General features: G+C 38.1%; 54 protein-coding genes and 19 tRNA genes. 8 read left to right on the top strand and 65 right to left on the bottom strand.

Features of this window, described 5'->3' with window-relative positions; genetic code table 11:
• Positions 1–244 precede the first annotated feature (244 nt).
• The 4 genes from LAV82_RS28185 to queG all read right to left on the bottom strand — a co-directional run bounded on the left by LAV82_RS28185 (position 245) and on the right by queG (position 5,233).
• Entirely contained in the window at positions 245–2,140 is a 1,896-nt protein-coding gene (locus LAV82_RS28185) for a PrkA family serine protein kinase (protein WP_013055179.1), read from the bottom strand.
• Between the two features lie 458 nt (positions 2,141–2,598).
• Positions 2,599–3,072, bottom strand: a complete 474-nt coding sequence (gene trmL, locus LAV82_RS28180; protein ID WP_016762878.1) for a tRNA (uridine(34)/cytosine(34)/5-carboxymethylaminomethyluridine(34)-2'-O)-methyltransferase TrmL — start codon at positions 3,070–3,072, stop codon at positions 2,599–2,601.
• Between the two features lie 64 nt (positions 3,073–3,136).
• Positions 3,137–4,024 (bottom strand): amidase domain-containing protein, encoded by an 888-nt coding sequence (locus LAV82_RS28175; RefSeq protein ID WP_499717421.1) that lies wholly within the window; start codon positions 4,022–4,024, stop codon positions 3,137–3,139.
• Positions 4,025–4,096: 72 nt separating this feature from the next.
• Positions 4,097–5,233 carry a tRNA epoxyqueuosine(34) reductase QueG gene (queG, locus tag LAV82_RS28170; protein ID WP_029325271.1) on the bottom strand — a complete coding sequence of 379 codons (1,137 nt, stop codon included), beginning with the start codon at positions 5,231–5,233 and terminating at the stop codon, positions 4,097–4,099.
• 129 nt (positions 5,234–5,362) lie between these two features.
• On the opposite strand from queG, the gene LAV82_RS28165 reads away from it, so the two are divergent.
• The gene (locus tag LAV82_RS28165) at positions 5,363–6,028 is read left to right on the top strand and encodes a B3/B4 domain-containing protein (RefSeq protein ID WP_499717420.1); all 666 of its coding nucleotides are present in this window, start codon (positions 5,363–5,365) and stop codon (positions 6,026–6,028) included.
• Between the two features lie 115 nt (positions 6,029–6,143).
• On the opposite strand, the gene LAV82_RS28160 is transcribed toward LAV82_RS28165, so the two are convergent.
• From LAV82_RS28160 to LAV82_RS28075, 18 genes are all read right to left on the bottom strand, one after another.
• Positions 6,144–6,217 (bottom strand) — tRNA-Gly (locus LAV82_RS28160).
• A gap of 72 nt (positions 6,218–6,289) precedes the next feature.
• Positions 6,290–6,371 (bottom strand) — tRNA-Leu (locus tag LAV82_RS28155).
• Between the two features lie 30 nt (positions 6,372–6,401).
• A tRNA-Leu gene (locus LAV82_RS28150) sits at positions 6,402–6,490 on the bottom strand.
• Positions 6,491–6,504: 14 nt separating this feature from the next.
• Positions 6,505–6,578: transfer RNA gene (locus LAV82_RS28145), tRNA-Cys, on the bottom strand.
• Between the two features lie 32 nt (positions 6,579–6,610).
• Positions 6,611–6,685 (bottom strand) — tRNA-Gly (locus tag LAV82_RS28140).
• A gap of 5 nt (positions 6,686–6,690) precedes the next feature.
• Positions 6,691–6,765: transfer RNA gene (locus LAV82_RS28135), tRNA-Gln, on the bottom strand.
• 28 nt (positions 6,766–6,793) lie between these two features.
• Positions 6,794–6,869, bottom strand: a tRNA-His gene (locus LAV82_RS28130).
• Positions 6,870–6,899: 30 nt separating this feature from the next.
• Positions 6,900–6,973: transfer RNA gene (locus tag LAV82_RS28125), tRNA-Trp, on the bottom strand.
• Positions 6,974–6,978: 5 nt separating this feature from the next.
• Positions 6,979–7,062 (bottom strand) — tRNA-Tyr (locus tag LAV82_RS28120).
• 10 nt (positions 7,063–7,072) lie between these two features.
• Positions 7,073–7,148: transfer RNA gene (locus tag LAV82_RS28115), tRNA-Thr, on the bottom strand.
• A 25-nt stretch (positions 7,149–7,173) separates the two neighbouring features.
• Positions 7,174–7,249: transfer RNA gene (locus LAV82_RS28110), tRNA-Phe, on the bottom strand.
• 15 nt (positions 7,250–7,264) lie between these two features.
• A tRNA-Asp gene (locus LAV82_RS28105) sits at positions 7,265–7,340 on the bottom strand.
• A 3-nt stretch (positions 7,341–7,343) separates the two neighbouring features.
• Positions 7,344–7,420: transfer RNA gene (locus tag LAV82_RS28100), tRNA-Met, on the bottom strand.
• 11 nt (positions 7,421–7,431) lie between these two features.
• Positions 7,432–7,507 (bottom strand) — tRNA-Val (locus LAV82_RS28095).
• Between the two features lie 23 nt (positions 7,508–7,530).
• Positions 7,531–7,605 (bottom strand) — tRNA-Glu (locus LAV82_RS28090).
• A 9-nt stretch (positions 7,606–7,614) separates the two neighbouring features.
• Positions 7,615–7,705 (bottom strand) — tRNA-Ser (locus LAV82_RS28085).
• A gap of 3 nt (positions 7,706–7,708) precedes the next feature.
• Positions 7,709–7,783 (bottom strand) — tRNA-Asn (locus tag LAV82_RS28080).
• 134 nt (positions 7,784–7,917) lie between these two features.
• Positions 7,918–8,367 carry a SprT family protein gene (locus tag LAV82_RS28075; protein ID WP_499717419.1) on the bottom strand — a complete coding sequence of 150 codons (450 nt, stop codon included), beginning with the start codon at positions 8,365–8,367 and terminating at the stop codon, positions 7,918–7,920.
• Positions 8,368–8,476: 109 nt separating this feature from the next.
• Between LAV82_RS28075 and cmpA the strand changes: the two genes are divergently transcribed.
• Positions 8,477–8,593, top strand: a complete 117-nt coding sequence (gene cmpA / locus LAV82_RS28070; protein ID WP_013055014.1) for a cortex morphogenetic protein CmpA — start codon at positions 8,477–8,479, stop codon at positions 8,591–8,593.
• Positions 8,594–8,650: 57 nt separating this feature from the next.
• On the opposite strand, the gene LAV82_RS28065 is transcribed toward cmpA, so the two are convergent.
• The 14 genes from LAV82_RS28065 to acpS all read right to left on the bottom strand — a co-directional run bounded on the left by LAV82_RS28065 (position 8,651) and on the right by acpS (position 19,554).
• A complete protein-coding gene (locus LAV82_RS28065; protein WP_211079540.1) occupies positions 8,651–10,813 on the bottom strand; it encodes a Tex family protein in 2,163 nt (720 codons plus the stop codon).
• A 96-nt stretch (positions 10,814–10,909) separates the two neighbouring features.
• Complete coding sequence (locus LAV82_RS28060; RefSeq protein ID WP_013081423.1) at positions 10,910–11,515, bottom strand: PP2C family serine/threonine-protein phosphatase; 606 nt, start codon at positions 11,513–11,515, stop codon at positions 10,910–10,912.
• Positions 11,515–12,309, bottom strand: coding sequence for an RNA polymerase sigma factor SigB (gene sigB / locus LAV82_RS28055; RefSeq protein WP_013055011.1), 795 nt, complete (start codon positions 12,307–12,309; stop codon positions 11,515–11,517). The genes LAV82_RS28060 and sigB overlap by 1 nt, the downstream gene beginning before the upstream one ends.
• A complete protein-coding gene (gene rsbW / locus LAV82_RS28050; protein ID WP_013055010.1) occupies positions 12,275–12,760 on the bottom strand; it encodes an anti-sigma B factor RsbW in 486 nt (161 codons plus the stop codon). Before rsbW ends, sigB begins: the two co-directional genes overlap by 35 nt.
• Positions 12,757–13,089, bottom strand: coding sequence for an anti-sigma factor antagonist (locus LAV82_RS28045; protein WP_013055009.1), 333 nt, complete (start codon positions 13,087–13,089; stop codon positions 12,757–12,759). Before LAV82_RS28045 ends, rsbW begins: the two co-directional genes overlap by 4 nt.
• Positions 13,090–13,148: 59 nt before the next feature.
• A complete protein-coding gene (locus tag LAV82_RS28040; RefSeq protein WP_013055008.1) occupies positions 13,149–14,159 on the bottom strand; it encodes a PP2C family protein-serine/threonine phosphatase in 1,011 nt (336 codons plus the stop codon).
• Positions 14,160–14,172: 13 nt separating this feature from the next.
• Positions 14,173–14,574: an anti-sigma regulatory factor gene (locus tag LAV82_RS28035; RefSeq protein ID WP_013055007.1), complete on the bottom strand. Its 402-nt coding sequence runs from the start codon at positions 14,572–14,574 to the stop codon at positions 14,173–14,175.
• Positions 14,575–14,577: 3 nt separating this feature from the next.
• A complete protein-coding gene (locus tag LAV82_RS28030) occupies positions 14,578–14,934 on the bottom strand; it encodes an STAS domain-containing protein (protein ID WP_013055006.1) in 357 nt (118 codons plus the stop codon).
• A 2-nt stretch (positions 14,935–14,936) separates the two neighbouring features.
• Complete coding sequence (gene rsbRA, locus LAV82_RS28025; RefSeq protein ID WP_454844742.1) at positions 14,937–15,773, bottom strand: RsbT co-antagonist protein RsbRA; 837 nt, start codon at positions 15,771–15,773, stop codon at positions 14,937–14,939.
• Between the two features lie 157 nt (positions 15,774–15,930).
• Positions 15,931–16,281, bottom strand: coding sequence for a type II toxin-antitoxin system endoribonuclease NdoA (gene ndoA / locus LAV82_RS28020; RefSeq protein ID WP_013055004.1), 351 nt, complete (start codon positions 16,279–16,281; stop codon positions 15,931–15,933).
• A gap of 4 nt (positions 16,282–16,285) precedes the next feature.
• Positions 16,286–16,567 (bottom strand): CopG family ribbon-helix-helix protein, encoded by a 282-nt coding sequence (locus LAV82_RS28015; RefSeq protein ID WP_013055003.1) that lies wholly within the window; start codon positions 16,565–16,567, stop codon positions 16,286–16,288.
• A gap of 200 nt (positions 16,568–16,767) precedes the next feature.
• The gene (gene alr / locus LAV82_RS28010; protein WP_499717418.1) at positions 16,768–17,928 is read right to left on the bottom strand and encodes an alanine racemase; all 1,161 of its coding nucleotides are present in this window, start codon (positions 17,926–17,928) and stop codon (positions 16,768–16,770) included.
• A 143-nt stretch (positions 17,929–18,071) separates the two neighbouring features.
• Positions 18,072–19,130, bottom strand: a complete 1,059-nt coding sequence (locus LAV82_RS28005; protein WP_013055001.1) for a LolA family protein — start codon at positions 19,128–19,130, stop codon at positions 18,072–18,074.
• 58 nt (positions 19,131–19,188) lie between these two features.
• On the bottom strand, positions 19,189–19,554 hold the full coding sequence (gene acpS / locus LAV82_RS28000; protein WP_029325479.1) for a holo-ACP synthase: 366 nt from the start codon (positions 19,552–19,554) through the stop codon (positions 19,189–19,191).
• Between the two features lie 64 nt (positions 19,555–19,618).
• On the opposite strand from acpS, the gene LAV82_RS27995 reads away from it, so the two are divergent.
• Positions 19,619–20,221 carry a rhomboid family intramembrane serine protease gene (locus LAV82_RS27995; RefSeq protein ID WP_499717417.1) on the top strand — a complete coding sequence of 201 codons (603 nt, stop codon included), beginning with the start codon at positions 19,619–19,621 and terminating at the stop codon, positions 20,219–20,221.
• A gap of 8 nt (positions 20,222–20,229) precedes the next feature.
• On the opposite strand, the gene uvsE is transcribed toward LAV82_RS27995, so the two are convergent.
• The 4 genes from uvsE to LAV82_RS27975 all read right to left on the bottom strand — a co-directional run bounded on the left by uvsE (position 20,230) and on the right by LAV82_RS27975 (position 25,565).
• Complete coding sequence (uvsE, locus tag LAV82_RS27990) at positions 20,230–21,201, bottom strand: UV DNA damage repair endonuclease UvsE (protein ID WP_057237521.1); 972 nt, start codon at positions 21,199–21,201, stop codon at positions 20,230–20,232.
• 94 nt (positions 21,202–21,295) lie between these two features.
• Entirely contained in the window at positions 21,296–22,807 is a 1,512-nt protein-coding gene (gene cshA / locus LAV82_RS27985; protein ID WP_016762753.1) for a degradosome RNA helicase CshA, read from the bottom strand.
• 196 nt (positions 22,808–23,003) lie between these two features.
• The gene (locus tag LAV82_RS27980) at positions 23,004–24,386 is read right to left on the bottom strand and encodes a UDP-N-acetylmuramoyl-tripeptide--D-alanyl-D-alanine ligase (protein WP_078081416.1); all 1,383 of its coding nucleotides are present in this window, start codon (positions 24,384–24,386) and stop codon (positions 23,004–23,006) included.
• Between the two features lie 96 nt (positions 24,387–24,482).
• A complete protein-coding gene (locus LAV82_RS27975; RefSeq protein WP_013054995.1) occupies positions 24,483–25,565 on the bottom strand; it encodes a D-alanine--D-alanine ligase in 1,083 nt (360 codons plus the stop codon).
• 293 nt (positions 25,566–25,858) lie between these two features.
• Here LAV82_RS27975 and LAV82_RS27970 point away from each other — a divergent pair, with 293 nt between their 5' ends.
• From LAV82_RS27970 to LAV82_RS27960, 3 genes are read left to right on the top strand one after another with little or no spacing between them, the layout of a single operon-like run.
• Positions 25,859–26,371: an FMN-binding protein gene (locus LAV82_RS27970; protein ID WP_499717416.1), complete on the top strand. Its 513-nt coding sequence runs from the start codon at positions 25,859–25,861 to the stop codon at positions 26,369–26,371.
• Positions 26,372–26,385: 14 nt separating this feature from the next.
• Positions 26,386–27,315: an FAD:protein FMN transferase gene (locus tag LAV82_RS27965; RefSeq protein ID WP_240530862.1), complete on the top strand. Its 930-nt coding sequence runs from the start codon at positions 26,386–26,388 to the stop codon at positions 27,313–27,315.
• Complete coding sequence (locus tag LAV82_RS27960) at positions 27,299–28,186, top strand: RnfABCDGE type electron transport complex subunit D (RefSeq protein WP_499717415.1); 888 nt, start codon at positions 27,299–27,301, stop codon at positions 28,184–28,186. The genes LAV82_RS27965 and LAV82_RS27960 overlap by 17 nt, the downstream gene beginning before the upstream one ends.
• A 15-nt stretch (positions 28,187–28,201) precedes the next feature.
• Here the strand turns inward: LAV82_RS27960 and LAV82_RS27955 are convergent, their stop codons facing one another.
• From LAV82_RS27955 to mscL, 10 genes are all read right to left on the bottom strand, one after another.
• Complete coding sequence (locus tag LAV82_RS27955; protein WP_499717414.1) at positions 28,202–29,437, bottom strand: sensor histidine kinase; 1,236 nt, start codon at positions 29,435–29,437, stop codon at positions 28,202–28,204.
• Positions 29,430–30,107, bottom strand: coding sequence for a response regulator transcription factor (locus tag LAV82_RS27950; protein WP_013054991.1), 678 nt, complete (start codon positions 30,105–30,107; stop codon positions 29,430–29,432). The genes LAV82_RS27955 and LAV82_RS27950 overlap by 8 nt, the downstream gene beginning before the upstream one ends.
• A 145-nt stretch (positions 30,108–30,252) precedes the next feature.
• A complete protein-coding gene (locus LAV82_RS27945) occupies positions 30,253–31,365 on the bottom strand; it encodes an acyltransferase (RefSeq protein ID WP_057274105.1) in 1,113 nt (370 codons plus the stop codon).
• A 218-nt stretch (positions 31,366–31,583) separates the two neighbouring features.
• Positions 31,584–32,657, bottom strand: coding sequence for an ABC transporter substrate-binding protein (locus LAV82_RS27940; RefSeq protein ID WP_499717413.1), 1,074 nt, complete (start codon positions 32,655–32,657; stop codon positions 31,584–31,586).
• Positions 32,654–33,460, bottom strand: coding sequence for an ABC transporter permease (locus LAV82_RS27935; protein WP_013054988.1), 807 nt, complete (start codon positions 33,458–33,460; stop codon positions 32,654–32,656). The genes LAV82_RS27940 and LAV82_RS27935 overlap by 4 nt, the downstream gene beginning before the upstream one ends.
• A gap of 1 nt (position 33,461) precedes the next feature.
• On the bottom strand, positions 33,462–34,262 hold the full coding sequence (locus tag LAV82_RS27930) for an ABC transporter permease (protein ID WP_013054987.1): 801 nt from the start codon (positions 34,260–34,262) through the stop codon (positions 33,462–33,464).
• Entirely contained in the window at positions 34,252–35,361 is a 1,110-nt protein-coding gene (locus LAV82_RS27925; protein WP_211079529.1) for an ABC transporter ATP-binding protein, read from the bottom strand. The genes LAV82_RS27930 and LAV82_RS27925 overlap by 11 nt, the downstream gene beginning before the upstream one ends.
• A gap of 20 nt (positions 35,362–35,381) precedes the next feature.
• On the bottom strand, positions 35,382–35,924 hold the full coding sequence (locus LAV82_RS27920; protein WP_211079530.1) for a helix-turn-helix domain-containing protein: 543 nt from the start codon (positions 35,922–35,924) through the stop codon (positions 35,382–35,384).
• A gap of 196 nt (positions 35,925–36,120) precedes the next feature.
• Complete coding sequence (locus LAV82_RS27915; protein ID WP_328255159.1) at positions 36,121–38,190, bottom strand: sulfatase-like hydrolase/transferase; 2,070 nt, start codon at positions 38,188–38,190, stop codon at positions 36,121–36,123.
• A gap of 195 nt (positions 38,191–38,385) precedes the next feature.
• Complete coding sequence (mscL, locus tag LAV82_RS27910; protein ID WP_211079532.1) at positions 38,386–38,781, bottom strand: large conductance mechanosensitive channel protein MscL; 396 nt, start codon at positions 38,779–38,781, stop codon at positions 38,386–38,388.
• Positions 38,782–39,061: 280 nt separating this feature from the next.
• Between mscL and LAV82_RS27905 the strand changes: the two genes are divergently transcribed.
• Positions 39,062–39,598: a L,D-transpeptidase gene (locus tag LAV82_RS27905; RefSeq protein ID WP_211079533.1), complete on the top strand. Its 537-nt coding sequence runs from the start codon at positions 39,062–39,064 to the stop codon at positions 39,596–39,598.
• A gap of 37 nt (positions 39,599–39,635) precedes the next feature.
• On the opposite strand, the gene LAV82_RS27900 is transcribed toward LAV82_RS27905, so the two are convergent.
• The 12 genes from LAV82_RS27900 to sigW all read right to left on the bottom strand — a co-directional run bounded on the left by LAV82_RS27900 (position 39,636) and on the right by sigW (position 56,027).
• A complete protein-coding gene (locus tag LAV82_RS27900; RefSeq protein WP_013054981.1) occupies positions 39,636–40,121 on the bottom strand; it encodes a VOC family protein in 486 nt (161 codons plus the stop codon).
• A gap of 89 nt (positions 40,122–40,210) precedes the next feature.
• Positions 40,211–41,353, bottom strand: a complete 1,143-nt coding sequence (locus LAV82_RS27895; RefSeq protein WP_176586347.1) for a mannitol-1-phosphate 5-dehydrogenase — start codon at positions 41,351–41,353, stop codon at positions 40,211–40,213.
• Positions 41,354–41,358: 5 nt separating this feature from the next.
• Positions 41,359–43,449, bottom strand: coding sequence for a PRD domain-containing protein (locus tag LAV82_RS27890; RefSeq protein WP_328255160.1), 2,091 nt, complete (start codon positions 43,447–43,449; stop codon positions 41,359–41,361).
• 60 nt (positions 43,450–43,509) lie between these two features.
• Positions 43,510–45,402: a PTS mannitol transporter subunit IICBA gene (locus tag LAV82_RS27885; RefSeq protein ID WP_176586345.1), complete on the bottom strand. Its 1,893-nt coding sequence runs from the start codon at positions 45,400–45,402 to the stop codon at positions 43,510–43,512.
• A 160-nt stretch (positions 45,403–45,562) separates the two neighbouring features.
• On the bottom strand, positions 45,563–46,897 hold the full coding sequence (locus tag LAV82_RS27880; RefSeq protein ID WP_211079536.1) for an SH3 domain-containing protein: 1,335 nt from the start codon (positions 46,895–46,897) through the stop codon (positions 45,563–45,565).
• 144 nt (positions 46,898–47,041) lie between these two features.
• The gene (locus LAV82_RS27875; protein WP_013054976.1) at positions 47,042–47,758 is read right to left on the bottom strand and encodes a YebC/PmpR family DNA-binding transcriptional regulator; all 717 of its coding nucleotides are present in this window, start codon (positions 47,756–47,758) and stop codon (positions 47,042–47,044) included.
• Between the two features lie 893 nt (positions 47,759–48,651).
• On the bottom strand, positions 48,652–50,454 hold the full coding sequence (gene glmS / locus LAV82_RS27870) for a glutamine--fructose-6-phosphate transaminase (isomerizing) (protein ID WP_013054974.1): 1,803 nt from the start codon (positions 50,452–50,454) through the stop codon (positions 48,652–48,654).
• 430 nt (positions 50,455–50,884) lie between these two features.
• Positions 50,885–52,231 (bottom strand): phosphoglucosamine mutase, encoded by a 1,347-nt coding sequence (gene glmM / locus LAV82_RS27865; RefSeq protein ID WP_013054973.1) that lies wholly within the window; start codon positions 52,229–52,231, stop codon positions 50,885–50,887.
• Positions 52,232–52,259: 28 nt separating this feature from the next.
• Positions 52,260–53,837: a CdaR family protein gene (locus tag LAV82_RS27860; protein WP_499717412.1), complete on the bottom strand. Its 1,578-nt coding sequence runs from the start codon at positions 53,835–53,837 to the stop codon at positions 52,260–52,262.
• Complete coding sequence (gene cdaA / locus LAV82_RS27855) at positions 53,830–54,651, bottom strand: diadenylate cyclase CdaA (protein WP_013054971.1); 822 nt, start codon at positions 54,649–54,651, stop codon at positions 53,830–53,832. The genes LAV82_RS27860 and cdaA overlap by 8 nt, the downstream gene beginning before the upstream one ends.
• 192 nt (positions 54,652–54,843) lie before the next feature.
• On the bottom strand, positions 54,844–55,449 hold the full coding sequence (locus LAV82_RS27850) for an anti-sigma factor family protein (RefSeq protein WP_013054970.1): 606 nt from the start codon (positions 55,447–55,449) through the stop codon (positions 54,844–54,846).
• Positions 55,450–55,463: 14 nt separating this feature from the next.
• The gene (gene sigW / locus LAV82_RS27845) at positions 55,464–56,027 is read right to left on the bottom strand and encodes an RNA polymerase sigma factor SigW (protein ID WP_013054969.1); all 564 of its coding nucleotides are present in this window, start codon (positions 56,025–56,027) and stop codon (positions 55,464–55,466) included.
• Between the two features lie 164 nt (positions 56,028–56,191).
• Here sigW and LAV82_RS27840 point away from each other — a divergent pair, with 164 nt between their 5' ends.
• On the top strand, positions 56,192–56,353 hold the full coding sequence (locus LAV82_RS27840) for a Spo0E family sporulation regulatory protein-aspartic acid phosphatase (RefSeq protein WP_499717411.1): 162 nt from the start codon (positions 56,192–56,194) through the stop codon (positions 56,351–56,353).
• An 82-nt stretch (positions 56,354–56,435) separates the two neighbouring features.
• Here LAV82_RS27840 and rocF read toward each other — a convergent pair whose 3' ends face one another.
• From rocF to LAV82_RS27825, 3 genes are all read right to left on the bottom strand, one after another.
• Entirely contained in the window at positions 56,436–57,335 is a 900-nt protein-coding gene (rocF, locus tag LAV82_RS27835; RefSeq protein WP_013054967.1) for an arginase, read from the bottom strand.
• 163 nt (positions 57,336–57,498) lie between these two features.
• Positions 57,499–57,574: transfer RNA gene (locus LAV82_RS27830), tRNA-Ala, on the bottom strand.
• A gap of 21 nt (positions 57,575–57,595) precedes the next feature.
• A tRNA-Gly gene (locus tag LAV82_RS27825) sits at positions 57,596–57,670 on the bottom strand.
• Between the last annotated feature and the right edge of the window lies 1 nt (position 57,671).

Here is a 57,671-nt window from a genome sequence, read left to right as displayed (position 1 = left end):
ACCTTTAGTTCAAAGGTTGGTTACTCTTATCCTATGCGCAAGAATGGTATACTTGCTAACTAATTCTTTCACTATTAACTATTCATTTTATAGTGTCTAGTGTCATGTATATGTTTATGACTTATCATATGATGGTTAAGTGCAATGCGTACTACACATTAGCCTAATTATGCAGAATTTATTTTAAGAGATAAGAAAAACATGGCACAGATCGGAAGTGCCATGTTTTCTTGTTAGTACTGAGTTATCGATTTAACAAACTTCCTACATAGCGCAGCAGTTCATTAGCAGATACTGAATTGTATCCATGCTCATCAATCAATCGAGCCACTACTTCATTTACTTTCTTCAGCTGCTGCTCATCTGGTGTTTTAGTGGACGTTGTAATTTTCACTACGTCTTTTAAATCCGCAAACAATTTTTTCTGAATCGCTTCGCGTAAGCGCTCATGGGAATTATAATCAAATCGTTTTCCTTTACGTGCATAAGCCGAAATACGAATTAAGATTTCTTCGCGGAATGCTTTTTTTGCATTTTCTGAAATACCAATTTGTTCTTCAATTGAACGCATTAATTTATCATCTGGATTTAACTCTTCTCCTGTTAGCGGATCACGAAGCTTATTTTTGTTGCAGTATGCTTCGACATTATCTAAATAATTATCCATTAATGTTTTAGCAGACTCTTCATACGAATAAACGAACGCTTTTTGCACTTCTTTTTTAGCAATTTCATCATATTCTTTACGCGCCAGAGAAATATAATTCAGGTAACGCTCTCGATCCTCAGCAGAAATAGACGCATGCTGTGCTAACCCTTCTTTCAATGAACGCAGTACATCTAATGCATTGATTGATTTAATATCTTTTCGAATGATGGTAGATGAAATGCGATTAATGACATAACGAGGATCAATACCACTCATTCCTTCATCCGTATACTCTTTTTGTAACTCTTCTACGTCTGCATCGTTATAGCCTTCTACAGATTGACCGTCGTATAGGCGCATTTTCTTTAATAAATCGATATCGCCTTTTTTAGGCTCTTTTAATCTCGTTAATGTAGTAAAGATAGACGCAATACGTAACGTATGAGGGGCAATATGAACATCTGATACGTCACTTTCACGAATCATTTTGTCATAAATTTTTTCCTCATCACTCACTTTTAAGTTATATGGAACAGGCATTACAATAATTCGTGAATGCAAAGCTTCATTTTTCTTATTGGAAATAAACGAGCGATACTCTGTTTCATTTGTATGCGCTACGATTAATTCATCTGCACTAATTAAAGCAAATCTTCCTGCTTTAAAGTTTCCTTCTTGGGTTAAAGAGAGTAAATGCCATAAAAATTTCTCATCACATTTTAACATCTCCTGGAACTCCATCATTCCCCGGTTTGCTTTATTAAGCTCTCCGTCAAAGCGGTAAGCACGCGGATCTGACTCAGATCCATACTCTGCAATTGTTGAAAAGTCAATGCTTCCTGTTAGGTCGGCAATGTCTTGAGATTTCGGATCAGAAGGACTGAACGTTCCAATTCCAGTTCGTTTGTCCTCTGAGAAGAAAATGCGTTCGATAATGACGTCTTCAATTCTGCCGCCATACTCTTCCTCTAATCGCATTGTATTTAAAGGAGATAAGTTTCCTTCGATTCGGATACCATACTCTTCAAAGAAGTCTTTACGTAAATGATGTGGAATTAAATGCAGCGGATCTTCATGCATTGGGCATCCTTTAATAGCGTAAACAGCTCCTCGATCAGTAAGCGAATAAGCTTCAAGCCCTCTTTTTAACATGGTCACTAGCGTCGATTTACCACCACTTACTGGACCCATTAAAAGTAAAATACGTTTACGAACATCTAAACGCTTTGCAGCGGGATGAAAATATTCTTCCACCAAGCGTTCTAGCGAATCTTCAAGTCCAAACATTTGTCCACTGAAAAATTTATAATGTCTTTTACCATTTACCTCTTCAATTCCTGCATCCTTTATCATGTTGTATACTCTAGAGTGTGCAGGCTGAGCAATTAAAGGCTCATCTTTAATCAGCTTTAGGTACTCTTCAAATGTCCCTTCCCACTTAAGACGATTCTCTTCTTCGCGGTATCTTTCAACTTTCTTTAATATATCCATTAAAGGACCTCCCCTACTAGTTATGGTGCTAGTGAACAAGATTAATACAATCTATGCAGCAAAATGTTTGAACATGCTTTTTAAATTGTAAAATTCAGAAATTTGTCCTTGCTAGGCATTCACAGTGAAGTATTTATTAGCTATAATAAAAGAGTAAGAAGGAACGGTTAAACTTTGTTAGAGAACTTATGTCTCTAGAAGAGTTATTTTGTCATTATTATCATCATGGGATATGGGAAGTCGGTTTTAACTGCAGTAGCTGTATAATCCTTTTAATTACATTGAGGAGGAAAATCAATGCGCTTACTTTTAGTATTAGGAGTAACAATTGCTTTTTTAGCATCCATCTTCAGAGCGGGATACAATGATAAACCGGGCGTTAAAAAATAACCACTACATATCATCGTCGACATAAATAAAAAAGCGAGGTTCAATAAAATTTGAACCTCGCTTTTTACTTAAGATAAACCAGCATAATTTTGTTGACGCAGCGCTTCATAGATTAAAATAGCTGCTGTATTAGATAAATTTAAAGAACGAACATTTTCTGTCATCGGTAAACGAAGACATCTTTCCATGTTCTCTTCAATAATGTGCTTTGGCAGACCCTTTGTTTCTCTTCCAAATACGAAGAAATGATCCTGCTCTAAGTCACTATAATCAAATGTTGTATGTGGCTGCTGACCAAATTTTGTGATGAAGTAGAAACCTGCTTCAGGATACTTTTCGAATACTTCTTCTAATGAATCATGATACACCACATTTACAAATTCCCAGTAATCCAATCCAGCTCGCTTTAACATTTTATCATCTGTTGAAAAGCCTAACGGCCGAACTAAATGCAGCGTCGTATTTGTTGCTGCACATGTTCGCGCAATATTTCCTGTATTTGCTGGAATTTCTGGTTGAAATAACACTACGTGTACTCCCACAAATTTTCACCTCTGCTAACAAATCTATTCATCATTATACCACTAACTTGCTAAAACGAAAGACTTACCGATCAACGATATGGAAAAAATCATACTTAATCTTTGGCGTGTAAGCCGTTGAATCTTCATAGGCCCAATATCTCATTCGACTATTATACGTGTTCGCATTCACAAGAGGCATACCGTGACCGTCTTTTGCTACAACAATCGTCGTATGATTCCATCTTCCATCTCCTTCAAAATCGTAGCAGATAACGTCTCCCGGGACAAGTTCTCTTGCTGAAGATTTCCTCACAGCCCGAAGTCCTGATTTAGAGTTACTTAAATAGCTGTGCATGGAATGAGCAACTGCCCAGCTATAGCTCCAGGCGTTCCCTCTCATCCACCATCCGTTTGCTTTTTTAGGATATCCCCGCATCGGCGCCTTTCCTGCATGCAAACACTGTGAGATATAGTTGGTGCAGTTTACCTCAAACTGCTTATAACTTTCATTAGGTTTATCCCAATATTTTTCTGCATACTGAACAGCCGCAAGACGATCATAATAAGAGGCTCTTTCTTCGTCTTCCTCTACTTCTTCCACATCCATTTCAACCTTATCTTCAAAAAAGTCCTTTACCAGCAGCTCATCTTGAATAAGCGTATCTTTATAAAAAAGAGCTAAACGATCTTCAATTTCTTCTTCTATATAGAAAAAATCGTTTTGTTTTAAAAATGCCTGAATGTGCACCCTATATAATACTCTAGTTTCTTCCTGATCCGTATGAGCAGATTGAATAGAACCTTTCATATTACATTTTAAAACATCAACTTCTCTTTTTTTTATAAGAGACCGCTTTAGCTCACACTGCTGTTCAATGAAAGGCTTGAAGTCTTCATGCAGCTCACCTTTTACATAGCTGTCCGCACGTGCTTTAATTAAAGTATATAATACATTCCTTTTTGTTAGCATAATGTCACCACTTTTCTAAGCGTTTATTATACGCTATGACTCATTAGCTAACTTTATCAATAAAAACACGGTTTAGATCTCTTGAAGCATCTCTATACCTTTTGACATTTCTTCAATTACTTCTTGGTCCTTTTCTTTTTCTCTTAAGTTCATAAGTGTATCTAACGCTTCTTTATCGCCAATTTTGCCTAACGCCCATGCCGCTGTTCCGCGAATGACAGGGCGAACGTCATTTTTAATTAACTCAATTAAATCTGGAACGGCGGTTTGATCTTTAAAATGGGCCAGTGCAATAATGGCATTACGCTGAATTGGCTTTTTCCCTCTCCAAGAACCTGAAACATGTCCAAATTTCTCTTTGAACTCACGATTACTCATCGTTAAGAGCGGTTTTAATTTAGGCTTCGCAAGTTCTGGGTCAGGCTCCATCTCAGGATGAAAATGAAAGTCTTTTCCTTTATTTTCAGGACACACAGTTTGACATGTATCACAGCCATATAAACGATTGCCTAATTTACTTCGAAATTCTTCAGCCAGAAACCCTTTTGTTTGGGTTAAAAAGGCAATGCATCGCTGCGAATTCAGCTGACCGCCTGTTACAAGCGCACCCGTAGGACACGCATCAACGCACTTATTACAAGTACCACAACCGTCCTCTATCGGTTTATCAGGAGGAAACGGGATATCTGTTATCATTTCTCCTAAATACACGTAGGAACCGAATTCAGGTGTAATAATGGCACAGTTCTTACCGCTCCAGCCAATACCGGCTCTTTCTGCTACAGCTCGGTCCGACAGCTCGCCTGTGTCTACCATCGATTGAAGGATAGCTGCAGGTACTTTTTCTTTTATGAAGGTTTCAAGCTTTTGAAGCCTATCACGTAGAACCGTATGATAATCTTGCCCCCAAGAAGCACGGCAAAAGATTCCTCGGCGATCTTCCTTTGTGCTCTTTGGTGCATCCTTTAATTTAGAAGGATACGCAAGTGCAATTGAAATAATAGATCTAGCTTTTGGAACAACTAATGTGGGATCTACTCTCTTTTCAATATCAGGTTCTTCAAACCCTGAAGCATAACCTAACTCTTGCTGTGCTAACAATCGATTCTTTAACTCATCAAACATAGAAGCACTCGCAAATCCAATCTTATCGATTCCAATCTCTTTGCTGTATGAAATAATTTCTTCCTTCAACTGATACGCATTCATAGTGAGTAATGGCCTCCTTTCTAAGAAATTCTATATATTCATGCATTGAACTGTTTTCTCGCTCAATGAAATGATAGGATGGTATCTATAAACGAACAAATACTAATTATAATAGAAAGGATCAAAAAAATGAACTTTACATTATCGCCCGCTATTAAACAGCTTTGCCCTTCTTTTAAAATGGGAATCATTCAGTATAAAAATATTGAAGTTGGTGATTCTCCTCAAATGCTAAAAGGACGTCTGCGCCTCTTTCAAGAATCCATTTATTTCGACCTTGAGTCAAAAAAAGTAACAGAATTCGAAGGTGTTAGCGAGTGGAGAAAGCTTTTCAAAATATTTGGAACTGATCCAAGTAAATACCGTCCTTCTATAGAAGCTTTAATTAGAAGAATAGGAAAACAAACGTATTTGCCTTCTATCAATTCTGCTGTGGACATTAATAACTTTTTTTCATTGCAATATGAAGTCCCAATTGGAATTTATGATTCCTCTAATTTAGAAGGCCCCATCGAATTTACTATCGGTAAAAAAGAAGAGTCTTATGAAGCTCTAAATGAACGTAATATTTCTTTAGAAAATAAAATCATTTCAAAAGATGCCCTAGGAGCTTTCGGAAGCCCTTATGTCGATTCTAACCGAGCGTACGTAACTGAAAAGACAACACAAGCTGTACAGTTCATTTATTTAAAGCCTTCACTTTCAGAAGAACAGGCTTATAAACTAACTAAATCCCTAAGTGACATGTTCATTCAAATTCACGGGGGCGAAGCAACCTATCAAGTCATTAACTGATGTACGTAAATATAGCGTCTATCTTTTCAAGATAGACGCTATATTTACGCTAAAAATAAAAAACGCAACATCTCAGCTTTGAAAGCGAGACACTGCGTTGTGATAACAATATGTATGGAGCGGGTGATGAGAATCGAACTCACGACATCAGCTTGGAAGGCTGAGGTTTTACCACTAAACTACACCCGCAAATATTATCAAAATTTGTCGACCGATAAGTAAAAATAAAAACAGGAATCATCCTGTCAAATAAAGCTAAAGTACCGATGGTCGGGGTCGAACCGACACTCCCGAAGGAACACGATTTTGAGTCGTGCGCGTCTGCCAATTCCGCCACATCGGCAAAATAAAAAAGGCAAGTTAAAATTATAAATGGTGCCGAGGGCCGGACTTGAACCGGCACGGTAGTCACCTACCGCAGGATTTTAAGTCCTGTGTGTCTGCCAATTCCACCACCCCGGCAGCTTGTAAATAAATGGAGGCGGCAACCGGATTTGAACCGGTGATAAAGGTTTTGCAGACCTCTGCCTTACCACTTGGCTATGCCGCCATTTACTCAAGACTAAATAACTTTATTAAAATTGGAGCGGAAGACGAGGTTCGAACTCGCGACCCCCACCTTGGCAAGGTGGTGTTCTACCACTGAACTACTTCCGCATATATGGCTGGGCTAGCTGGATTCGAACCAACGCATGACGGAATCAAAATCCGTTGCCTTACCGCTTGGCGATAGCCCAATATTGAAATATGCATATCGTTTATAAATGGGGCGACTGATGGGAATCGAACCCACGAATGCCGGAACCACAATCCGGTGCGTTAACCACTTCGCCACAATCGCCACGTATATATGCAATGTTATTTTTATAATTGGCAGGGGCAGTAGGAATCGAACCCACACTGACGGTTTTGGAGACCGTAGTTCTACCTTTAAACTATGCCCCTGTAAATGGTGGAGGGGGGCAGATTCGAACTGCCGAACCCGAAGGAGCGGATTTACAGTCCGCCGCGTTTAGCCACTTCGCTACCCCTCCACAATAACTGTGGTGCCGGCAAGAGGACTTGAACCCCCAACCTACTGATTACAAGTCAGTTGCTCTACCAGTTGAGCTACACCGGCATTTTAAAAACAAATGTTTTTAAAATGGTGGCTCGGGACGGAATCGAACCGCCGACACAAGGATTTTCAGTCCTTTGCTCTACCAACTGAGCTACCGAGCCTTATTAAATTTAAAATGGCGGTCCCGACGGGAATCGAACCCGCGATCTCCTGCGTGACAGGCAGGCATGTTAACCGCTACACCACGGGACCACTTGGTTGCGGGGACAGGATTTGAACCTGCGACCTTCGGGTTATGAGCCCGACGAGCTACCGAACTGCTCCACCCCGCGATGATAATATATGGTGGAGGATGACGGGATCGAACCGCCGACCCCCTGCTTGTAAGGCAGGTGCTCTCCCAGCTGAGCTAATCCTCCACTATTATGTAGATAAAAATAAATGGTGACCCGTACGGGATTCGAACCCGTGTTACCGCCGTGAAAGGGCGGTGTCTTAACCGCTTGACCAACGGGCCATTATAAAATGGCGGAGAAGGAGGGATTTGAACCCTCGCGCCGCTTACACGACCTACACCCTTAGCAGGGGCGCCTCTTCAGCCACTTGAGTACTTCTCCATATGGCTCCACAGGTAGGACTCGAACCTACGACCGATCGGTTAACAGCCGATAGCTCTACCACTGAGCTACTGTGGAATAATATTCATCAGACTTCTTACATTGTAATCGACATTATATGTAATGTCAATAAGTTTTTGTAATTTCTTTGCCGTTTATTTGAGACGGCTTTATTAATTTATCATAATCAATCTATTTTAGTCAAGCATCTTCTACATTTTTTTTAATTCACCTTTACACTTTCCACAAACATATTTAACCGTGTTCACTTTTCTTTTTCGAACATATTTTTGATCACACTGCATACATACATATATGTGCTCTTTTTTCTTTCCATCACTTTCTTTTTTCAATGCCTGACAAAAGCGGGGGGCGCCTACTTCTTTCATTAGCCTTTTAAAGTCTTGATCTCCATGCTTATACCCTTTCCCCTCAATATGCAAATGATAGTGACAGAGCTCATGTTTAATAATTTCTACTATTTCTTGTCTGCCATATTGTTCAAAGTATTTGTAGTTTACTTCTATATTAGATGTACGTAATAAATACCTTCCACCTGTCGTACGTAAACGAGAATTAAAAGTGGCTTCATGACGAAATGGTTTGTGAAACAGCTTCAATGAAATTTCTTCTACAAGTATTTGTAAATCCTTATCATTCATCTTATATACTCCTCTACTGTATGAAATCACCTGACTAGCTCTTTGGGCATACACTTCATTACATACTCACTATTCACCTTATCATAAATGAAAAGGAGTGATTGTCCTTATGCCAATGTGGCTACAAAAACAAATGAGGCGCGCTTATTCTGAAAAAGACCGTGCACAAATAAAATTGCTCAATCAATGTTGGTTTTTTTATCAAAAAAATAATTCCGCTTCTTAAATCACTTCTTTTTACAAATAAAATTGCCTTTTCAGATTTTCTGAAAAGGCAATTTTATCATTGATGAGGCGGAATCATCGTCAGTGCGACTCTTCCTTTTTTCATATCTACGTCTTCTACCCACACATTCACCAAATCTCCTACTGAAACGACATCGAGGGGGTGCTTAACGTACCGATTCGTTAATTTAGAAATATGGACTAGACCATCTTGCTTAACTCCTATATCGATGAACGCTCCGAAGTCTACGACGTTTCGCACCGTACCTTCAAGCTGAATACCTTTGGCAAGATCCTCTAACTTCAAAATATCCTGACGGAGCAAAGGTTTTGGCAGTTCATCACGAGGATCTCTTTCCGGTCTTACGAGCGCTTCTATAATGTCTTTTAAAGTAAGCTCCCCTATACTTAGTTCTTCTGATATTTCAGGTAAAGAAATATGTTTTAATGCTTCTTTTACTTTCTCCGTTCCAAGCTCAGTCTCTTTCACTTCCGCCTTCTTTAAAAGCTTTTTAACGTCTCCATACGTTTCAGGATGGATACCCGTTCTGTCTAAAGGTTCTTCACCTTCTATAATACGTAAAAACCCAATACACTGCTCATACGTTTTAGCGCCTAGACGCGGAATTTTCTTCAACTGTTTTCGGTTAGAGAATTTTCCGTTTTCATCCCGATATTTTACAATGTTTTGAGCAACTGTCTTATTTAGACCAGCAACGTATTGTAGAAGCGAAGCAGAAGCCGTGTTTGCATTTACTCCTACCTGATTTACTACTGTCTCTACAATAAAAGTCAGTGAATCATTTAATTGCTTTTGAGACACATCATGCTGATACTGCCCTACTCCTACCGACTTAGGATCGATTTTCACAAGTTCAGCCAGCGGATCTTGCAGCCTTCTGGCAATCGATACAGCGCTTCGCTCTTCTACTTGAAAATCAGGAAATTCCTCTCTAGCAACATCAGAAGCCGAATATACGCTTGCTCCCGCTTCATTCACAATCAAATAATAAACTGGGTTTTCAATTTCTTTAAGAACATCCGCTACAAATTGCTCCGTTTCGCGAGATGCCGTTCCGTTTCCAATGGCTACTACTTCAATAGGGTATTCAGCGAACATTTTCTTTAATTTATTTTGCGCTTCAGCTGCTTTTCTCACAGGAGGATGTGGATAAATAACATCAATTTTTAATACCTTGCCTGTTTCATCTACTACAGCTAATTTGCAGCCTGTTCGAAAAGCTGGATCTACTCCTAATACCACTTTCCCTTTCAATGGAGGCTGGAGAAGAAGTTTTCGTAAGTTTTCAGAAAAGATGTGAATGGCTCTTTCTTCCGCTTTTTCTGATAGCTCTTTACGGATTTCGCGTTCAATAGATGGTTCTATTAAGCGTTTATAAGCATCTTCTATAGCTGAGATGATATAACTTTCAGCTGAAGAATCCCTTTTTTTGATTACTTGTTTATGTAAATATGAAAGGATACGATCTGTAGGAGCATCAATACTCACTTTTAAAATACCGTCTTTTTCTCCTCTATTCATAGCTAAGATACGATGAGGAACGATTCGCTTTACCGCTTCTGTATATTCGTAGTACATTTCATAGATATTTTTTTCATCTTTTTCCGGATCTTTGACTGAAGTAACAATTATGCCATCTTTTACAGTGGTCGTACGAATCCATTGACGGTAAGATGCTTCGTCAGAAATTTGTTCCGCTACAATGTCTAGGGCTCCCTGAATAGCTTCGTCAGAAGATTGAACTCCCGCTTCTTCATTTATGTATGTTTGCGCTTCATTCTTCACGTCAGAACGTGGAAAACTTAGTAGCCACTCTGCTAATGGTTCAAGACCTTTTTCTTTTGCTACAGTTGCTTTTGTACGTCGTTTTTGCTTAAAAGGGCGGTATAAATCTTCTACTTGCTGCAATTTCTTCGCTTGATGAATTTGAGCAGCCAGTTCCTCAGTTAATTTCCCTTGCTCTTCAATTAATCGAAGAACTTCCTCTTTACGCTCCTCTAAATTCATTAAGTAGTTCCAGGAATCTAAAATATTCCGGATCTGGACTTCATCCAAAGCACCAGTTTGTTCTTTTCTATATCGAGCAATAAAGGGAACTGTATTACCGTCTTCTACTAAAGCAATTACGTTTTGTACTTGCTTTTGTGAAATCTCCACCTCTTTACTTACACGTTGAACAATTTGATTATCTAATTTCATTGCAACAGACACAGCTTATCCTCCTACCTAAATGAAACTTTGTCTCTATTGTAACAAAACTCACATGCAATAACACATGTGAGCTAAAAAGAAAGGCTATGCAGTTGGAAGATGACCAGCGATATACGTAATATCGTCATTATGAGATCGAATTGCTGCCTGTAGCCGTGTCGACAATTGATCTACATTCATCGAGTTAGCAAAAACAGATTTAATCTCTTTTAATTCTAAGCCATCTGTATGAATCAAAAATTTAGAACCGGAGTCATATGGGAAGGTTTGTGTGCGGAACTTTTGAATTTTCCCTGATAAAAAACCTTGAATTGGCAGAGGGTACGTTAATTTCCCCTCAGGAGAATACAGATAAAAGCGGATATTACCTACATTTGTATAATGAAATTCGTTATGTTTTTTATCAATTTTCAAAATAGCTACTGCCGCGCCTCTTGTATGCCGAGTAGCTTTGTTGCACTTAGAAATGATTTCATCCACATCTAGATGATGATGAGCTTTCGCTACATCCGTAACAGCTACAGAAGCGGCTCTAGCTTGTTCACCGCTTCCTAATCCATCTGCCACTGCACATAGAAAATAGTCATCCGTTTCTTTGACATAGTAACTATCTCCACAACATACGTTCCCTTGCTTTGGCTCTTGGTATATATGAGTTTGAATCAACTTTGTATTAGGGTCTACTGTCATCACGACATATACTCCGAATCGTTAGAATCTGAGCGAGCTGCAGTCCTTAGCTTATCAAGAGCTCTTCTTTGCAGTCGAGATACATGCATTTGAGAAATCCCTAACTTCTCACCGGCATCTTTTTGACTCAGATTTTCAATAAATGTATAGCGAATCACTTCTTTTTCTCTATCGCTTAATACATGAAGAATCTTTTCTAACACTAAGCGCTGATCAGTTTTCTCATAACCCGACTCTTGTTCACCTACTAAATCAAGGATTGTAACAGTACTTCCATCAGAGTCTGCTTCAATGGAATGATCAACAGACAACGCTTGATAACTTTGCCCCATCTCCATCGTTTCTAAAATTTCTTCCTCTGTCACTCCGATATGATCAGCAATTTCCTTCACTTGAGGAGATCGCTGTAAACGGGTTGTTAGCTCTTCGACAGCTGCTTTAATTTTAGGACCTAATTCTTTGATGCGGCGCGGTACGTGAACACTCCACGTTTTATCGCGTAAAAATCGCTTAATCTCTCCAATGATTGTAGGAACAGCAAACGATTCAAAGCTTCTTCCAAATGAAGCATCATACCTTCTAATAGCTCCTAACAGTCCTAGCATCCCTACCTGCACAATATCTTCATGTAAGCTTCTGCCTTTTGAATAACGACGTGCAATAGATTCAACAAGGTTCTTGTAATGTACTACTAGATCACTTTGTGCTTCTTCATCCTGCGTTTTTTGAAAGCGCTCAATTCGTTCCTGAACCTGTTCTTTAGTTAATTTCATAGGTTGAGACTGTGTTTTCATCACTCTCCACCTGCTCTCTTTGCACATACTTAGTCATCATTAGCGTTACACCTTTTGAATTGACCATTTTCACTTCGTCCATTAGTGTTTCAATTAAATATAAACCAAGTCCACCTTCAGGAAGAAATTCAACTTCTTTTGATGTTTCATAAGGTCCTATATGTTCCTTAAGCTCTTCAAAATTAAAACTTTCACCTTTATCGACCACCATGATTTCTAAACGGTCATCAAATAAACCAAAACCTACTCTCACTTCACCATTTTCTTCATTCTTGTAAGCATGCTGCACGGCATTCGTACATGCCTCACTCACAGCAATTTTCATATCTTCAATTTCATCATAAGAAAAACCCATCCGGTTCGCTACACCAGACAGCGTCAGTCGAATAATCGCTACGTAGTCTGGCTTAGCAGGAATCTTCATCTCAACAAAGTCATAAGGCTGTTTCATTTTACGCCACCTTCTACTTGTGAATTCACGTTTAAAATGTCTGTGAGGCCCGTAATATCAAATAAGCGCTTGATGCGCTCTGATACACCAACAAATTTCAAAGAGCCGTTATTTTTCTTATTGGCTTTTAACAATGCAATAAATACACCTAGTCCTGTACTATCCATGTATGATACATCGGTTAAATCGACTATAATTTCTGGTTCAGTATGTTCAGTAATTTCCATGAACTTTTCTTTTAGCTTAGGTGCTGTATATGCGTCAATCTCTCCAGCCAGCTTAATACGATATGCTTGACCGTCCTTTTGTATATCTATTTTTAAATTCATCGTATTAGTAGACCCCCTCTTATTTTGTGCTATCTTTTCTGTACCCTTTTTTAGAATACTTAAACTAAACTCTTCAAAATAATCAATGTAAAGTCATCCCTCAATTGAAAATGCTGTAATTTTTCCAGCTCTTTATATACAGATTCTACAATTTCTTGAGGAGACAAATGCATGTATTTTCGAATTAATTTTATGATGTCCAATCTTTCAATAAATCCTTCTTCAGTTCTGCATTCTGTTACGCCATCTGTTAACAGAACAATCATATCGCCTTTTGAAAGCTGCTGCTCGTACTGAAGATATTTCACATGGCGATCGACTCCTAGCACGAGTCCTTTTGCCTCCAAATCTTCAAATGAATCAGCTTTTGCATCATAATAAAAACCTGGCTCATGCCCTGCAGAAGCATAATCAAATAAGTTTGTCTCGGGATTATAGCTTCCGTAGAACATCGTAATAAACATACTTGGATCTACGTTTCGCTCTACAATATTATTCAAGTTCTCTAATACATAACTTGGATTTTTTCTTGAGTCCGGTAAGCTGTCCATTGCATATTTGATCATAGACATACACATTGCAGCTGGAATTCCCTTTCCAATCACATCGGCAATGGCAATACTTAACCCACCGTGCTCTTCTTCTACAAAGTGAAAATAATCTCCGTTCATCTGTTTAGCCGGTACGCTAATCGCACCAATTTCTAAAGTTGAACTAGCCGGAACCTTTGTCCCCAACAGCGTCTGCTGGACGTTAGCAGCAACTTCAATCTCAGAACGAAGTTCCCGCTGCTTATTTTTTAATGTTTGATGCTCACGAAGAGCAAGACCGTAGCTAATCATTACCTCAAGTAAAAAGTCCAGAGAATGCAGCACTTTTTCTGGAATATCAGAATAAATTTCTTCAATCACTTCTTTATGAATGCTCACAATATCTTCTGGCGATATTTCATTCTCTAAAGATTTTCTACTTAGTTTTTGTCCTTGATACAAAATTTGTTCATTTTGTGTTTGGATATAGTTCCCCAAAATATCTTTGTATAAATCTCTCATCTCTTTATCAAAAGACATTATCTATTTCCTCCTACCGGAGCCACTTAACTGCTTTAATCTCAGTACCTTCTCCGACATTTGTTTCGATGTCAAACTCATCCATCAATCGTTTTACCCCAGGAAGCCCAGCTCCTAGTCCACCCGATGTTGAGTATCCATCCTCCATTACTTTGCGAACGTCGGGGATACCTGGCCCTTCATCTGTTGCTACGACAAGAAGACCGTTTTTTCCTCCACGATTTAATTTCTCAATATAGATTTGACCCTTACCCGCATATAGGTAAATATTACGAGCTAATTCAGAAATGGCGGTTGTAATACGAGCTTGGTCAACTGTTCCAAACCCTAGCTCTTTCGACACATTTCTACCTAATTGGCGTGCCGCTACGATGTCCCATTCTGTTACGATTTTTACGCTGGATTGGAATTCCATATACTAATCCCCCAATTCCGATTGGAGTTTCTCAAGACCTTTTTCTAAATCGAGTGCAGTAAGAACATCATTTAGGCCAATCCCTAACTCAACAAGTGTAATAGCTACTGCAGGCTGGATACCTGTTAATACTACTCTAGCCCCCATCAAATTAGACATGCTAACCACGTCACCTAACACTTTTGCGATGAATGAATCGATCATATCAATTGAAGTTAAATCGATTACCACTCCTTTTGCTCCAGTTTGATGAATTTTACTTAGCAAATCTTCTTGGAATTGAATAGCCGTTTGATCATCCAGCTCCCATTGAATGGATACCAATAAATAGTCGTACAATTTCAAAATGGGTATTCTCACGTTTATTCCTCCGATTCTATATCAACTATTTTCCGCTCAGTCATTTCTAACGCAAACTCTACGCCTTTTTTTAATGAGTTTTTCGTAATAATTTCGTTTAAGTTAATACCTAAGTTCACAATAGTCTGAGCAATTTCCGGACGAATTCCTACTAACAAACACTTGGCTCCAACCAAACGTACGGCTTCAGCAGCTTGAATGATATGATGGGCAACCATCGTATCCACTACTGGTACTCCGGTAATATCTATTAATACGACCTCTGATCGGTGCTTTACGACACCTTGCAATAAATTTTCCATAATTTTCTTCGCGCGGTCAGTGTCAATTGTTCCCACAAGCGGCATTACTGTAATTTTATCAAATACCGGTATTAATGGAGCAGACAATTCTTGAAGTGCAACTTTTTGCAACATAACTGTATTTTCCCACGAGTTGGAGTATTGTTCTACTATTTTGTTATAAATAGGGCTTAACCACTTATCAAACCGATAGAATAATTCAGAATGAGTTTGGTCAACCTTCACATGTTCACTGTTTACATACCCTTCAACCACTACGTGACCCAAGTTACGTATACCCTGTGTCAAATAAGCAAGAGGCCATCCTAAACTCACAACTCGTCCTACTACTTCCTCTAGTTCCTCTGCAAAATTTTCCTGATCACGGAATGCTTTTGCCAAAAGTAAATTTACAAAATCAGAGCTTACATTTACGTACACTTGCTCGGATACAATATTTTTAATCCGCTCTGTTTCCACATCATTCATTAACACTAGCCATCGATCAAAAATTTCTGATTTATGATTTTGTATATAATTGAATAAATCTTGATTCATGAGGTCCTCCTTGTGAGTCAATACACTCATTTATATCTATATATATATTATCATTTTTAAAACGTTTCTTATTACAATATACGTTTACTGATTATTCCTAGTCAAATTAAAAAAGTTGCTCATAAAGGAGCAACTTAGTATAAATGGAAGTATAATTCTAAAAGTCGATAAGTCCTACACTGATTTGCAAGGCTTCATCCACTCTGTCCATCATTTCATCATCTAAATGGGTAATCTTGTCTGTTAGCCTCTGTTTATCAATAGTACGAATTTGTTCTAGTAAAATAACTGAATCTCGCTCAAATCCATAGCGCTTTGCATCAATTTCAACATGCGTAGGTAACTTTGCCTTTTGAATTTGAGCAGTGATCGCAGCTACAATAACAGTTGGGCTAAAACGATTGCCTATATCATTTTGAATGACAAGTACAGGGCGAACGCCTCCTTGTTCTGAGCCAACAACAGGAGATAGGTCAGCAAAATAAACGTCGCCACGTTTGACTACCAAGTCATTACCCCCCGCTTACTAAACGATCCACAGTATGATCAGCTTCATACTCTGCTAGAAAAGCCTCGGAAGCAATATTTAAGTTTATCTTTGCCATCTCCATATATCCACGTCTCATTGATTCGCGAATATGGCGTTTTTTTCGCTCACGAAGGTACAATTTTGTTGCTTGGTGAATAAAATCACTTCGGTTGCCATTTTCTTGTTTAACCATAAGATCGAGCTCCGATACTAAATTTTTCGGTAATCTTACTAGGATTTCTGTAGTTGCGCTCGCTTCAGACACAAACATACACCTCCAACATCAATACACACACCAATAGTCTCATCTTTCCTTATCATAACATTGATTAGCTTTAATGGAAAGTTAATTCTGTCAATTTCTACACTATTATCGTCAATTGATACCCTCTTTTATGCATGGAAGTTATTATTTTATTGTCTTTTGTTCGCAGACTTTTTATGTTGACTCAGGAAGATGTATATTCAGCGCAAGATATAATTATTAACATCAATATGCTGCGAATCTCTTGTATAAACCCTCGGAACCCTTGCTGCAACCATGCAAGGGATTTCATAATTAATTGTTTCAAGATGCTTCGCTACTTCATCAATTGTAATTTCAGCACTTTTTTGTTTTCCAATAAATGTTACTTTTGTACCCGTTTTATACATTTTAGGTAATTTAATCATCAATTGATCCATGCAGATTCTACCAACAATTGGCACTTTAACTCCATCTACTAATACTTCAAAATTGCTTAATTTACGAATCCAGCCGTCTGCGTATCCTACTGGAATAGTAGCAATCCATTCATCTTCTTTAGCTTCATAAGTAGCTCCGTAACTGATATGACTCCCTTTTTTGACTTTTTTAACATGCACAATACGGCTGTGCAGCGAAAAAGCTTGTTTTAACGGAATTGGCAAGACTTCTTTTAATTCCTCAGAAGGACTCAAGCCATACATAGAGATACCTAAGCGTACGCCATTAAAGATATCTTTCGGACGACGAAGCAAGGCTGCGCTATTTGCACAGTGAATCATCGGAGGCGTAAAATTACACTCTTTCACAATTCGAACCATTTCTTCAAAGAATGTGTATTGTTCTTCAAAATAAGACGAGTTTAGCTCGTCTGCTGTTGCAAAGTGTGTAAACACTCCATCCAGCACGAATCCCGAATGAGAAGCGATGATCTTCATCGTTTCGTGTAATTCTTCTTTTGTTCTAACTCCCAAGCGACCCATGCCTGTATCTATTTTTAAATGCATATGCAGCTGACTGTTTTCATCTAGAATGGACGCCGCTTCTTCAATCCAAGCTTTGCTATAAGCAGTGACCGTTACATCCCACTCCAATGCAGTTTGAATGTGTAGGGTAGGCACGGCGCCTAATACTAAAATGGATTCCTTTATCCCTTTTTTCCGAAGAGCAATAGCTTCATCCAAAAAAGCTACAGCTAGCATATCAGCACCAGCTTGAAGCGCAATCTCTGCTACTTCTTTATCTCCATGCCCGTACGCATTCGCCTTTACTACGGCCATTAACGTTTTATGCCCCGGTATCAGTTCTCTTACATGATTCACATTTTGAAAAATGGCTTCTACATCAATTTCTGCCCATGTTTCTCTATAAAATGCATCCATTACTACGACACTTCCTTTTTTCAGAACCATTCTAAACGTACTTTCCTCTGTTAGTATAATACATCTATAGCCAAACTTCATCTCGATCTTTATTCAAATTAAGAAAGAATAAGCCTACATATATGCAGGCTTGTAAGCTTCTCTTATTTTCCCATCTGACTTTGCACAGATCTAGCAACTGTACTCAATTCATCTGGTGTTAGCTGATCAGAAGCCAGCATAAAGTCTACTCCATTATATGTCCAAGATAGACTTTTATCCGTTAAAGCTCCCACAGTAAAACCTAAATCAAATGGCTCTCCGGCAGTAACTGTAGATGTTGCTGTTTTAGCTACTTGCGCTTTTTCTTGTACAAGCGTAAACGGCTTTTCTCCTTTGTACATTAAAACGACTCTCTCGCCATTTTCCGTCTCAATTTTCTTTTCCTTGGACAGCTTTGTACCTTTTGGAACATCCTTAGGATAAAGGACGCTAAATGATTTCTGCTGAGCTAATGTCGGAACGTCAATCTTTGCACTTGTCATGTTTCTTTTTGTATCAAAAGCCCCTTTATCAAACTTAGAATCGAATTTCACCTTAGAGAAATCAACTTTTATTAACACTTTATTATCCGTATCCATAATTTTAACAGAAACAGGCGCTAAATCACTTTTGTTCAGCGTAATTTCTTGTTTAGGAAGCATCGTGCTATTTTGATAGTTGGTTTTTGTTTCAAAAATATAATGCTTATCCGTTGATTTAAAACTTGCCTTTTCATCCTTCACAATATCTTGGACAAGGGATTCATACAAATAAGCTTGGCTGCTATTTTGCGGCCAGTCACTTTGAAAACGAAAGCTTTTATTTAAGGCAGGCGTTAAAACAAAAACCCCTTCATCATTACGCAAAATCATTTGGCTTTGATCTTTCTTTGTATTTTTCAAATTCACTCGATAATACATAGGCTTACTATGCCAAATCTCTACATCGTATACTTGAGCATCTTTCCCTGTATTCAATGTCATCTTAGCATCTGATTTATACCCCGCCATTTCTTGTACCTTGGCATCCAATGCATCTGTTACATCCTGCTGACTTTTTTCACCGCATGCTGATAAGGCTAAGAGAAAAAAGGCGCAAACAAATAAGCCAATCCATTTTTTATGCATTTCCCCAACTCCTTTATTTCGTATATTCACAGCTAAACGGAGAAGCAAGAACATATCTTGTCTCCCCTATCCACACTATGAATATATGAACAAGAAATAGTGAATATGCAGACTAGCTTGACAAGCGTTCAATAATTACTTGAGCAATCGCATAGTGCGCACTGTGGGAAATAGATACGTGTACGGACGCGTCCAGTGGTTGTTTTGTAACAATGTGGGGTTTTCCTCTTTCATCATTCATGATTTCGATATCTTGGAAGCTGAAATCTTTTCCTATTCCTGTTCCAAGAGCTTTCGAATATGCTTCCTTCACAGCAAATCTTCCTGCTAAAAATTCGACCTTACGTCGGCTTGATAGCTTTTCATAGCGTTCTCTTTCATTTTTTGTTAAAATCCGAGTAACAAAAGCACTTTGACGCTGCACCATTTTTTCAATCCGCTCTAACTCTGTAATATCAATTCCAGTTCCTATAATCATTTTCATTTAATCCTCTCTTACAGAATAGTATATAAAAATGCCTTTATAAAAAGGAGTGACAAATATGTTCGTACGCACAGAAAATGCAGCTGAATTTAAACGTTTTTACCCTGTTACCTTCACGCTTATCTGCATCCACATTGCGCTATGGTTACTTGCCGCTCTTCCCTCAAACCTTGCAGAATCTTTTATACATCAGCTTATTGGTGTGAATAGCTTAATTTCTCAAGGAGACTACTGGCGACTTTTCACACCTATCTTTTTGCATCTAAGCTTTTTACACCTTCTTTTTAACTCATTTTCATTGTTCTTGTTAGGGCCAGGTGCTGAGCGTATTCTTTCTTCTTATAAGTTTCTTCTATTCTACCTTACGTGTGGATTTCTTGGAAATATCGTTACATTTCTAACCCAACCTTCTTTCTACAGCCATGTAGGTGCATCCGGTGCTATTTTCGGGCTGCTCGGGTTTTATCTCTACCTTGTAATAAAACAAAAGCATATGCTTTCTCAAAGTAACCAGCAAATCATTGTCGTCTTTTTAATTATTGGATTACTTTCAGGTCTGCTAACGCCAGGAACCAACAACACAGCTCATTTCGTTGGAGGTATTGCTGGATTTCTTCTCGCTTTTCTCGCGTTCAAACAGAAAAACAAGCCACAGATATGAGGCCTGCTTTAAGATTTAATATAAAAAGTGGATGAGTTAATAAATTCCACATCTTCATAAGACTTCAAGTCTCTTACTAACTGAAAGAGCGCTTCATCTTTTTTCTTAGCTTCAATCATGCAATCAATTTGCGGTATCGTTCCATTTACTTCTTTTAAAAAGCTGTAAAACCCATTGACATCGATATAATCTGCATGGGCTCTAAATTCTTTATCACTTTTAGGACTAGATATATGCATTTTTAGAGGAAGCGTTTCCTGTTCCCACGTTCTAATGATACGGTCCCAATGCTCTTGCCATGAAGTTTCATCATTGTTTGCCTGATGATGATGAAGATCAAAAATGATTGGGACATTTAGTTTTTCACATAAATACAAGACGTCCTTTATATGAAAGGTTGTATCGTCGTTTTCTAACATAATCATTTGCTGAAGGGATTGAGGTACAAGCCCCCAATTATGAATAAACTGCTCCAGTGCTTTTTCTTTATCATTATAAGCCCCTCCAACATGTAAAACACAGCGATTTTGAAGCGGAATGTCCATTCCTTTTAGCAACTTTTGATGCATGCGAAGAGTTTGGATAGAATGCTTAAAAACCTCTTTATCCGTTGAGTTTAAAACAACAAAATGATCCGGGTGAAAATCTACTCGCATTGGATGTTCCTTCAAAAATACAGAAATACGCTGAAGAGCATCCTTTAAAGGAGCTATGTAGTTCCAATCTTTTAGCGCCTCATGGTTAGCTAATGGGATTAACTTAGAACTGAATCGAAAAAACTCAATTTCACTCCACGCATTATGTTTTAATAACCGTAAGCAGTTTTCTAAGTTGGATATTGCAATACGTTCGAGCTTGCGAATGGCCGCTTCATGGTCTTTCACACGCTGAAATTGTGCAAAAGTCATTGTTTGAGAAGGAGAACTATTTTCCAAATGAACGCTCATCGCCACATAACCTAACCGAACAATGGTCGACATCAGTGAACACCCCATTTTATTTTACTCATAGTGTGCACCAATAAAATAGCAATTAACACATAAAAAAACGAGCCTGTTAAGGCTCGTTTTTATTTTACGCTTTGCTGCGAGAATCTTTACGATTACTGCTGCTATTACGATTTCTATTATCACTGCCGTTGCTTCCACCGCGACGCTTGTCACCAAAACGCTTTGAGTTTCCACGACGATTTTGCTGTGAGTAGTTTTTAGAGTTAGAACGTGAACGACCTCCGCCATTTCCACGTTTGTTTTTATCACCTTTTGCAATTACCGGTGGTTCAGCAGTTAATTGAATTGGTGATTCGTTTGGTTCTTTTGTAAATAATTTGATTGCTGCTGCCACTAATGAAACTGAATCGTGCTCTTCAAGTAACTCTTCTGCCAACTGTTTGTAGTAAGATAAGTTGCCTTGCGTCACAGATTCTGTTAATTTGTCAGCTGCAATACGCTGTTGACCTTCCATTGCTTCATCAAGCGTTGGAGGAGTAAGACGCTCCATTTTACGTTTTGTTGTACGCTCAATATTGTGTAACTGTCCAGTTTCTCTTGGCGTTACAAATGTCATAGCAGCACCCATTTTACCAGCACGTCCTGTACGTCCGATACGGTGTACATAGCTCTCTGGATCTTGAGGGATATCAAAGTTGTATACATGAGTAACACCAGAAATATCAAGTCCGCGTGCAGCTACGTCCGTCGCAACTAATACATCAATAGAACCTTCTTTAAATTGACGTAGTACAGATAGACGTTTCGATTGCGTCAAGTCACCGTGGATACCTTGTGCAGAATAACCACGCATATTTAATGCTTCTGATAGCTCATCAACACGGCGCTTTGTACGACCAAAGATGATAGCTAATTCAGGTGATTGCATATCTAAAAGACGAGTAAGGATATCAAATTTACGCTTTTCTTGTACTTCTAAATAATACTGCGTAATGTTTGGCATCGTTACTTCTTTTGCTTGTACTTTTACCACTTTTGGTTCGTTCATGAATTTTTCAGCAATGCGACGGATTGGAGTAGGCATTGTTGCTGAGAATAAAAGTGTTTGGTGGTTCTCAGGTACGTTTGATAAGATTTTTTCAATGTCTTCGATGAATCCCATGTTTAACATTTCATCTGCTTCATCTAAAATAACTGTATGAACATCTTGTAGACGAAGTGTACGACGATTAATATGATCTAGCATACGCCCTGGTGTCCCTACGATGATATGAGGGTGCTTTTTCAATGCACGAATTTGACGACTGATATCTTGACCACCGTAAATTGATAGCACGCGTACGCGCTTTGTTTGACCAATTTTGTAAAGTTCTTCAGATACCTGTACAGCAAGTTCACGAGTAGGAGCAATAATTAACCCTTGAATTGCATCTACGTTTACATCAACTTTTTCAATAAGAGGAATACCAAATGCCGCTGTTTTCCCTGTTCCTGTTTGTGCTTGTCCGATCAAATCGTGACCTTCTAGTGCTAATGGGATAGTTTCTGATTGAATTGGTGTTGCTTCTTCAAAACCCATTTTACTCACAGCTTTATTAAGCTGTTGACTTAATCCTAAATCTTGAAATAATGCCAAGTTTTTCAAACTCCTTTTATATTTAGACTATCTATATTTTACAAAAAAAAGCATTCTCCGAGGAAACGGAAAATGCTCTAAACGACTACTTCAATAAATTCAACGTTTAGAGTATAAGCGCCTCAAGACACTCAGACTACATCATAACACTATGGCTTTCCGTTTGCAATAGAGCTTACTTATACTCTTTTTAATATCACGGTAATTTATGCATCATTTTTGAGATAACTTCCTCAAGCTTCATCCCTCGAGATGCTTTCACTAAAACCACATCTTCTCTTGTTGTAATCGCTGTTAATTTTTTAACAAGCTCATCTTTCTCCTCAAAGTGCATTACCTTATCTTCTGCAAAATTATTTTTTGCTCCTTGCTCAATTTCAACAGATAAGGGGCCGTATGTTAGAACATAATCAATTTTTTCTGCTTGAATAAACTCTCCCACTTCTTTGTGGAACTCTTTTTCCTGATCACCTAATTCAAGCATATCGCCGAGAACAAGAATTTTTTGCTTATAGCCTTCTAAATCATGCATCAACGTAATAGCAGCTTTAACGGACGTTGGGCTTGCATTATATGCGTCATTAATGAAGGTCAGGCCATCTGTTCTTTTCACGAGCTCCATACGCATATTGGTTAGCTTTAATTCTTTTAATCCCTTAGCGATTGTTTCATTGTCTAGTCCAAAATAATGACCTACCGCAATAGCAGAAAGCGCATTGTGAACATTATGTTTACCTAATACCGGGATAAAGAATGAACATGTTGTTTCACGTGAAACAGTGAATGTTGTGCCTAACTCTTCAGCTGAAATAGCACTTGGATACAAATCGTTTTGTTCTGAGCTGCCAAATGTCACCGTTTCAAATACTGGATTAACAACGCGCGACGTTAAAAGTGGCTCATCACCATTATAGACAAGCTGACCTGTTGGCGCTAAGCCGCTTGTAATTTCTAATTTTGCCTCCGCAATTCCATCACGGCTTCCTAAGTCTTGAAGGTGCGATTCTCCGATATTTGTAATAATGGCCACATCAGGCTCCGCTAAATTAGAAAGAAACTCAATTTCCCCTCGGCTGCTCATGCCCATTTCTAAAACTGCAATATCATGAGTTTCATCTAAACGCAAAATAGTAAGCGGCATGCCAATGTGATTATTAAAGTTTCCATCTGTTTTCAGCACACGATAAGTTGTATCGAGCACAGCTTTCACCATGTCTTTTGCCGTTGTTTTTCCGTTACTTCCTGTAATGCCCACTACTTTAATATCTAACTCGTGACGATAAGATTTCGCTAATTGCTGAAGAGCTACTAGCGTATCATCGACTAAAATAACACTAATGTCTGTCGGTGGATTTTCTTCATCTTTGTTCCACAGTGTAGCGACCGCTCCGTTTTCAATTGCTTTATGAACAAATGTATGCCCGTTAAAACGCTCCCCTTTGATTGGGATATATAAATTACCTTGCTGAATGGTTCTCGTATCAATTGAGACTCCCTCAATTACAGCTGCTTCGTTCCCGCTATGAAATACACTTCCTGGAATCATTGTAGCTAGCTGTTTAAGCGTACGTTTAATCATTGTTGGTTTGCTCCTCTCGATATAAAGTAAACTATGGATAACATTAATTGAAACTAAACACAGAAACACTATTCATGATGAATAGTGTTGTGTGAGTTACATTGTGTGTTTAATTTGCTGCTTTTCGGTATGACGTTCAATTGCTAGTGATACAAGTTTTTCAATTAAATCTGGATATTCAACACCTGCGTGTTTCCACAATAACGGGAACATACTGAAAGGTGTAAAACCAGGCATCGTATTCACTTCATTAATAATGAATTTACCTTCTGATGTTAAGAAGAAATCTGCACGTACAAGACCAGATCCATCAATTGCTTTAAATGCTTTGATTGCTAGTGCTGACATTTCTTGATGCTGCTCTTCTGTAATTTCAGCTGGAATAATAAGACCTGTATCGCCGTCTTCATATTTGGCTTTGTAATCGTAAAACGCTTTTTTAGGTAAGATTTCTCCAACTACTGAACAAGCTGCTTCATCATTCCCTAACACACCAATTTCAACTTCACGACCAACTGCTGCTGCTTCTACAATGATTTTCCGATCGAATAAGAAAGCTTCAACAAATGCCGCTTCTAACTCTTCGCGGTTATCACATTTGCTAATCCCAACGCTTGAACCTAAGTTTGCTGGTTTAACAAAGCAAGGGTATCCAAGTGTTTCTACTTTTTCATAAGCAGCCGTTCGATCTGCTTCCCACTCGCGGCGGATAAATGATACGTACTCTACTTGAGGCAGACCTGCCTGTGCAAACAGCTGCTTCATTACAACTTTATCCATACCAGCTGCTGAAGCTAATACACCGTTTCCAACATAAGGAATATTCAATAATTCTAATAATCCTTGTACCGTACCATCTTCTCCATTTGGACCATGAAGAAGTGGGAAAATAACATCTAGCTGATCATCTGTTTTTGAATCTGTTAATGCAAACATTTCCGTATTCAATGAAACTGGTGAAATAGCAGTTCCGTTATCTTGAATTTCTAATTGAGCAACTGTTTCAAGCGGACCAGTCAGCTGTGTGCCGCGAATCCACTTTCCTGTTTCTGTAATGTAAATTGGATGCACTTCATATTTATCGTGGTTAATTGCTTTTGAAACTGCTAGAGCTGTTTGTAAAGATACTTTATGTTCAGCGGATTTTCCTCCGTATAAAAGGCCAAGCTTAATTTTCACTGATGTTCCTCCTAACACATATTCATCTTTTCTATTTTATCATGCACGTTTAGATAGTAAACAGAAATATTAACTATTATTACGTATGTCAAAATAGCTAGGCTTGTGAAAGAAATTCCAGCTTCTCCTTTCATTATTTAAAATGACCTTTTCACTTGGATCATTTATTTTCGAAAAAACTTTTTTGATTTTAAATCTTTTTTAAAAGTTTATTTGTAAAGTTTATTTATGCTAAAGACAACCATCAATAATCGAAACTATAGTTCTGGTACAAAACAGGAGGTTCAACAAACATGAGTAAAATGGGAAAGAAGATGATTGCTGCATGCAGCGTAGCCATTGGAAGTATTTATGCAACTGGTTATATAAACACTCTATCTGATGCACAAGCTGTTCAAGTCACACCTGCTCATCATCAGAAGAAAACGACAGATCAGACAGACAATCAAACGATTGTCAATGACAGCTGGGGAGAAGATATTGCTTCCTCTCATAAGAAACAGTCATCAGCGAGTGCCGAAAGTTCTGCTTCTAAAACAAAATACAAAGATGGAACGTATTCTGGCCAAGGAAGCAACCGTATCGGAACGGTCTACGTATCCGTGACCATTAAAAACGACCGAATTGATACCGTTGAAATTACAGAAGCGGATACTCACTATTCGGAAAGTTACATTGAGGGCCTTCCGACTCAAGTCGTACAAAGACAAAGCTCAGATGTCGACGTCGTGAGCGGAGCAACGCTTAGTACAGAAGATTTTCAAAATGCCGTGGACGACGCACTTCAGCAAGCAATGAATGCATAAAGGAGAAACGAATGATGTCCATAAAAACGTATAGCCGCTCTGTCTTATGTATGGGAACAACCGTGTCCATTCAAGTAATTGCTCCGCAATCAGATGAGGCAAATGTCCTTCACCACATCTCAAAGGCATTTACTATTTTTAAAACCGTTGAAACGACGTGCAGTCGATTTGATGCCAAAAGCGAAGTTATGAAACTAATTAGACATGTCAAAGAACCCGTTTCTGTTAGTCCTCTATTATTTGAAGCCCTTCATTTCGCTGTCTTAGTAGCAAATGAAACAAATGGAATCTTTGACCCAACGGTAGGAAAACAATTAGAAAACCGCGGTTTTAACGAACACTACTTATATGGAAAGCCCGTACAAGTGGACGAAGCAGTCGATTCTGGAAGTTATAAAGATATCGTATTGGATACACATAAAAAAACGGTTTGTTTACAAAAACCGATGATTATAGATCTTGGAGCGGTCGCCAAAGGGTTGGCGATTGATTTGGCTGCCCGCTCCCTTCCTTATCAGCATTTTATGATTAATGCAGGAGGAGACATCCTAGTTAAAGGACGCAATCAACACGGAGAGTTATGGAAAGTCGGGATTCAGCACCCTGGAATTCAAACGCAGTCATTACTGACTTTACGTGTAACAGATACGGCTGTCTGCACATCAGGAAATTATGCTAGAAAAAATAAGACGCAACCATTCATGCATCATTTGGTTAATCCCTTATCTCCATCCACTGGAAGCAGTCTACTGAGTTGTACAGCTATTTCTCCTTCTGCCATGCTGGCCGATGCATTATCTACGTCAGCTTTTATTTTAGGAGCGGAAAAAGGAATAAATTTATTGAATGATGCCGACATAGGCGGCGTACTCTTCGATTCTAGTTTCACTCCTTTTTTTACATCAGATATGGAGGAATTAATGAATTATGACCACACGTTCTGAACGAAGAAGCGGCGTTAAATATATCAGTACACCAAAAGGTTATATTATTGTAGATGAAAACAAACCAAAAGAAATAAGTCTTTGGGCGCAGCTAGTTAAAACACCAAAAAGATACGTGATGGCTATGCTGCTGCTTTTAACCTTATTAGGTGAATTCAACTCTTCTGCCTTTCAAGGATTAGGACACCTACTGCTTGCCGTATGCTCGGCGGCTGCCTTAGATTTAGGATTTTCTTTTGCTTATAAAAAGAAAATTCAGCTTCCTGACGGCGGAATTATTACTGGATTAATTATTGCCTTAGTGCTCAGCACCTCTACACCTGCTTGGGTCACATTTTGCACTGTAGCTGTTGCGATTTTATCCAAGCACTTCGTAAAAGTAAAAAAGAAGCCTATTTTTAACCCTGCCGCTTTTGGTCTTCTCTTTTCACTTATTGTCTTTTCAAGCGGCCAAAGCTGGTGGGGAAGCTTATCTTTACTACCCGTATGGCTCATTGTATTCGTATTTGTGACGGGGTACCTTGTGACGAGCAAGGTAAATAAATTCCCTCAAGTATTTGCGTTTTTGGGCGTGTATTTTGCTATTTTCACGATTATGTCATTAATAGGAGTAGGCGATGTAGCGGATGCTTTACGAGCTCCTTTTGTTAATTCCGCTTTATTTTTAGCCTTCTTCATGGTGACGGATCCGCCAACTTCTCCTGCCAAGTATAAAGACCAAATAAAATTTGGGCTGCTTGCGGGCGCGATTAGCGCTGTAGATTACTTAGTTTTTGGCGGCCTTGCCTATTTATTAATTGGCCTGTTACTTGCTAATGCATGGAAAGCGTGGAAGACTGCCAATAAAAAAGTGATGAAAAAAGCTGCCTGATGATAGGCAGCTTTTTCATAGCGGAATTTTCACGTGAAATTCCGTACCCACGTTTTTTTGGCTAAAAACCTTAATTTCTCCATCATGAGCTTGTACAATCCATTTGGCAATCGCGAGACCTAAACCTGACCCTCCTTCGGCACGTGCTCGGCTCTTATCACTTCGATAAAAGCGATCAAACACATATGGAAGGTCTTTCGCTTCAATTCCAATGCCTGTGTCTCTAACGATTAACGTCATAGAGTGATGATGTTTCTTTTGACTGATGTGAATGCTTTCTCCAGATGGAGTGTATTTAAAAGCGTTATCTAATAAAATCATACATAGCTGATGAAGTCGTTCTCGATCTCCTCCGCACATTAACGATTCAATTTCCCTTGTGAAGTGCAGCTCCTTTAGTTCAAATATGGGCTCAAATTGATTAGCTACTTTATCAACCAGCTCGCCCATATTAAAGACCGTTTTATTTAGCAGCTGGGCACTTGAATCAGATCTAGCCAGTGTTAGTAAGTTACCCACCAACTTCGTCATCCGCTTCACTTCGTTTAAGCTTTGATAAATATTTTCGCTTTCTTGCTCGATCGTATGATTTGGTCGTCTAAACAATAGCTCGAGATGCGTTTGCATCACGGAAAGAGGCGTTCTTAACTCATGGGAAGCATCTGCAATAAATTCGACCTGTTTGTTCCACGACTTTTGTATAGGTACAAGCGCTCGATTAGCTAAAAACAAGCCAGCTACAAGCGAAAGAAGCAGTCCAATAAACGCTGAAATGATAAGAAGAAAAGCAAGGTGCTCTAAGGTTTGAGTTTCTGGATCTACGTTTAAGACAAGTTGAATCGTTGAAACGTCTTGGTCTTTTATATATCCTTCGTTTTTCACATTCATCACTCGATAAGCATGACCGTTTACCTCTTGCGACGTTTGGGTTTTTCCTTCTGAGAGCGCAGGCTTAAAGTCGTCAATATCGTTTGTATATAAACCTTTTTTAGGTGTGATTTTGATTAGTTTTTTATCACTGCTCCAAAGTAAAAACGCAACGCGTCTTTCTGTTTCTCTCTCATTGTTTTCCTGAATTTCATGTAAGTTTCTTTTTTTAACTTGCTCGCTCATCTCACTTAACCGATTGTCTGGATTTAAAAAAATAACATGCTGCATATAAACATATAAAACTAAACTAAAAATGCTCAAAATAACCATCAGCACGATTGTGTTAAATAACACAAGCCTGATTCTCGTCTTTTTAAACATGCTCTTCCCCTTTTAACATAAAGCCTACGCCTCTCACTGTACGTACATAACCGTCACAATTAAAAGGCTGAAGCTTCTTTCTTAAATGGTGAACATAGACATCTACTACACCCACTCCTACGTCAGATGTAAATCCCCATACCCGATTAAAAATTTGATCTCGAATAAGGATTTGTTCTTTATTTCGAATAAAGTATTCCAAAAGCTGAAATTCTTTAATCGTTAACGTTAGGGCACTCCCATTTATCATAACTTCATGATTGGCTTCTCGTATAGAAATGGGACCATATGAAATCATGCCTTCTTCTGCCTGCAAGTCTCTGAGCATCACCCTTAACCTTGCAAAAAGTTCAGCCATAGCAAAAGGCTTAACCAAATAATCATCAGCTCCATAATCGAGCCCTTTCACTCGATCTTCTACACTATCTTTTGCAGTGAGAAAAATAACTTTCGTCAGCACCTTTTGTTTTCTTAGCTTTTTTAGTATGTCAAGCCCTGTCATACCCGGCAGCATAATATCTAAAATCAAGGCATCATAAATATTCTGCTCTGCTAAAAACAAACCTTCATCTCCTTCAGACGCACAATCAACTTCATATCCTTCTTCTTTTAAGCCTTCTACGATACCGTGTAATAATGAAGCATCATCTTCTACCACAAGTACACGCATATCAAACTCCCCCTTTTGTGAGTACCTAAGTAAGCATTATCTTAGCATGTCACTTTTAAAAATATTTTAAAACTAGCGTGTTATCATCTCTTATACTTTATAAAAAAAGTTATGCCTGCAAGCAGACATAACTTTTAACTAAACGCTATTTATGATCCGGACGTCGGTAAATGAACACCGCTTCTTTTGGCAGTTTACCAAACAAAAAGCTAGCAAACGGTAAAAGACGATGACATCCCCAAATGATGAGGTAACAGCCCGCTAATGTTAGAATATAGCGTGCCAAGATTTCAAAGTGAAACATGTAGTTGCCTTGTATTGGTACTGCTTTTGCCACAAAGTTTAAAACCATTGGGTGAATCAAGTAAAATCCAAACGAATACATGGCAATATTTTTAACAATCGTCACAGACTTCACAGAAAGCTTTTCAGCTAATATCTCTGCAATTCGGAAGAAGAAATAACTTCCAGCGACCAAATAAAGCGTATTAACAGCCTCATACGTAAAGCCTGAAATTTGGATTGTCTTCATTGTGTACAAGTGATAATTTAACAGTGAAATAGCTATTCCCGATCCGAGCGTCACTAGAAATAATACAATATTCGAACGACTGTACTTTTTATCCACTTGCTCACGATAATAAATGCCAATCCAACCGCCGAGTAAAAACGTAGCCATTGTATTTAAAAATAAATTAAATGAAGTGATATGATACGTATTGTTAAGCATTAAATAACCAAGCTGAATGATAATGCCAAACAGCCACATGTATTTTTTAAAAATGGTTACTTTTTGTGCTAGCCATACAAAAACCGGCAGCACGAGATAAACTTGTACAATTAAAAAGATAAAATGAAGCTGATAGTAGGACTCTCCGCGTAAAATACGTTTCACAATATCAGCTGCATTTAATTCTGTTGCTCCTACATAGTACGAATAAAATTCATAAATAAGTGCCCAAATAATATAGGGAACCAAAATATATGTCACTCTTCGAGCATAATACGTTTTCCATAAAGTCTTTGTTAAAGGCTTGTTAATATAACTATAAAAGAAAACCAAACCTGTGATCACAATAAAGATCCCTGCTTCAATTCGAACAATTCGGTTAAGAAAATGATATTTCTGATAAGCTTCGCTTGCAAATGGCAGTACCGTTGCATATGCTGCTGTTACATGTACGAGCACAACCATCATCATAGCGAATAATCGTAAAAAATAAATGGATTGAATATGCTGCTTTTGTTTTTGCTTCACTTTTTCTCTCCTATATAATGTGAAATATAAATTCTAGATGAATAATAGAACATTCAATTTTTTCTTATCTTTCCCGTTTTACAAATAAAAAAGCTAATAACATAAAATAAATGTTATTAGCTTTACTCGTTTGTATTTTATCTTTCCTCTTTCTATCACGCAACTGAATTTACAAAAACAATAAAGAACTTAAGTATAAAGACCTAATTAAGTTCCTTTTATTTACGGTGCATTTTAAATTCTAAAAATAATTCATTGTAATAAGCAAGCATTCGTTTGCCTAAGTTATTATATACTTCAAGCTTTTTTGTTAGTTCTTCCTCTGGATAAAAACGTTCATCTTCCGCTACTTCTTTTGGCAAATAATCTAACGCTTGTTTATTAGGCGTAGAATACCCTACATATTCCGCGTTTTGAGCAGCGTGTTTAGGATCTAACATAAAATTCATGAATTTATGTGCGCCTTCTACGTTTTTAGCCGTTTTGGGAATAACCATGTTATCAAACCATAAATTTGAACCTTCTTCTGGAACAACGTAATTCAGCTTATCGTTTTCACTCATAATTTCAGAAGCATCGCCTGACCAAACAACGCCAATTGCCGCTTCTTCATTTGCTAGGAGCATCTTAATCTCGTCTCCTACAATGGCTTTAACATTTGGTGTTAATGTATCAAGCTTTCTTTTTGCTTCTTGAAGATGGGCTTTATTCGTATCATTTAATGAATAATTTAAGCTGTTTAGCCCCATTCCCATCACTTCTCTAGCGCCATCTGCAAGTAAAATTTGATTTTTCAGCTTAGGATCCCATAAATCATCCCAACTTTTTATCTTCTTACCATGAATCATATCAGAGTTGTACACAATACCCACAGTTCCCCAAAAATAAGGAATAGAGTACTTATTGCCAGGATCAAAGGATAAGTCTAAAAAACGCGGATTAATGTATTTTAGATTAGGCAGCTTCGAATGATCAATTGGCAATAGTAAATTTTCTTCACACATCTTGCTAATCGCGTACTCAGAAGGCACAGCAATATCAAATGTCGTACCGCCTTGTTCAATTTTGGTCATCATTGCTTCATTCGAATCAAAAGTCTGATAAATGACTTTAATTCCGGTTTCTTTTTCAAACTGATTCACTAAATCAGGATCAATATAATCTCCCCAATTATAGACAGTCAGCGTATCTCCTCCAGAGTATCCTTCGGCATTGTTCAAATGATGAACCACATACATAAGAACGAAAGAAAGGATGACGATGAAGATAAACGGCTTTGCTAATTGCTTCATTTTCCAGTCGCCACCCCTTTCACTTTATTGCTATATCGCTGACTGATAAAGTAATAACCAATTACAATCAGCACGGTAAACATGAAAATAAGAGTAGAAAGAGCATTGATTTTCAGCGAGACCCCTCTTCTTGCTAACGAGTAAATTTCTACTGAAAGCGTGGAAAAACCGTTCCCGGTCACAAAGAACGTAACCGCAAAGTCATCCAAAGAGTAAGTTAAAGCCATAAAAAAGCCTGCAAAGATACCAGGACGAATAAATGGCAATACCACTTTCGAAAGTACTTCAAAGCGGCTTGCTCCCAAATCACGGGCTGCATCGAGCAGTGTCGGACTCATTTCCTGCAGCTTAGGCAGAACCATGATGACCACAATCGGTACACTGAATGCAATATGCGCTAATAATACCGATATAAATCCGAGCTTTACACCGATAATGGTAAATAGAATTAAAAAAGATGCTCCAATAATAACATCTGGACTCACAATTAACACATTATTAAATGTTAACAGCGTATTTTGAACACGTCTGCGCTTCACGTATACGATAGCAAGTGCCCCTATCACGCCAATAATAGTTGAAATAACCGAAGACAATAGAGCAATAATAAGGGTATTCAAGACAATAATAAGCAAACGTGTGTCTTGAAACACTTCTTTGTACCAATCTAACGTAAACCCTTCAAATTCACGCATGTTCCCTCCGCTGTTAAAAGAGTAATACATTAAATAAAAAATGGGCGCGTATAAAATGAAAAACACAAAAAATAAATAAAGGTGGCTGAACTTCCACTTTCTCTTCATTTTACACACCTCTCTTTCCAGTGCCTGTTATGAGCATCATAACGGCCATCGCAATAATTAAAAAGACGGCTATTGTGGCGCCCATGCCCCAATCCTGCGTCACTAAAAAATGTTGTTCAATCGCTGTTCCCAGTGTAATGACGCGGTTTCCAGCAATTAAACGCGTAATCATAAAGAGTGATAGTGCTGGAATAAAAACAGCCTGACAACCTGATTTAACCCCTTCTAGCGTTAGCGGAAATACCACGCGCTTAAATGTCACCCATGAAGATGCCCCCAAGTCTCGCGAAGCGTAGATAAGCGAGGGATTAAGTTCTTCTAAAGAGTTAAAGATCGGCAAAATCATAAAGGGGATAAAAATATACACCGATACAAATACAAAACTAAAGTCAGTAAATAAAATTTGATGAGTACCAAGTCCCAGAAATTCAGTAAACTTATTAACCGTACCATACGTGCCAAATATACCTAAAAAAGCATAAGCTTTTAATAATAGGTTAATCCACGTCGGTAAAATAATCAGTAGAAGCCAAAGCTGCTTGTGCTTAAGCTTCGTTAGTAAATAAGCTGTAGGATAAGAAAAAACCAATGAAAATAACGTAATTAAAAAAGCATACCAAAATGAACTCAGTGTCATCTGTAAATAAACTGGGGTAAAAAATTTCTTATAGTTTTCAAGCGTCAGCTCATTATCGATGCTGAAAAAAGAATAATAGACAACTAATACAATGGGAGCAACTACAAAAAGCAAAATCCATAACACGTAAGGGACTAAGTAAATATTTCTTGATTTAGTTTGCATCGTAATCCTCTTCATAACCTTCGAGTCGCTTATCGAATTCTTCTTCCGTTTCATTAAATCGCATAACATGAATAGCTTCAGGTTCAAAATATAAACCAATTTCTTCGCCAACCGTTGCCTTTTTCGTAGAGTGAACGAGCCACTCATTCCCTGCATGGTCATAGCCTAAAATTTCATAATGGACTCCTCTGAACAGCTGTGAATCTACACGAACCTGCAGCTTTCCTTGATCGGAGCTTGTAATGGCTAAATCTTCAGGACGAATCACAATTTCAACCTGCTCATTTTGGTTTAATCCTTGATCAACACATTCAAATTGCTGGCCGCCAAACTCCACTAAAAAGTCAGCAATCATTTTACCTGGTACAATATTTGATTCACCAATAAAATCGGCAACAAAACGATTAATTGGCTCATCATAAATATCTGTAGGTTCCCCGCTCTGCTGAATTCTTCCTTTATTCAAAACAAAGATTTCATCGGACATCGCAAGCGCTTCTTCTTGATCGTGCGTAACAAAAATGAACGTAATACCTAGACGACGCTGTAATTCTCTTAACTCGTATTGCATTTCCGTACGCAATTTTAGATCAAGAGCTGAAAGCGGCTCGTCCAGCAAAATGACTTCGGGCTGATTTACAATTGCTCGTGCAATTGCTACGCGCTGTCTTTGGCCGCCCGACATTTCCTTTATTTCTCTGTTTTCATATCCTTGTAAGTTAACAAAACGAAGGGCTTCTTTAACTTTTATTGTAATATCAGCATTTTTCATCTTCTTGATTCGAAGACCAAATGCTACATTTTCAAATACATTCAAATGGGGGAAAAGCGCGTAGTCTTGAAAAACCGTATTAACCTGACGTTTGTTAGCCGGAACATCATTAATTCTTTTCCCATTAAAATAAATCGTTCCGCTTGAGGCTTCCGTAAAGCCTGCAATTAATCGTAAAATCGTTGTCTTTCCACATCCCGATGGACCTAAGAGGGTATAAAATTTCCCTTTTTCAATTTCAAAGCTTACATGATCCAATACAACTGAATCATTATCATATTGCTTGGTCACATTTTCAAATTGAATAATTGTATTCGTAGATGTCATTTCACTTCACCTCTTTTGTTCTATAAATAAGACTCTGTCGCCACGATAATTAACTCTGTTATTCCGTCATGAGCATTTAAAATCTGATGTTCTTCAGAAGCTTGAAAATAGATGGTTTCTCCTTGTTTGGCTTCATATATTCTGCCTCCAAGCTTCACCTTCACACACCCGCGCAAAATGTAGCCAAACGTTTCTGAAAGGGAAGGCTCAAATCTCTTAAATGCACCTTTTTCATGAAGAATAAGACGAATTGGCTCCATTTCTTTTTCATTTGATTCATGCACAAGCCACTGAATATGGTAACCTTTTTCTTCTTCGCAATAACTCGTGTAGTCTTCCTCTCTGTATACAACCTTTTGAACATGCGTATCAATTTCGAAGAATTCTTTCGGTTCGCATCCTAGCACTTCCAAAATACTAAAAAATGTTTCTAAAGACGGCGAACTTAAATCGCGCTCTAGCTGCGAAATATAGCCTTTGCTTAAATCAGTACGTTCTCCTAGCTCTTCTTGTGTTAAACCTTTTTTTAATCGTAAATTTTTAATTTTCTTTCCTATTTCCATACTCTCGATCCTCAACTGTATTTAAAATTAGCAAACAGCATGAATGATTGTTCATGCTGTTCCAAACTCAAGTTTTGTTTTACTTAACTTAAAGTTTACTTTTAACCTTAAAATATTATACATGAATTATTTTTTAGTACAACCTTAAACACTTAAAAAATAAAAAACTCCTTTTATTTAAAAGGAGTTTTTATTTTTATTTATACAACTTATGCGTTTCGTACTGTTTCCCGGATAATGTATCAAACTCAACTTCATGGTAATCTTGAAGGTCTTTTGCAGCTTTTTTAGATAGCGCTGCCGGATCATCCACTAGCTTTCCTTTTGAATCTATATACATATTTGAACGAAAAGCCGGCACTTCTGTTTTCATTTGATTCAACTGATCGTAGAACAGATTACTTTTGTAACCAAGAGATTGAGCAAGCGTCGGAGCAATATAAATAGGACTCATCGTACCGAGATTTTTATCTATTTTCGTATCGTAATTAGATAAAAATAAGAGCGGCGTCTCATAAAATTTTTGAGATGTTTGCTGCGTTTTCTCGTTTCCAAAACCCGTTTCTTTGTAAGCTTGAAGGTTTTGTCCAAGTGCTGGCAAATGATCTCCCCAAAATACTACAATGGTTGGCTCGTCCAGCTTTTGAATTTCATCGTTCAATCGTTTTAAAGCAGCATCTGAACGTTTAATTCCTTCAGCATAAATTTCAATTTCCTTTTGCATTTCCGGTGATAACCCTTTACCGGTTACTTTAATGGTTTCCTGACCGTTATACTTATCCGCTGAATAAGGAAGATGATTTGCAATCGTTACAGCATGCACAAATGCAGGCTTTTTCGACTGACGAAGCGTATCGAGTACTTCATCAACTACCGCTTCATCGGAAACAAATTCTTTGTTATCTTTTTGCGTATGCTTCATTTGATCAATAAACTTCACTTGATCAAATCCCAAATTTGGATACACATTTTGCCTCATATAAAGCATACCGCTGTTTGGATGCATAGCTGTTGTAGCATAGCCTTGTTTTTCTAAATAAGAAACAAAAGACGGATATTCTTTTTTACTCAATACATGCTGATAAGGAAGGCCTCCAGGGTTAAAGAAAGACAAAGAGTAGCTCGTCAGCGCTTCAAATTCCACATTAGCTGTCTCCCCGCCAAATGAAGGACTTAAAGACCACCCAGAAGGATATTTCTTTTGAAGTTCTCTTGTATTTTTCATTGGATCTTCAGAGAACGTCACGCTAAGCTTTGTTGGGTCCCAAAACGTTTCGTTCATCACAAACACGACGTTTGGTTTGACTTCAGCATTGCTTTCTTGTGTTTTCTCTTCCTTTGACTGAATCCGCTTTGCCACTCTGGCCATTACTTCTTGTGAGTAGTCATCCGGCTCTTGCAGCACATCTGTTTTAACATTTGAAATCATGCCAATAACAGGTCCATTATAGTAATAATTATTTTGCTGATTCCAAGGCATCAGCGCAGCATATTGATCATAATATTTCTGAGCAAACGAGTGTTCAAAGAATAAAAATGATTTCATTAAAAAGATGAGCGGCAGAATCATAATAATTCGAAGAAACCATCGAATTTTAATTTTCGGCAAGAAAAACCAAAGAGCGATCAGTACGACAATGGATCCAATAACTCCTATTACAATAGGAATTGAAATCGAATCTTTAATCATCGGAATAACTTCTTTTAACTGACTCGCCTGAATAAAATCGTTTGGGAACAATGGTTCATTTCGAAAGATTTTTTTATAATAGTTTACAAGAGCTAAAATAAAATACAGAACAAAGGTAATCCCAGCCCCTAAATAAGCTTCTCCTACTAGCATAATGATCGCTAGTGTTAACAGCGAAAGTAAAAATACCGTAAAAAGATAGCGTTCGGGATATGCTTGCATCCACTCTATTGTTTTGCCTGGATTATGTATATCAATATGATATATAACAAAAACCATAGCAGAAACCGCTGCTACCGCAATTGAAAACACAATTGCCGTAAAAATGGCATACCACTGCGAACCTTGTATTCTCTCTATCTGATTAAATCGAAGTAGCAAATAGAAAGTGAGCGCCCATAAGACAAGTGAGCATCCCCCTATTAATACTACGAACCCAGCTGTATGGATTTGAGCCCAGTCAAACAACATTTTTGTGTCATTTGATACATTAAACATAACAACACTGTATAAAAAAACGCTAAGCAGGCCATACGCTGCCAGCATTGGCAAAGAACGATACAAATGTTTAAACATAACCTTAAGCCTCCTATTTACAATATCTTAACACTTTTAATATGATTTTAACATTCCTATCTCTCTCACTTTCACGCCTAATTTTCCCATGATTATACCACTAACATTTCCCGAGAAATTTCACCCGAAAAAAGCCCGCTTTTCTTATGAAAAGACGGGCCTCTTAGCCGTTTTATACGTATGTGAAAATTGCTGTTATGAACGCTCTTTTACTGCTTGTGCTTTTAGCAAATCACGAATTTCTGTTAAGATCTCTTCTTCTTTTGACAGAACAGCCACTTCTTCCTCTACTTTCTCTTCTTCTTTTCTCTTAAAACGATTAAAGAAACGAATAAATAAGAAAATCGAGAATGCGACAATTAAGAAATCAACAATTGTTTGAATAAAAGATCCATATAATACCGTAGCTTTTCCAACTGTGAAGGATAAATCTTTAAAGTCTATCCCTGCTAACAACAAACCAATCAGCGGCATAATAATATCATTTACAAGAGACGTTACAATTTTTCCAAATGCCGCTCCAATAATAACACCGACAGCTAAATCCAATACATTTCCACGCAAAGCAAACTCTTTAAATTCTTTAAGCATCTGTTTCTTCCACCTCCTGCCCTTCATTTCAAACTTTCATGATAATACATCCTAAATTAAACATACAAGGTGCATTTTCACTTTTCTCTTTTTTATGAGATATATACCAGACCTTTAGTTGTATTTCTGCCCAGATTTTTACTTTATATTCGCTTATAAATAAAATGCACTTTCAGTTTTCATTCAGGAAAGGTTCATATTCAGTCCATTTTCCTTTTATACACTAATAACATGTAATTCATCAAATATGTAAACGAACAATAGAGGAGATGGCTAGAACGTGAGAAAAATTATACTGCGAGCAGCTGCTTTATGCCTCGCAGCTATTATCAGCATTTCTTATACAGCAAGTGCGGCGAATGCAAGTGAAAACGCAACAAGTGGAGATTTAATTATTATTAATAAAAAAACAAATCAGCTTGCTTATTTTCATAATGGAAAGTTAGAAAAGACGTATTCAGTAGCTACGGGAAAAACATGGAGCGATACGCCGGTAGGCTTTTTCAAGATTGTTAACAAAATTAAAAATCGCCCTTACTATACAAAGCATATTGCAGGAGGCGCTCCTAATAATCCTCTTGGCTCTCGCTGGCTAGGGCTTAATGCAAACGGCACAACCGGCGACACATACGCTATTCACGGCAATAACTCAGAAGATAGCATCGGCAAATATGTAAGCCACGGCTGCGTACGAATGCATAATGCGGATATCGAAGAATTATTTGATAAAGTGGCAGTAGGAACATCTGTAACTATTACCTATTCATCAAAAACCTTCGAAGAGCTGGCAAAGGTATACGGCTACGGGCAGCCATGAAAGAATAAAAGCTTATCCAAGAAATCTGGATAAGCTTTTATTCTTCTCTATTCCCATACATGAGCTCCGTACTGTGTGAATATAGCTCAATAATATTCCCAAACGGATCTTCGCAATAAATTAAGTAATAAGGTTTTTCAGGTCTTGTATTCCATACTTGGCTGCGCTTTTTACCGCCTGATTGTTCAATTTTATCCGCTAATTTTTCCACGTCATCGGCTATTAAACACATGTGAAAATAACTTTGATACTGCTCATCGCTGTCTTTTAATACAAGCGGCATTTGCGGCTTATTAAATTCAAACAGTTCAATGCCTACCTGGTTGTCAGCTGTCATGTGAGCATTTTTCATTTTTTTGATATGAGACCCCAGTAAATCTTGAGTCATATTTTCAGCTTGTTCTTCCTCCGCATTAAACGTATAGGGACCAGCAATCAGCTTAAAACCTAAAACTTTTTCATACCACTGCACGGCTTCTTCTACATCAGGCACAGCTAACCCAACGTGTGTAATAGCTACCATTTTATCATCCTCCTATACACAAACATTCCCTTTCTGCTAAAAGAAAAACAGCCCATTTAAAATGGACTGTTTACACGCACTAAATTCATTCACGACTTTAAAGCATTATATTGAGCAATGATTTCTTTTGTTAAATCATCACTTGCCTCTAACCCACTAACCTCTTTTAACACGTACTCAATACCATACTCATGAATATTCGCTTGAAGCTTCATAGCCTCTTTATCTTCTTGCGGGTCAAATAAAAGCGCAGCGGCGATAGCCTTTGCCAAGTAGGTGTAAGAAAGGCCCGCTTTTTTTGCTTCTAGCGCTGGACGAATCAAGCGATCCTGAGGTCCAAGCTTGCGAATTGGCGCTCTTCCTACCCTTTTAACTGAATCATTTAAATGAGGATTTTTAAAGCGTTCAATGATTTTAGTAATATAGGCTTCATGTTCCTCTCTATCTAAGTCATATCTTTTAATTAGATAGTTTCCTGTTTCTTGTAGCGTTTGCTGTACTTGTTCGTAAATATCTGAATCTCTTAACGTTTGATCAATCGTTTCTTTTCCTTTTAAATAACCAAAATATGCAATTACCGCGTGTCCCGTATTCACTGTAAATAACTTTCTTTCAATAAAAGGAGCAAGGTCAGGCACAATCGTCATTCCTTCTACAAAAGGAATATCTTCAGGTGCCTCTACTACCCATTCATAATAGGATTCTACTAAAACATCAAGCGAACCTTGGTTATGCTGAATAGGCACGATACGATCTACAGCTGAATTAAAGAAAAAGACCTTATTTATCATATGAGCTTTTGTCTCTTCATCCAGCGCGTCAAAAATATAGCCTTTTAATAAATCTGTCGCAGAGATTTGATTTTCACATGCAATCACATATACATTTTCGTCGCTTGTTTTTACACGTTCAGCCAAACCTTTAGCAATTAAAGGAGCAATTCGCGGCAGAACGTTCGGTCCGATGGCCGTCGTAATGTACGTTGCTTCTTTAATCGCTTTAATGACGGCTTGTTCTTGTGTCAGATTATTTAAACCAGATACGTTTTGAACAGCTAATGTCTCCGCGTGCTCTGCAGCTGTCACTACGTTATACCCTTTATTTGCGTTTAACTGATTAATAACCTTTTCAGCAATATCTACGAATGTGACGTGATAGTTGCTTTGAGAAAACAATGCCCCAATGAATCCTCGACCAATATTGCCTGCTCCAAAATGAACTGCTTGCTTCACAAAAATCATTCCTTTATCAAATTATTTCGAAGGTACTCATGAAACGTATCCTCTAGCTTTTTGCGAATTATCTCTTCGTTCGAAGACGAAAAAATCATCATTGCTTCATGGTCTTCAATTAAACTGGTACTAATTAAACTTAAGATTTCTTGCTGTGCTTCACTTAACTCTTCAGGTGCGAGCATTAATAGAAGGTTACGCGCCTGCATGTTTGTTCCGTCCATACCTTTAACTGTGCAAGGCTGTTCTAAATGTGAAACTTGAAAAATCAGCTCTTTCACGTGATGTTCACGGCAATGGAACAGTGCCATACTCGTTTGCGGAATGCCTAAACCGCCTTTGTTTTCTCGTTCCTTAAGCTGATGAATAACGCAGTTGGCATTGGTTATTAAACGTTCTTTTTCAGCGGCGCGTACTACGTGCGAAATCACTTGATCGTGACTCACTGCATCCGAAAATCGATACATTCTAAGGTTTTGAAGAATTGATTCGATACTTCCATGCACATCTTTAATTTGTTTCATCGTTTCCTCAAAAGACGGCTTTTCTGTAGAAACGGTCTTATTTTTATATTGGAACGAACGATAGTCCTTATCCTTGGTTAACTTTTGAATGTTTTTCTGTAAAAAATTCTGGACGGATTGAATATCCTCTTCGGTTAAGAGTGGATTGACTAAAATGTAATCGACATTTAAAAAAGGCAGTCTTACTGTTGAAATCACTACGTCATACCCTTCAAGCGCGGCTTCTTTGATTTCTTTTACCGATTTAATGACAACTGAATTAATCTCCGGAATCTCTTTACGAATACGGCTAGCTAACATTTTCGAGGTGCCAATTCCAGTTGGACATACAATCAGTGCCTGAATTTCCATGACTTCTTCTTTTAGCACTAACGTTGAACCAAAATGCAAAACAAGATATGCCACTTCATCATCTGGAAAAACTAAATCCGGCAGCTCTTGATCGATACTGTTTCTCACAGCCATAAATAAAACAGGATACTTTTTCTTAATCTCTTCTGTTAATGGATTAAAAAGCTCCATTTTTTGCTTAAGGCGAAAAATTGCCGGTTCCATATGAGCAAGTAACCCTTGATAAAGGGAAAAATCACCGGTTAAGTCGGTGTTAAGCTGAACAGAAACATGGGCAATCATATTCTTAATAATCTGCCCAACCACTACGCTGTCGTAATATACGTCTCTAGTAGTTTGGAATTTTGCTGCACGTAGCCGCACTGCTAAGAAATGAATATCTTTTTCTGTAAAAGAAAGAGAAAATACCCTTTCAATTTCGCGGCAAATATCCTTCATTAAGAACATTTCACTTACCAGCTCTTCCGTTTGGCCGCCGTCGTCTTCTAGATACATTTGCTTTTTCGTTCGCTGTATCATAATGCAAATATGAACAATGAGCCCTATATAATCGCTGTCAGCCAGCTTAGAATGATGCTGATTAATCGCTTGATGTACAATTCGGTCTACTTCTGCCAAATAATCCGGATAAAAATAATGCAAAATTGTTTCATCCGTATGCTGCTGATCTTCTGCTAAAAACAAGCACTCAATTAACTCTTCATTAAAGTGAACAAGAAAATAATTAGCTAATGCTTTCCGTTTATTGGCTTCAGTAGCTTGAACCTCTACTCCCACCCCTCTTTTTCGATGAAGGAGAACGTCAAATGTGGTTAACCACTTTGTTAATTCATCTAAATAAGCAGTTAGTGTAGTGATACTTACTTCTAAGTCTTTAGCCAGCGTTTGTAATTTAAATGAATCTCCTTCTTCTAGAAGAAGAATTAAAAGAATTAATTTTCTTTCCTGTGGAGACTGATCCGTCGTTTTAATCTTCATCAGCTCTTGGATAAGACGAAAAATTTGTTCATTTTTACCTTCAATCATTAGGCCTTCATCTTGTGTACGAATCAGCTCCAAATCAAATTTTTTAAGTATTGATTCAATTGCCTTCAAATCTCGGTGAACGGTTCTTACACTTACATTCAAAAAAGTAGCAAGTGTAAGTGCTGTATGCTTTCCTGCCGTTTTAATAATTAACTCAATGATTGATTTTTCTCTTGAAGTAATAAACAAGAACATCAACTCTTTTCTTATTTATAAACAAAGGATAAAAAGGCATCTCCATGCCTTTCTATCCCGTTAGTTACTTTGAATAATAGCCATTAATTCTTTAGCTGATTTGGCATGAACCATCTTTTCAATATTGTCCATATCAGAACATGTAATCGCGATACCAGATAAAATTTCTAAATGGGTGCCGTCTTTTCCGGCAATTCCAAAAATCAAACGAACTTTCTCACCATCAAAATCAACGCCTTCTGGCACTTGAATCACTGTAAAACCGGATCTTAAAACGTTCTTTTTCGCTTCTTCTGTACCGTGCGGAATCGCTACGTCATTTCCCATATAAGTAGAAGTCATATTGTCGCGATCAATCATCGCTTCAACGTAGTTTTCTTCTACATATCCGCCTTTTACTAACACGCTTCCTGCAAATCGAATTGCTTCTTCCTTAGAAGAAAAGTGCTGATTCAAGAAAACGTTTTCTTCTTTTAATAAACCTTCATTACTATCTGTATTATTTTCTGCAGATACTCTCTTTTCTTCTTCCGCTTTAGAAGTAGTATGATCATTTTTTAGTTGATCAATTAGTTTGTCATATTCCGGACTAGATAGAAAATTATCAACCGAGATATGATACGCATCTGGAACTTTGTTTTGAGCTCTTGGCGTTAGCTCTTCCTGTGTAATAACGATTTGAGCATCACTTGGAATATTACTGATCGCTGTATTCGTTACCGAAATATTTAAATCTGCTTGTTTAACTTTCTTGCGAAGAAGAGAGGCGCCCATCGCACTCGATCCCATACCTGCGTCACAGGCAAAAACAATTTTCTGAACGCTTGCTGGTACTTCGTCTTGCTGTTTTGTAAAGCTTCCTGCTACAGAACTCTTCTTGCCCTTCATCTCTTGCATTTTGCGAGCTGCTTCATCTAAATCTTCGGACTGCTTACCTGTTTTTAAAATGAGTGATCCTACAATAAACGATACGATGGCTGCAACGAGAACACCTGAGATATTTGCAACATAGCTGCCTGCATTACCTGGTGTAGCAGCCAAAATAGCTAAGATACTTCCTGGTGAAGCAACCGCTTGTAAGCCTCCGCCTAAAAGAACAAATGTAAATACGCCGCTCATTCCTCCTAAAATAGCCGCAATGATTAGAAGCGGACGCATTAAAACGTAAGGGAAGTAAATTTCGTGAATTCCGCCAATAAAATGAATGATGGCCGCTCCCGGCGCTGACTGTTTTGCTGTTCCTTTTCCAAAGAAGCAATACGCTAACAGAATTCCTAACCCCGGACCAGGGTTTGTTTCTAATAACAATAGAATGGACTGTCCATTTGTTCGAATTTGTTCTGCTCCGATTGGAGATAAGATACCGTGATTAATAGCATTGTTTAAGAATAAAATTTTAGCTGGTTCAATTAGAATACTTGTAAGTGGAAGAAGGCCATGTGCAACCATCCAATCTACACCCACTACAAGCGCACCTGTAAATCCGTCCACTGCTGGACTAACTCCTAAAAAGGCTAGAATTGCTAGAATTCCTCCAAGAATACCTGCTGAGAAATTATTAATTAACATCTCGAATCCTGTTTTGACTTTACCTTCAATAAACTGATCAAACTTCTTGATGATATAACCGCCAAGCGGTCCCATAATCATAGCGCCTAGAAACATCGGAATATCAGATCCAACGATGACACCCATGGTCGCGATAGCACCTACAACGCCTCCGCGCTGATCGTGTACAAGCTTTCCTCCTGTATAGCCAATTAGCAGCGGAAGCAAATACTTGACCATTGGATCCACTAGTTTGGCAAGGCTTTCATTTGGAAAAAAGCCTGTTGGAATAAATAAAGCAGTAATAAGTCCCCATGCAATAAATGCTCCGATATTTGGCATAACCATTGAACTTAGAAAGTTCCCAAACTTTTGTACAGCTACTTTTATATTAGATTGAGCCATTTGCTCTCTTCCTTTCTCTACGTGATGATACTTTAATCGTAAGAGATTAAACGCTTTCATTCAATGAATAGGAAAACTAACTTTGTCGTACCACAGACAGACAAAGCTTTTAATTACATAAAAAAGCAGCTGAACTGTAAAAGTTCAGCTGCTTTCTAACTTAATATTTATCTAATTCACTTACAGGAGATTGAATAATAACCGGATTTTTCTCTGGATTTAACCATTTTAAAATAGAGACAACTTGTTCTTTAGAAGTAGCCGTACATCCTGCGGTATAATTTGTTCCTACATGGAAGAAGATTGCACTTCCATTTCCTGGCGTTCTAGATTCATTATAATTAATGACAAACCCATAATCGTAAGCCGGGATGTCCATGTTCTCAGCGCTCGTCCAGCGGCCATTAGCCGGCTTTTGCTGCCACGTATTATATAGAGAACTTTTTGAATCGTCTACCCAAACATCATTTGCTGTAATCTTTCGATATGGAAGCTTAGTTCCAGGATTTTCATAGCGTCCGAATGCTGTGCCAATTGTATATTTCCCTGTCGGAGATTCCATATCTCCTTCTTTTTTCGATAAAGCGAATCCTTTTTGCCCAAGTACACCGTTCGCAGTTAAAACTTGCTTCCATTTCCCATCAACTTTTTCAAACGTTTGAATTTTAGCAGACTTCGTATCGTAGTTATCTGCTGTAACCAAGATGACTTGCTGAGCGTTACCTAACGTTTTAAAAGAATCGACTACGAGCTTTGGAGACGCTGTAGCTGAAGCCTGTACATAGTCACTGCTTACATAGCCTGTGCGGCCGTTGTAATTAATTTTGTACCAGCTTCCGCTTTTGCTCACTACAGACAGCTTCTGGCCTTTTGTCACACTTCCTATAGACGCATAGCTAGTGCCCGCTCCGCTTCTTACGTTCAGCGTGCTTGCCGTTACTGTGTACGTTGTGCTTTCTGCTGGCGGCGTTGTTGTTCCTGATGCTTGTACATAATCGCTGCTTACGTAGCCCGTGCGACCGTTATAGTTAATTTTGTACCAGCTTCCGCTTTTGCTCACCACAGACAGCTTCTGGCCTTTTGTCACACTTCCTATAGACGCATAGCTAGTGCCTGCTCCGCTTCTTACATTCAGCGTGCTTGCCGTTACTGTGTACGTTGTGCTTTCTGCTGGCGGCGTTGTTGTTCCTGATGCTTGTACATAATCACTGCTTACGTAGCCCGTGCGACCGTTATAGTTAATTTTGTACCAGCTTCCGCTTTTACTCACCACAGATAGCATTTGATCTTTCACTACGCTGCCGATAATCCCGTAATTCGTTCCCGCTCCGCTTCTCACATTTAGCTTGCTTGCCGTTACTTTATATGTAACTGTCGCTGCATATGCCTTTCCTTGATTTCCCCCAATTGAGCCAAAGCCAGGCGTTACAGCCGTTGCAAGTGCAGCCGTTAACGCCATCCCCACCATTAATTTTTTCAACTGCTTTCCCTCCATTTATCTCTTATAAAATTCTACTATTTTCTATTCTTAATTCATTATCTTACCATATTCCAAACGAAGAAAAAGGGTCAATAGATGCTTTTCACACGGCCTATAAAAAAAAGACAGACCTCTTTGATAGGTCTGCCTCTTTCACTATTATCCTAAATCAACGTTGTGATATACTTGCTGCACGTCTTCTAAGTCCTCTAATGCATCAATCATTTTTTCAAACTGAGCTTGTGCATCTTCAGGAAGAGTGACATCATTTTGAGCAAGCATCGTTTGCTCAGCTACTGTAAATTCCGTAATACCAGCATCGTTGAACGCTTTTTGTACCGCATGGAATTGATCCGGATCAGCATAAACAATTACAGAATCTTCTTCTTCTAAAATGTCACGCACGTCTACATCTGCTTCCATTAACAGTTCTAGCGTCTCTTCTTCATCCTTACCTTCTACACCAATAACAGCTGTTGGATCAAACATGTACGCTACTGATCCGCTTACTCCCATATTACCGCCGTTTTTACCAAAAGCAGCACGCACGTCTGAAGCTGTTCTGTTTACGTTATTCGTAAGAGCATCTACGATAACCATTGAGCCATTTGGTCCAAAACCTTCGTAACGAAGATTATCGTAATTTTCTTCTGATCCGCCTTTTGCTTTTTCAATCGCACGATCAATAATTGCTTTTGGCACATTGTATGTTTTCGCGCGTTCTAATACAACTTTTAACGCTTGGTTTGATTCTGGATCTGGCTCGCCTTGTTTCGCAGCCACATAAATTTCACGGCCAAACTTGGCATATATACGACTTGTATTAGCATCTTTTGACGCTTTCTTTTCTTTAATATTGTTCCACTTACGGCCCATATTGTTTCACTCTCTTTCAAAATTGAATCTAATAAAATAAATAGGCAATGATATATCCGTTTTTATTATACATCAATTCCCTCTTATCTTTCGAGTTTAATACTTAAAAAAGAAAAGCAATCTTTTGGTATATTTCGTTAACTAAATAAATGAGAAAACCATTTGAGAACAGGCTGAATGATTTTGATATACACTTTTTTAAGGGGGTTATATATACATGTCATCCAAAACCAGCGTAAAGGGTAATAGATTATATGAATTCCAATCCACTTAAATCCCTTCCAGAAACAGAAAAAGATACGCTGACAGAATGAAAGCACAGGAAGAACAATTTCATTGTAAAAAGGCAGCACAAGGTATTTCCAAAAAAGATAACAAGGGTAACAAACTAAATACAATATAGGATATACGGCATACCTCCATATAAATCTAGTTATAGGCAAAAAACATCGTTTCCAAACAAAGAGAATACAAGGATATATTATCTCATTCCCTAGCCAAGAAATAGGGTAGACGAACAGAAAACGTATGATGTATATCCAAATGAAATAAAAGATAGGTTGAATGATTCTTTTTCCTATCCACATGAGGGGCTGAGCGATGAAATATATCCATATTTTACAAAAGACTTGAAATACAAAATAAAAGGGAAAATACAACACAAAAAAGATGCCTCGCAACACGTACTTTATACTTTGAGCCAATCCACTAATGCTTTCCACGTCCTTTTTAATAGCTGAGGTTCGTTCCTTTACCTATTTCATTATATAAAATAAATGGAGCAAGCAAATATATTTTTTAGCTCAATGAGACTTATGATAAAAAAAGTGTTTGTTCTCTTTCTCGGATATACAAAAACACCCTTCTATAGTAGAAGGGTGTCTAGAACCTTATTATTCTACAGTAACTGATTTTGCTAAGTTACGTGGTTTATCTACATCACAATCGCGGTGCAGTGCAGCGTAGTAAGAGATTAATTGTAAAGGAATAACCGCTGCTAATGGTGAAAGTGTTTCATGAACTTTCGGAATCACGTAGCGATCTTCTTCTGTTTCTAATCCTTTCATTGAAATGATACAAGGATTAGCTCCACGTGCTACTACTTCTTTTACGTTACCACGGATGCTTAAGTTTACATGCTCTTGTGTTGCTAATGCAATAATTGGCGTATTGTTTTCAATTAAAGCAATTGTTCCGTGCTTAAGCTCTCCTCCAGCAAATCCTTCTGCTTGGATGTAAGAGATTTCTTTTAGTTTTAACGCACCTTCTAAACCTACATAATAATCGACAGAACGTCCAATAAAGAATGCGTTGCGAGTTGTTGCTAAGAATTGAAGAGCAATGCTTTCCATTTCTTCTTTGTCGTCGCAAAGTACTTCCATTGTGTTTGCTACGATTGCTAACTCTTGAACTAAATCAAATTCTAATTCAATGCCGCGTGTTTTTGCTGTTACAGCCGCTAGAATTGATAGCACTGCTAATTGAGCTGTGTAAGCTTTTGTTGATGCTACAGCAATTTCCGGACCTGCATGAAGTAATAACGTATAATCAGATTCACGAGATAATGTTGATCCCGGAACGTTTGTGATTGTTAACGCTTTGTAACCTAGTTCTTTAATTTGAACTAATACTGCACGGCTGTCAGCTGTTTCTCCACTTTGAGAGATAAAGATAAACAATGGCTTTTCAGATAAAAGCGGCATGTTATAAGAGAATTCACTTGCTACGTGCACTTCTACTGGAACCTTCGCCCACGTTTCAATGAATTGTTTACCTACTAGGCCTGCATGATAGCTTGTTCCACATGCTACGATATAGATGCGGTCTGCTTCATCCATTGCTCCTAAAATGTCTGCATCAATGTGCAGTTCATTGTTCTCATTTTGATACTCTTGAATGATTTTACGAACAACTAAAGGCTGCTCATCAATTTCTTTTAACATATAGTGAGGGTACGTACCTTTTTCAATATCACTTGCATCAAGCTCTGCTGTATAAGGTGCTCTTTCTACCACTTCACCATCAAGCGTTTTAATTGTTACGCCTTCTTTTGTAACAATTACTGTTTCTTTATCCATTAATTCTACGTATTGATCTGTTACTTGAAGCATTGCCATAGCATCGCTCGCTACAACGTTAAATCCTTCGCCAACACCTACAAGAAGCGGGCTTTTGTTTTTAGCTACGTAGATTGTATTTTTATCTTTGTTATCAACAAGAGCTAGTGCATAAGAACCGTGAAGCAAGCTCACTGTCTTACGGAACGCTTCTTCTACATCTAAGCCTTCTGCTGCGATTTTTTCAATTAACTGAACGATTACTTCTGTATCCGTTTCGCTTTTGAACGTTACATCTTGTAAATATTCACGTTTCAAAATAGCATAGTTTTCAATTACACCGTTATGCACAAGTGTGAAGCGTCCAGATGTACTTTGATGCGGGTGAGCATTTTCTTGGCTTGGTACACCATGAGTTGCCCAACGCGTATGACCGATACCTGCTGGTGCTACAACACTGTTATCTACTGCCTGACGCAATTCTGCAATACGGCCTTTTTCTTTGAATACGTGTACGCCTTCATTGTTAACAACTGCAATACCCGCTGAGTCATAGCCTCGATATTCTAACTTTTCAAGACCACGTAATAAAATTTCTTTCGAATCTTCTGTTCCAATATATCCTACAATTCCGCACATAGATAAAATCCTCCTTCATGTATGAAAAGAGAGTCTCTTTTCATCATCAATGATTACCATCTCAATGCTTTTGTACAATAAGTCACCTCATTGTTTTTCACATCAAGTTTTCGGCCGTGATAATCAACAACCGGGAGGCATCCGCCGATACTTCGATAAACCTCCTCCTCGTCAACTAAGTCGTTTCCGTCCCTTTACTTAGTTCAGGCGCTTTGTATTCACTTTTAAAATAGATTGTTCACTCCTTTACATAAATTAAGAGACGAACAGATTTAATATTACAATAAGAAGTGAGAAAACGTCAATTATCTTCTTTATTATCTGCAAAAACAGCCTTTGGCATCAGATAATTTCCAAGAATTTTTCTCAACAATATAAAAATATGCATAAACGGCTTGAAACGTCACCGCTTATGCATATAATTAATGAATTACTCTAAGCCCATTTCTTCTTTTACTACTTCTACGATACGCGTTACATAAGTTTCACATTCTTCTTGTGTTTGTGCTTCAACCATCACACGCACTAACGGCTCTGTTCCTGAAGGGCGTACAAGTACTCGGCCATTACCATTCATTTCTTTTTCCACTTCTTCAATAACCACTTTTACCTTCTCGTTATCTGTAACATGATGCTTATCTGTTACTTTTACATTTACAAGAAGCTGAGGATATTTCTTCATTTCAGCTGCTAATTCTGATAAAGGCTTTTTCGTTGCTTGCATAATGTTTACAAGCTGAATAGCTGAAAGCATACCGTCACCTGTTGTGTTGTAATCTAAGAAAATAATATGACCTGACTGTTCTCCACCTAGGTTATATTGATTAGCTTTCATTTCTTCCACTACATAACGGTCGCCCACACCAGTTTGTGCACTTTCAATCCCGCTAGCTTCTAGTGCTTTATAGAAGCCTAAGTTACTCATAACGGTAGAAACAAGCGTGTTTTTCTTTAAACGTCCTTGTTCATACAAGTATTTTGCACAAATGAACATGATTTGATCACCGTCTACAATCTCGCCTTTTTCATCGATTGCGATTAAACGATCTCCGTCTCCATCAAATGCTAACCCAACATCTGCTCCTTTTTCTTTTAAGAAGGCACTTAATGCTTCCGGATGTGTAGATCCTACACCGTCATTGATGTTTAATCCGTTTGGAGATGCCCCCATTGTAGAAATATCTGCATCTAGATCTGCAAATAAATGTGCTGCTAAAGATGACGTTGCCCCGTGCGCACAGTCTAATGCCACATGAATACCTGAGAAGTCTTCATCAACCGTTTGTTTTAAGTATTGAAGATATTTTTGTCCACCTTCGAAGTAGTCATTTACCTGACCTAAGTCTCCCCCAACAGGTCTTGGTAATTGATCTGTGTCACTATCCATTAACGCTTCAATTTCATTCTCTTGGGCATCTGAAAGTTTAAATCCATCTGGACCAAAGAATTTAATTCCGTTATCTTGAACTGGGTTATGCGAAGCAGAGATCATGACTCCTGCTTGTGCGCCAAGTGCTTTTGTTAAATACGCTACCCCTGGAGTTGAAATAACGCCTAGTCGCATAACTTCTGCTCCAATTGAAAGCAATCCTGCAACAAGCGCTCCTTCTAACATATGACCAGAAACGCGTGTATCGCGTCCGATTAATACTTTTGGTCGCTCTGAATCTTTTGTTAGAACGTAACCACCTAAGCGTCCAATTTTAAAAGCAAGCTCAGGAGTTAATTCACTATTGGCAACTCCTCGTACTCCGTCTGTTCCAAAATACTTACCCATTAATTTTCTCTCCTTCATGTCAAAACATTTAGTTTCCTGATGTATTATCTGTCTGTCCATCTACGGGTGTAGAATTTTCATCACTTTGATTACTACTGTCGTCACCAGTTTCTGTACTATCTGTTGGTGTATCTGTATTGTCTTCAGGTGTATCAGTCTCTTCGCTTGGTTTATCAGCTGAATCACCTGAATTTCCCGTCCCAGGATTTGTTCCTGATCCAGTTCCCGTGTCTGGCTTTGTTTCTTTATCGCTCGTACTTCCACTTGTTTCTTTATCGCTCGTACTTCCACTTGTTTCTTTATCTGTTTGCTCATCATTTGTCCCTGATTGTTTTTTCGCTGTTACACGAACTTTTGCCTGTTTAGTCGATAGAGTTGATGTAACGGAGTCGGGACTATTTATTATAATAGGAACCGTGTGCTCCCCGGCAGATAAATTCCCTACATTCGCTGACAAGCTAATGCCGCTTTTCGTCAACTTATCTAAATCAGATTTTGGTCCTTTTACATCCGCATCTACTGAAGTAGGAGAAAGCAGTTCATACGTGTACTTTGAGGATTGACCAGTTAAAGAAACCGGTAAATTCTTAAATGACTTAGTCTCAGCTGCACTTGCGTCCGTTTCTTCTGCGTCTTTCTCATCACCTTGTTTGTCTACTTCCACATGAACGGTAATTTGTTTAGGACTTACACTATCTATTCCGTCTGGAACAGGGACGTTCACCTTAATATCTTTAGATTTCGTAATACCGGTAACATCGACTGGAATATTATCAATTTTATCGATTTTTTCTAAAGAATCAGATGGACCGATAATTTTCACTGTATCTGTTTTAGGCTCTAGCTTCGTAATGTTGACACCGTCGCCTGGCGTGCCTTCTTGAATCACATCGATCGGCACTTTTTTACTAATATTTCTCACTGGGATTGTTACATTGACCGTTTCTGGTTGAACTGTTACATTCAATTTATTTAAATTCTTGTCTAGTGCGACAACAGTTGCTTGTTTCGTCACTGTTTTTGAAGCATTATCTAAATCAATAATAGCTTTCACATAAGCAACTTGATCTAATTGACTTGATGCGCCCGTTACCGTGACGGCTCTTGGACTAACGGTTGCTTCCCCTGCTTCATATCCATTCTTGACCTTGTTTTTATCATAGCTTGCCTCTACTGAAAACTGTTTTGAATCGCGTTCTTCAATTGTTACGTTTACAATATCAGGCTTAACCACTACGTTTAAATTATCAGAGATATTTCGATACTGAACCTTGACTCTATGCTGCCCTAAGCTTAAATTATCAAGGTCAATATAAGCTTGATAATCTTTTTGTAACTTTGTTTGAGCCAAAATATTTTTAGGACCTTCCAGTGTCATAATAACCGTATCCGGAACACCTCTTACAATTCTGTTCTTCTCATTATAGGATACTTGAACTGGAACATCTGTTAATGTTTCTACTCCAGTGTTGGCAGAACTGCTTCGGTTCAGAATCTTATTTGATGAACTGGCACCATCATCTAAATTAACAGATAAATATAACATGAAGGCTAACAGCAACGCGATAATTTTCATAACCCACGATCGATTCATCAATTTATCCATTCTTCTTCAACCTCCATTGCCAACGAGTGGAAGAAGTTGCTTTAGAAGTTGTGACTAATTCTTTTTCTAGCATTTCTCTCAATGTATCAATTGTCAATTCACGATACAATTCACCATTTTTGGTAACGGAAATGCCTCCAGTTTCTTCAGATACAATAACAGTCACACTATCTGTTACTTCACTTATTCCTACAGCAGCACGATGGCGAGTACCTAATTCTTTTGAAATAAAAGGACTTTCAGATAAAGGTAAGTAACATGCTGCAGCGGCTACTTGATCCCGCTGTAAAATAACCGCTCCATCATGAAGTGGTGTATTTGGTATAAATAAGTTGATTAATAATTCAGAAGAAATATTCGAGTTGAGCGGTATACCTGTTTCAATATAATCACCCATACCCGTCTCTCTTTCGATTGAGATCAATGCACCTATGCGTCTTTTAGCCATATAATGCGTTGCTTTTATAATCGCCTCAATCGTAACGGTACGCTCATCTTCTTCAGGCAAATTACTGCGTGAAAACAAACGTCCTCTCCCAAGCTGTTCAAGCGCTCGGCGCAGCTCTGGCTGGAAGATAATAATGATAGCTAAAAACCCATACGTTAACGCTTGGTCCATTAACCATTGCAGCGTATTTAGTCCAAGGAAGTTACTTATAAAGCGAACAACTAAAATCACCGTGATTCCTTTTAAAAGCTGTACTGCTTTTGTACCTCTTATGACCATAATTAATTTATATATGACGAACCATACCAGGAGAACATCAACAATTTTTCCTAAATATGAGAGGATTGGCAGGTCTCCAATAGGCATCTTCTCACTTCCTCTATATATGTAATAAAGATAACATAACCGTTTTATTATACCATAAAACAAAATTACACTGTAAATTACATCTTATTTTTAAATCCTTGTTCCTATATAATGTAGCCTTCTTTTTATATAAATAAAACCGTCCACTGTTCCTCTCTAACAAGATAAGCGGACGATTTTATGTTTCAACTATTAAAAGTCAACAGCTTGTTTGGCATGAGTTTTGACGTTATACCATACCCAGTCAAAAATCTTGTCTAACTCTTCAATATTGCCTGTCACTTCTCCTGCAGAAGCTAGATACTTATCACCATGTATAACAGTAACGTTTCCATCTACTTTTCCTTCAATTTTAATATCGCCATTTCTCACAGTAATATCACCTTTGACGGTCTCACCTTTTGGTACAACGACTGTTTTATCGTGAATGACCAAGTTCGACTGCTTTGAAACAGAAAAGTCTTCATCCGTTTCCCAAGCTGAAAACACGGTGCCGGACATTAACAGCACAAATACAGCAGCTGCACTAAGAATCGGGTGGTTTGTAAACCATCTATTCATTCGAATTCGATTCTTCTCACGTGGTAACCCAGCCATGACACCTGCTGTAAAGTTCATAGGTAATTCTATATGAGAAGTGCTTTGCACAAATGCAATGGTTCTTTTTAACTGATGCATATGCTGCTGACAATCTTTGCATTGATGCAAATGCTCTTTTAATAACAGTTCATTTTCTTTTGTAATATCTCCATCTAAATGCTCATGAATGAGATTTACATACATTTTTGGACATTTCATTCTTAGTTCACTCCTTACAAGTGGCGAAGTCGATTTCTTAAAGCTTCACGTCCTCTATGAATTCTAGTCTTTACCGTACCAAGAGGCAGGTCTAAAATATCGCTGATTTCTTTTAACGACAGCTCATCTATATATTTTAGGACAATGACAGTTCGATATTTCTCAGGTAGCTTTAATATTTCCGACTGAATGAATTCTTGCAATTCTACTTGCTCTAGTTCTTCCTCTGGTAAGGCCTGATCGGCAGCTATTTGAGAGTACATATTTAACCCGTCGGTCCCGGCTACTTCTGCATCTAAATAATAGTCTGGCTTTTTTTTACGAATTCGATCAATACAAAGATTTGTAGCAATTCGATATAACCAGGTGGAAAATTTTTTACTCGTGTCATAGCTATGAATATTTACATAGGCTCGAATAAACGCTTCTTGGGCAGCGTCTTGCGCTTCTTCCCGGTTTCCTAACATTCGATAACATAGATGAAAAAGTTTATCCTTGTGATATTCTACTATGTCAGCAAACGCATCCTGGTCACCTTTTTTTACTTTTTTTATTTTTCTTTTTAATAATAAATCCATGTAACGGTTACCTCCGCCCATTGCGGGATAGTATATATACGTGTACTTTATCATAAAGTTTCACTTATGCTTAATTATTTTAACAAAAATTTGTCAAATACGTTTAAAAAGATCGTACGTAGGTTATGTAATTAGTATAGATGAAAAGAAGAGGAGTGGAAAGCTTGACTCATATAAAAGAGAACCTTTTGAATCAAATTGAAGAATGTAGAAATAACATGGTCACTCTTGCAGCAGAAAACCCTTTATCATCACTAACAGTAGTGAGAGTAAGTTCAGAGCTAGATGGTTTATTAAATGAATATGAAAAGTTTTTCTCTATATAAAGAAGCTCTCGAATCCGAACTAAGAGCTTCTTTTTTTTATCTTCATATATATTTCATGTACCTTTTGGTAGGTACTAATGTTTTATACTAATTTCTCTCCTAAAAGTGAGCCCATTAATGCAACAGCTACGGTAGCTGTTTTGTTCCGTTCATCTAAAATAGGATTCACTTCCACAAACTCAGCAGAAGTGATTAGCTGAGATTCTGCTAACATCTCCATAGCTAAATGACTTTCTCTGTAGCTTATTCCACCGATAACTGGCGTTCCTACTCCAGGTGCATCATGTGGATCCAACCCATCTAAATCGAGTGATAGATGAACGCCATCTGTTTTATCACGCAAATATAAAATTGTTTCTTCCATTACTTTTGTCATACCCATTCGATCTATCTCATGCATCGTATACACTTTAATCCCTTTTTCCTTTATTAACTCTTTTTCTCCTTCATCTAAAGAACGTGCTCCGATAATCACAATATTTTCCGGCTTGACTTTAGGTGTATAACCACCAATTCGAGTCAATGCGTCGTCTCCTATACCTATACTTGCCGCCAATGGCATACCGTGAATATTTCCTGAAGGAGACGTATCTGCTGTATTCAAATCTCCGTGTGCATCATACCAAATCACGCCCAAGTTTTTATAATGACGACTTACTCCTGCTAGTGTTCCGATAGCGATGCTGTGATCTCCCCCCAGTACTAAAGGAAACCTTTTATTTGTAATAACATCACTTACGGTCTGAGCAAGCCTCTCGCTAGCATCTGCTACAGCTTTTAAATTCTTTAAGTTTGTATTTTCATCACTATGTACTCGTTCAGCTAAGGCAATTTCAATATTCCCTTTATCTTCTACACTATATCCAATATTCTCGATGCGTTCAATAACACCTGCATATCGTATCGCACTTGGCCCCATATCGACCCCTCGGCGAGTTTGACCTAAATCCATTGGTACTCCAATAATTGAAAGCTTATTCATAATATGTCCCCCCATCACAAATGTTGCTACTCTCCTATTGTAACGGCTAAATGAGCGATGGCTCAACTCGACACTTTTTTGAATATATATACAATTCTAATTTGTAGAAACTACATAAAAAAACCTTTAAGCAATTTGCTTAAAGGTTGTATGTTTATATGTATGGTGGAGCCTAGCGGGATCGAACCGCTGACCTCCTGCGTGCAAGGCAGGCGCTCTCCCAGCTGAGCTAAGGCCCCAATATCTTTTTTATATAGAAATGGAGCGGAAGACGAGGTTCGAACTCGCGACCCCCACCTTGGCAAGGTGGTGTTCTACCACTGAACTACTTCCGCT

Source organism: Bacillus sp. ILBB4, assembly GCF_035064545.1.
GTDB lineage: Bacteria > Bacillota > Bacilli > Bacillales > Bacillaceae_H > Priestia.
Note: the sequence above shows the minus strand (reverse complement) of the source record. Positions and strands in the feature narration are given on the sequence as shown.

Bases quoted from the DNA above. Each gene is read 5' to 3' on its own strand.
- LAV82_RS28035 (WP_013055007.1), bottom strand. From the start codon at position 14,574: ATGGAATTCCAATCCAGCGTAAAAATCGTAACAGAATGGGACATCGTA.
- rocF (WP_013054967.1), bottom strand. From the start codon at position 57,335: ATGAATAAGCTTTCAATTATTGGAGTACCAATGGATTTAGGTCAAACT.
- uvsE (WP_057237521.1), bottom strand. From the start codon at position 21,201: ATGTCGACCATTGTTCGGTTAGGTTATGTGGCGATGAGCGTTCATTTG.
- alr (WP_499717418.1), bottom strand. From the start codon at position 17,928: ATGGATGCATTTTATAGAGAAACATGGGCAGAAATTGATGTAGAAGCC.
- LAV82_RS27900 (WP_013054981.1), bottom strand. From the start codon at position 40,121: ATGGTAGCTATTACACACGTTGGGTTAGCTGTGCCTGATGTAGAAGAA.
- LAV82_RS28040 (WP_013055008.1), bottom strand. From the start codon at position 14,159: ATGTCTTTTGATAAAGAGATGAGAGATTTATACAAAGATATTTTGGGG.
- LAV82_RS28060 (WP_013081423.1), bottom strand. From the start codon at position 11,515: ATGACAGTAGACCCTAATACAAAGTTGATTCAAACTCATATATACCAA.
- LAV82_RS27950 (WP_013054991.1), bottom strand. From the start codon at position 30,107: ATGCGTGTACTTGTGGTAGAAGATGATGCTTCATTATTACACGGTATC.
- LAV82_RS27960 (WP_499717415.1), top strand. From the start codon at position 27,299: ATGACCACACGTTCTGAACGAAGAAGCGGCGTTAAATATATCAGTACA.
- LAV82_RS28045 (WP_013055009.1), bottom strand. From the start codon at position 13,089: ATGAATTTAAAAATAGATATACAAAAGGACGGTCAAGCATATCGTATT.
- sigW (WP_013054969.1), bottom strand. From the start codon at position 56,027: ATGGATTTATTATTAAAAAGAAAAATAAAAAAAGTAAAAAAAGGTGAC.
- LAV82_RS27915 (WP_328255159.1), bottom strand. From the start codon at position 38,190: ATGTTTAAACATTTGTATCGTTCTTTGCCAATGCTGGCAGCGTATGGC.
- queG (WP_029325271.1), bottom strand. From the start codon at position 5,233: ATGAATGCGTATCAGTTGAAGGAAGAAATTATTTCATACAGCAAAGAG.
- rsbRA (WP_454844742.1), bottom strand. From the start codon at position 15,773: ATGAATCAAGATTTATTCAATTATATACAAAATCATAAATCAGAAATT.
- LAV82_RS28075 (WP_499717419.1), bottom strand. From the start codon at position 8,367: ATGAATGATAAGGATTTACAAATACTTGTAGAAGAAATTTCATTGAAG.
- LAV82_RS27850 (WP_013054970.1), bottom strand. From the start codon at position 55,449: ATGAAATGTCCAAAAATGTATGTAAATCTCATTCATGAGCATTTAGAT.
- LAV82_RS27965 (WP_240530862.1), top strand. From the start codon at position 26,386: ATGTCCATAAAAACGTATAGCCGCTCTGTCTTATGTATGGGAACAACC.
- LAV82_RS27925 (WP_211079529.1), bottom strand. From the start codon at position 35,361: ATGACATCTACGAATACAATTATTCAATTTGAAAATGTGACCAAGCAA.
- LAV82_RS28065 (WP_211079540.1), bottom strand. From the start codon at position 10,813: ATGAAATTAGATAATCAAATTGTTCAACGTGTAAGTAAAGAGGTGGAG.
- LAV82_RS27970 (WP_499717416.1), top strand. From the start codon at position 25,859: ATGAGTAAAATGGGAAAGAAGATGATTGCTGCATGCAGCGTAGCCATT.
- LAV82_RS27935 (WP_013054988.1), bottom strand. From the start codon at position 33,460: ATGAAGAGAAAGTGGAAGTTCAGCCACCTTTATTTATTTTTTGTGTTT.
- LAV82_RS28185 (WP_013055179.1), bottom strand. From the start codon at position 2,140: ATGGATATATTAAAGAAAGTTGAAAGATACCGCGAAGAAGAGAATCGT.
- acpS (WP_029325479.1), bottom strand. From the start codon at position 19,554: ATGATTATAGGAACTGGAATTGATATTACAGAGTTAGAGCGGATTGAA.
- glmS (WP_013054974.1), bottom strand. From the start codon at position 50,454: ATGTGCGGAATTGTAGGATATATTGGAACAGAAGATTCGAAAGAAATT.
- LAV82_RS27880 (WP_211079536.1), bottom strand. From the start codon at position 46,897: ATGGAGGGAAAGCAGTTGAAAAAATTAATGGTGGGGATGGCGTTAACG.
- LAV82_RS27980 (WP_078081416.1), bottom strand. From the start codon at position 24,386: ATGATTAAACGTACGCTTAAACAGCTAGCTACAATGATTCCAGGAAGT.
- LAV82_RS28165 (WP_499717420.1), top strand. From the start codon at position 5,363: ATGAACTTTACATTATCGCCCGCTATTAAACAGCTTTGCCCTTCTTTT.
- LAV82_RS28005 (WP_013055001.1), bottom strand. From the start codon at position 19,130: ATGTTCTTGCTTCTCCGTTTAGCTGTGAATATACGAAATAAAGGAGTT.
- LAV82_RS28175 (WP_499717421.1), bottom strand. From the start codon at position 4,024: ATGCTAACAAAAAGGAATGTATTATATACTTTAATTAAAGCACGTGCG.
- cdaA (WP_013054971.1), bottom strand. From the start codon at position 54,651: ATGCCTATTGGAGACCTGCCAATCCTCTCATATTTAGGAAAAATTGTT.
- LAV82_RS27875 (WP_013054976.1), bottom strand. From the start codon at position 47,758: ATGGGCCGTAAGTGGAACAATATTAAAGAAAAGAAAGCGTCAAAAGAT.
- LAV82_RS27890 (WP_328255160.1), bottom strand. From the start codon at position 43,449: ATGTTCTTGTTTATTACTTCAAGAGAAAAATCAATCATTGAGTTAATT.
- LAV82_RS27930 (WP_013054987.1), bottom strand. From the start codon at position 34,262: ATGCAAACTAAATCAAGAAATATTTACTTAGTCCCTTACGTGTTATGG.
- LAV82_RS27885 (WP_176586345.1), bottom strand. From the start codon at position 45,402: ATGGCTCAATCTAATATAAAAGTAGCTGTACAAAAGTTTGGGAACTTT.
- LAV82_RS27995 (WP_499717417.1), top strand. From the start codon at position 19,619: ATGTTCGTACGCACAGAAAATGCAGCTGAATTTAAACGTTTTTACCCT.
- glmM (WP_013054973.1), bottom strand. From the start codon at position 52,231: ATGGGTAAGTATTTTGGAACAGACGGAGTACGAGGAGTTGCCAATAGT.
- cmpA (WP_013055014.1), top strand. From the start codon at position 8,477: ATGCCAATGTGGCTACAAAAACAAATGAGGCGCGCTTATTCTGAAAAA.
- rsbW (WP_013055010.1), bottom strand. From the start codon at position 12,760: ATGAAACAGCCTTATGACTTTGTTGAGATGAAGATTCCTGCTAAGCCA.
- LAV82_RS27955 (WP_499717414.1), bottom strand. From the start codon at position 29,437: ATGTTTAAAAAGACGAGAATCAGGCTTGTGTTATTTAACACAATCGTG.
- sigB (WP_013055011.1), bottom strand. From the start codon at position 12,309: ATGAAAACACAGTCTCAACCTATGAAATTAACTAAAGAACAGGTTCAG.
- LAV82_RS27920 (WP_211079530.1), bottom strand. From the start codon at position 35,924: ATGGAAATAGGAAAGAAAATTAAAAATTTACGATTAAAAAAAGGTTTA.
- mscL (WP_211079532.1), bottom strand. From the start codon at position 38,781: ATGCTTAAAGAATTTAAAGAGTTTGCTTTGCGTGGAAATGTATTGGAT.
- LAV82_RS27940 (WP_499717413.1), bottom strand. From the start codon at position 32,657: ATGAAGCAATTAGCAAAGCCGTTTATCTTCATCGTCATCCTTTCTTTC.
- LAV82_RS27860 (WP_499717412.1), bottom strand. From the start codon at position 53,837: ATGGATAAATTGATGAATCGATCGTGGGTTATGAAAATTATCGCGTTG.